Below are 41,864 nucleotides of genomic sequence, written 5' to 3'. Positions count from 1 at the left end.
CGTGAATATAAGAAAATTCACAGCCATTAGCTAAAAGCTATCTGGAAAAACATAAAAGATCGAGAAATCCGACTTTGCATGAATTCAAAGTCGGATTTCTCACGAATTGAAGCTAGTTATGTCCCAGCCTCGTTTTTCAATGATAAGAAGCGACAAAATCACGTGGTAAATTATTAAAATCCTGCATTCATTCCAGCAATACGTCCAGTAACAAGTGCAGATGTAATATTATAGCCTCCTGTATAGCCATGAATATCGAGGATTTCACCACAGAAGAATAAACCATTCTTTTTCTTAGAGGCCATTGTCTTTGGCTCTATTTCCTTAACAGAAATACCCCCGCCAGTGACAAATGCCTTTTCAAGAGATTGTGTACCACTTACAGTCATCGTAAAATGGACAAGCAAACGTGCTAATTGGCGGATTTTTTCCTGTGCTATTTCAGTGCCTGTCATTTGTACATCAATACCAGCACGTTCACATAAAAACAGTAGCCATCGTTCAGGGGCTATCCCTTTCCACACGTTTTTAACTGCCCTTTTTGGATCCTCTTTCCATAGCTTATTTAAGTATTGCAGACATGTTTCTTCATTATATTGCACAAGCGTTTGAATACGGATTGTCACTGGTTCATAGCCAGTTTTCATTAATTCTTTTACGATAAATTGGCTACAGCGTAAAATAGCAGGACCACTTAATCCGAAATGAGTAAAGAGCATGTCCATTTGATGGGTTACGAGCACTTTACCTTTTTTATTTAAAACAGAAACAGCAACCTCTCGTAAAGCCAACCCCTGAAGCTCACGATTTTGTATAAAGTCCTCTTTTGAGAGCACAGGAACCTCGGTAGGGAATAACGTTGTAATTGTATGACCTGCTCGCTCTGCCCATGGATAACCATCACCAGTGGAGCCTGTCTGTGGAACAGCTTTCCCACCTACCGCGACAATTACAGCCTCGCTACGGACTTCTAATCCGTCTGCAAGGCGAACACCAAGGATTTTTTCATCATCCATCAATAGCTTACTGACAGGGGTATTTAACCGAACTTCTACATGCAAACGCTGTAATTGACGGATTAATGCGTCAACAACATCTTGCGCACGGTTAGACACGGGAAACATACGTCCATGATCCTCTTCTTTTAGGGCAACACCGAGCCCTTCAAAAAAAGCAATAATATCCTCATTATTATAAACTGTGAATGGGCTATATAAAAACCGCCCATTACCTGGTATATGTTTAACAATTTCTTCTATAGGTAAACGATTTGTCACATTACAGCGACCCCCACCAGAAATAGCAAGCTTTTTCCCAAGCTTATTCCCTTTTTCTACTAGTAATACTTTCTTTTTTCGTTCTCCAGCAGCGATTGCAGCCATTAAGCCTGAGGGGCCTCCACCAATCACAATTACATCATACATATATAGAAACTCACTTTCTGTTCAAATTAGGAATCCTTCCTATTATACATGAAGTCTATATATAGGGGCTTCTTTCGCATTGAAAATAATACGAAAGTGTTTTATAATTCCTTATCTCATCTAAACAGATGAAAAGTTGTTTATGTAATACAGGCTACCCGATGAAAGTTTTTCTTTATCTGTATTGTCAGCATGAAATGAACGTCTATTCGTGCTATTATGGTAAAGGTTATGCACTAAATTATGAGGTGAAAAATAGAATGTGCGGATTTATAGGCTATATTAATGGAACAAATGTAATCGATCATCATCAAACGATTGAAAATATGATGAATACAATTATTCACCGTGGACCAGATAGCGGTGGTATTCACAGTGACGATAAAGTAACTTTAGGTTTCCGACGATTAAGTATTATCGACTTGTCAGATGTGGCAAATCAACCATTGTACAGTGCAGATGGCAACATTGTTCTTGTATTTAATGGTGAAATCTTCAACTTCCAAGGGCTGCGTGAAGATTTAATTGCTAAGGGACATACATTTAAAACACAATCTGATAGTGAAGTTATAATTTATGGTTATGTGGAATATGGTGTAGAGTTTGTTAAACAATTACGAGGTATGTTTGCATTTTGCATTTGGGATAAAAAGAATGATTTACAATTCATTGCCCGTGATGGCTTTGGTATTAAGCCGCTGTATTACTCAGAGAATACAACAGACGGTACATTTATTTTCGGTTCAGAAATTAAATCCTTCTTACCCCACCCATCCTTTATTAAAGAATTAAACAAAAATGCTCTTCGTCCGTATTTAACTTTCCAATATTCATCAATGGACGAAACTTTCTTTAAAGGTGTGTTTAAACTACCGCCAGCTCATTATATGTTAATTCAAAATGGGAAAAAGAAAATCGTGCAGTATTGGGATAAAAAATTCCATGCGAAAGAGGCACCAATTGAAAAATATGTAGAGGACATTCGTTCGACAGTAAAGGAATCGGTAGAGGCACATCAAATCAGTGATGTAAAGGTTGGTTCATTCCTATCAGGGGGAATTGATTCAAGTTATATTACGGCATTACTCCGTCCCGATAAATCCTTCTCTGTTGGTTTTTCTGATTATGAAGATATGTTTAACGAAACAAACCTAGCAAAAGATTTATCAGATACATTAAACATTCAAAATGAGCGTAAATATATAACAGCTGATGAATGCTTTGAGGCATTGCCAAAAATTCAATGGCATATGGACGAGCCACAATCTAATCCATCTTCTGTACCGCTATACTTCCTTTCGGAGCTGGCTTCGAAGGACGTAACAGTTGTCCTTTCAGGTGAAGGAGCGGATGAAATTTTTGGCGGCTACTCATGGTATCAAAACTCAGGTAAAATGCAACAATACGAAAAAATTCCTTTTGGTATTCGTAAGGCATTACGAGGTTTTGCAGAAGCATTACCTAAAAATCAGTACACTAGCTTCCTTGTAAAAGGTGGTCAAACGGTGGAAGAACGTTTTATAGGTGAAGCGGTTGTCTGGGATGAAGAAGATGCATTAAATGTATTAAAGCCAGACTATAAAAATGGTCCATCTGTTAAGTCTATTACAAAACGCATTTATGATGAAGTGCCTGGCGATGATGATGTGACAAAGATGCAATACTTAGATCTAAATCTATGGATGCCAGGCGATATTTTATTGAAAGCAGATAAAATGAGTATGGCACATTCAATAGAATTACGCGTACCATTTTTAGATAAAGAAGTAATGGAATTAGCAAAAAACATTCCATCACGATATCGAGTCAACGACATTGATACGAAATATGTGCTTCGTCAAGCTGCTCATCAGGAATTACCAGAGGAATGGGCAAAACGTCCAAAGCTAGGCTTCCCAGTGCCGATTCGTCATTGGCTCCGTGAAGAGAAATACTACAACATGGTAAAAGAAATGTTTACAACTGATTTTGCCAATAAATTCTTTGATACAAAGCAATTAGTAGGCTATCTCGATGAGCATTATGAGGGTAAGGCAAATCGAGGACGTTATATTTGGACTGCATATGTATTCTTAGTATGGTATAAACAATTTTTTGTGGACATGTAATAAAGCTTTTGAGTCGGTGGAGGTTTTTAATCTCCACCGATTATTTTGAGCCAGTAGGAACAAATTTACTGTCTATTTGATGAAATTGTCTATAACTAGAACTTTTTGATGGAATAATGCGTCTGTTTACCTATAAATATGTTAAGATTACTATTGGTTTACTTATTTGATGTGTTTATAAACTATGTTTGACAGCGTTTGCATGTACTAATGCAGTTGAAATCACTTGAGACAAGTAATCCTGCTCCAGAACTACTAGGTATTGTATAAAATCGCTCCGTTGACTGTTAGACTGCTCGGGTATCGTGTAAATCCGCTCAGTTGTCAGTTAAAACTGCAAGGGTACAGTGTAAAATCGCTCCTTGTCAGTCAAAACTGCTCGGGTATCGTGTAAACCCGCTCCGTTGTCAATCAAAACTGCTCGGGTACCGAATTAACTTGCTCAGTTGTCAGTCAAAACTGCTCGGGTACCAAGTAAAACTGCTCCATTGTCAGTTAGAACTGCTCAGGTAACGAGTAAAACCGTAGTTATCAGTTAATAAACTCGCTAAGATACCGAAAAATCTGATTATAGTGAATATTTTCCAATACTTATTCTATGTGTTACGATGAAATTATTGATTTTACGATGAATGGATGGGTACAATGTCCAATTTAATGAAAGGTACTGCGATATTAACAATGGGGATGTTTTTATCGAAGGTACTCGGATTAATTTATATTTTTCCGTTTTATGCAATTGTGGGTGAGGAAAATATTGCTCTCTATCAATATGCATACATTCCCTATTCGATAATGCTGGCAGTAGCCATCTCGGGAGCGCCAATTGCTGTATCTAAGTTTGTTTCTAAATATAATGCAATTGGTGATTATCAATCAGGCCGCAAGCTTATGAAGTCGGGCATACTGATTATGATGATAACAGGTCTAGCCGCATTTATTGCCCTTTTTATATTAGCGACTCCAATAGCGGGTCTTGTCATTAAAAGTGATGAGCAGGTATTTACAGTTGAGCAAATTGCTTCCGTTATTCGTTGGGTTAGCTTTGCTTTAATTGTTGTACCATTTATGAGTCTTTGGCGTGGATTTTTCCAGGGTTATGACAAAATGGAGCCTACAGCAGTTTCACAATTAGTTGAACAAATTGTTCGTATTGTTGTGTTATTAGGTGGTTCGTTCCTAGTAGTAGTTGTCTTTAATGGCAAACCACAAACAGCCGTTTCCTTTGCCGTATTTGCTGCCTTTATCGGGGCAATTGGCGGGTTGATGGTGCTCTATTATTATTGGAAAAAATATCAGCCTGAATTTAACTTATTGCGCAGTCAGAGTGTTACATCTACTCAGCTGCCAATGTCCAATATTTATAAAGAAGTTATTACGTATTCCATTCCAATGGTATTCGTAGGTATTGCCAATCCATTATTCCAACTAGTGGATATGTTAACGTTTAACGGCGCAATGACATCCATAGGCTTAGCGGAAGTAACCGATAAATACTTATCAATGATTAACTTCACTACACATAAAGTTGTGATTATTCCGGTTATGTTAGCTACAGGTTTTTCGATGGCGCTAGTACCAACTATTACTAAGTATTTTACACAGGGTGAATATTTATCACTGCGACATGCAATGGATAAGACCTATCAAATATTAATTTTTATTACATTACCTGCTGTAGTGGGTATTTCATTGTTAGCGAATGAAATATACTTTATGCTCTATTCTGAAAGTGAAATGGGGGCTACCATTTTAGCTCACTATGCACCTGTTGCTATTTTATTTGCATTGTTTCAAGTAACAGCAGCTTTATTACAGGGGATTGACTTCCAAAAATGGATTGTCTTCAGCTTATTATCTGGTATTTTGGTCAAGCTAGCGATTAACATTCCTCTAATTCGTTGGATTGAGGCCGATGGAGCCATTCTTGCCACAGCAATTGGCTATGGTGTTTCAATTATTATTAATATGTTAGTGCTTAGAACAGCATTAAATTACAAATCAGAGATGGTTCTTCGCCGTGTCATGCTCATCTCTATTTTGACTCTAGCAATGGTAATAAGTGTATTGATTGTTCATAAGCTGTTAGGCTTTGTGATGGGACCAGTAGATGGAAAATTCTCTGCATTTGTTTACTCAGTTATCTGTGCTGGCGTAGGTGTTGGGGTATACGGTTATTTATCTTTACGTTTAGGCTTAGCTCAAAAACTACTCGGTGAACGACTAACAAAAATTACGAACAAACTTGGAATTAAATAGGAGGATTTATGCGTTTAGATAAATTACTAGCAAATATGGGGTATGGGTCACGCAAGGAAGTGAAGCAGCTTCTTAAGCAAAAGGCAGTAACTGTGGATGGTGCATATGTAAAGGATGCAGCATTGCATGTAGACCCTGAAAAACAAGATGTTTCCGTTTTTGGTGAACGTGTTGTTTACACAGAATTTGTATACTTTATGATGAATAAACCTCCTGGCGTTATTTCTGCAACAGAGGATGTACGAGATGAGACGGTCATTGATTTGTTAGAGCCTTTACATCAGCATTTTCAGCCTTTTCCAGTTGGGCGCTTAGATAAAGATACAGAAGGATTACTGCTGTTAACGAATGACGGTCAGCTAGCGCATAATTTATTATCACCTAAAAAACATGTGCCTAAAGTTTACTATGCGCAAATAGAAGGACTCGTGACAGAGGAAGATGGCAAAAAATTTGCACAGGGTGTAGAGTTGGATGACGGTTATGTGACAAAACCAGGAGAGCTAAATATCTTAAAATCTGACCTACAATCGGAAATCGAGCTAACCATTCAAGAAGGTAAGTTTCATCAGGTGAAGCGTATGTTTGAGTCAGTTGGTAAACGTGTTACCTATTTAAAACGTTTATCAATGGGAAGTCTAAAGCTTGATGACAATTTAGCTTTAGGGGAATATAGAGAATTAACTACAAAAGAACTAGCTGACTTACAAAATAGAGATTAATAAATACCTTGATGCTAACACAAATTAGTATCGAGGTATTTTTATATACATTCATAAACCAATCACTGTATAATATAATGTAACTATTAATAAATTATTATTTAGTCTTTAGTACTAATTTCAAAAAACTTCAGAAAAATGATTGTGGGAAAATAATAGAGGATAAGTGCATGAAAAACCTTAGAATTAAATTATTAATATCTTTAATTGCCTTTGCCCTAATATTGGTTGCAGTGATTTCTTATGTAAACAGACAAATACTAATGGCAGATATTGAACAACAAGAAGCCATGAATAGGGCGTTAATTGAAAATCATATTTTGACTGATATGCAAACTGTAGATAATGCGCATTTTTATTTTGATCAAAATCTCTCAGATAAGATGGAGCAGGTACTCCGAAAGCTAGTTACCTATTATGAAGAAAATCCAAAAGTGGCAACATGGGATTTACAAAAAATAAAAAACGAGAATGGTATGGATGTATACATAATTGATCAATCCAATACGGTTATTTATACAACTTTTGTAAAAGATAAGGGATTAAATTTTTCCTTATGCTGTAAGCGTTTTTCTACTCTACTAGATGAACGTAGAACGAGTGGAGAATACTATAATGATGGTATAGATATCTCGACGACTACTGGAGGATATCGGAAGTTTGGTTATTTAGCGACACCTGATAAAAAATATTTATTAGAACTAGGCATTGATTTATTAAATGATCCTGTCTTTCAAACCTTTAATTTTGGAAAGACTTCGAACTATTTAGTTGATAAATATACGGATTTAATAGAAGTGCAAACAATAAATGCGGGTGGAGTTTTCTTTGATGATACAAAATCCGCTAAAATTACAGTGAAGGATCAAACAGCTATATTTCAAGAGCGTTTTGAGCTAGCTAAAAAATCGATGAAGCCAACGGAATATCAAAAGAAATATTCAAATGGTTATATTGAAAAATACCGTTTTTTACCATACGAAGCCGAAACAATTCGCGGTGAATCTACGAAAAGGATTATATATGTAAAGTATGGAAATTATACAGAATTAGAGGCACTATCTAAAAATACGAAGCAGTTTTGGCTATTGCTTTGTATTGCGTTAGGAACTTCTTTTATTATGCTTATAGTCATTAACAAAATTCTTTCTAAAACTATTCATCTTGCAACATATGATCCACTGACAAATGTCTTTAATCGAGCTACTTATATAAGAAAAATGGACAATCTATTAAGAAAGCGGAAGACGAATCAACCAGGCTTATTGTTGATAGATTTGGATAATTTCAAGCTAGTGAACGATCAGTTTGGACATGGCGCTGGCGATAAAATCCTGATAGATACTGCGAGAATTTTAAAACAAGAGGTTGGAAATAATGGCATTGTTGTGAGGTTTGGCGGGGATGAATTTGCAATTGTTTTGTATGACACAAAATCAGAAAATATGCGGCAGTTAGCCAATTCGTTATTAGACAAGTTTCGTCACTATAAGAATGTAGACAACGCCAATATTGCTCAATGGTCTGTACTATCAGTCAGTATGGGGGGAGCCATTTGTCATCATCCAGATGAGTCAGAACGAAGCTTGTTTGAGCGTGCGGACAAGGCGTTATATCAATCAAAAAATGCTGGCAAAGATCAATACACGAGCTTTGAAGAAGTTGAAGAGAGTTACGCTAAAGTTTGATAGTCTAAAATGTGCTCCATAGCTTTTGGGTTTACTTCAAGCTATAGAGCGTTTTTTTGCATTACTTACTGTTGTGGCCTCTCCTTAGATTTATAGAAGAAGCAACTACATAATACAAGTGCAGCAATTACTACAAACAAGGCGTCAATATAATGCGTTAACAGCCATCCGCCGATAATTGGTCCGAGAAAGCCTCCTAAATTTTTGAATTGAGAAGCTCCTAAATAGGTTGCTTTTTGAGTATCAGGTGCAATCTCATCAATCATGACATTCATCGTTGGGAAGGCAAAAATTTCACCAATCGTAAAGATAATCATCGCGATAATATAAAGCTGATAGTTATTGGAGAAGCCGAACAATAACAGTCCGAATGCAAAGAACAAAACACCCACTAAAAGAGTAGAGGTGGATGAAAAACGTTCTGATACAATACTAATTGGTAATTGTAGTAATAAAACAACCGCTGCATTTAGCGAGATAAGTAGCGAATAGAGTTTGGCACCGTCTTCAATTTTAAGCTCAATAACTTGTGGCAATGTTGAATCGAATTGAGAATAGCCAATATTGATTAAAATAGCACCAAAAATAAAGCTTAGTAAAACACGATTTGTTAATAATAATGAAAAGGTTTGTAGTATTTTTGTTTGTGTTGTAGCTATTGGCTGTTGCATTTCGTAACGATTCAGCACGAAAAATAAAAATATAGCATAAACAATATACATAATTCCTGTTAGCATAAATGGAATACTTGGGCTAGACAATTGAGCAATATAAACACCAATGATGGGACCAATCACCGCTGCTATGTTAATCGCTGTATAGCGAAGCGAAAATAATCTTTTTCGTTTGTCAGCAGGTGTAAAATCAATCATTAATGCTTGTGTTGAAGGTTCAAAGAAAGAACGACATAGTCCATTTAAAGCATTGAATAATACAAAATACCAAACTGCATGAGCCGTTGCAAAGCCAAAGAACACAAGACTCCAAATGATAATCGTCAACAGAATGACACTTTTTCTACCGAAACGATCTGTTAGGTAACCACCAAAAAATCCTCCGACAGTAGAGATGAGTGGAGCAATACCAATTGTCAATCCGATTTGTAAAGGGGAGGCTTCAATTTCATTATGTAAATAGATAGCTAAAAAGGGCATTGCCATAAAGCTTGCAATACGTGTGAAAATCGTTCCGCCAAGAATAATCCAAACTAATGGATGAAACATCTTAGACAATTTCATATTAAATCCTCCTCTCAACATGTAGAATGTTTCGAGTTTAACGGATTGTTAAGCAACTGTAAATAGTCAAAATAATGCAGGGGAGGATTGATGGTAAGGAACGTAAGTGAAATCGGAATGCTTTCGTTTTCAGAAAGTTGAGTGAATGAGGCTTTAATTAATCATTCCTTTCTAACTAATTGAGCAAAAAGAGGAGTATTCAATTGTCTAAAAAATGATGAACAAAAAAGAATGACCCCGACGAAAGGCCATTCTTTTTCCATACTCAATGCTTTACGTACTCAACGTAAAACTAAGACGTCATTTTTACTTTTTTCTTCGTCGTTGTCCATTTGCCTCGACTTGGGCTCATTACCAAATCGTTAAAGGCTAACACGTTCAAATCTCTTTGAACGGTGCGAGGAGTGATACTAAACTCTTCGACTAAATCCTGTGTAGACACGGTTCCTTTGTCTAAAATAAACATGTACACATCTTTAATACGATTAAGCATTCGATCAGTAGTTGGTTTCATTAAATGAACCACTCCTTCATCTTAATTCTCTTGGCAAAGACTAGCGGACGACAATATGTGCGGAGTGCACTTAGGCTGATAAGTAGCTGCCTTAGACATCCCCTTTTCTATTTTTATATTCAGAACAATTATTCTGATAACTTTATTATATAGAAAAACTAGTTGATTTTCTAGTGAATGCAAGAGAAATTTACAATAAAAACAAAAAATTTATACTGTATTTTGTGGGAATACGTGAAAAACATGCTATATGTGGTAGTCTTAGTAGTTGATACTGAAAATAGTTGTCAGAAAGATGATTGTTCTATATGTTGTAAAGTGTAGAATAATGATTACCTTGATTCAGCAAATCTTTACTGCGCGAAAGCGAAGCGACAGCAGCAAATCTTTACTGCGCGAAAGCGTAGCGTCAGGTACAGAATATTCTCACCTCTATAGGAGGCGAGATAAATGTAATTTTCGCTGGGGCGTATTAGATAATTTTGAGGAGGTATATTATATGGATTGGTTACAAGCTGCAAAAGAAAGGCAAGATGAATTAATACAAGAGCTACAGGAGCTTGTGCAAATTAATAGTGTTCTGGATGAGGATACGATTACTTCTGAAGTACCTTTTGGTGATGGTCCACTTAAAGCACTTGAATGGTTGTTAGCTAAAGGTCAGGCTGAAGGGCTATTAACAAAAAATGTTGATAATTACGCTGGACATATTGAAATGGGTACTGGTGAAGATGTATTAGGCGTTTTATGTCATGTTGATGTTGTACCTATTGGAGATGAAGCTGATTGGACATACCCGCCATTTAGCGGCACCATTGCAGATGGAAAATTATATGCTCGTGGTGCGATTGATGATAAAGGCCCAACAGTAGCTGCATGGATGGCTATGAAACTTGTTAAAGATGCAGGTATTCAGCTTAACAAAAGAGTGCGTATGATTATTGGTACGGATGAAGAAACAGGCTTCCGCTGTGTCGACCACTACTTTAAACAAGAGGAAATGCCATCAATAGGTTTTGCACCTGATGCGGATTTCCCGCTCATTAATGCTGAAAAGGGCATTGCAGAGCTTGTGTTCTCTCAAAATAAAATAGGTGATGCAACGAAAGAACAGCTACTACTATTTAATGCTGGAAAGCGCCCGAATATGGTACCTGATTTTGCAGAAGCAAAGGTTCAGTTTGTTTCTCAACAGTTCGAACTGAATTTTCAAACATTTTTAAGAAAAAATCAGCTAGAAGGCACTTTATTAATGGAGGGTTCTCGCTATATAATAACTATCAAAGGTAAAGCAGCCCATGCAATGGAGCCAGAAAAAGGTGTCAATGCAGCTGTTTATCTTGCAGCATTTTTACAACAAGAATTGACGACAGAGGCAAGTAAGCAATTTGTCGACTTTATCGCAGATGTATTTTATCAAGACCATTATGGTCATCAATTAAATTTACAATTTGAGGATGAAATGTCTGGGAAGACGACATTAAATCCAGGCATTGTAAGCTATGATGTGGCTAAAGGTGGTAGTTTAGTGATTAGTATGCGTTATGCTGTCACATATCCATTTGATAAAAAAATTACTGCTGCACAACGCTTCACTGTGACGAAAGGTTTTTCATTGGATATTCAGGATGACTCAAAACCACATTACGTAAGTGAAAATGATCCATTCATTCAAACATTAACGAAAATCTATAGACGTCAGACAGGTGATTACGAAACACCACTCCTTTCTACAGGTGGTGGTACGTATGCACGTGTGATGAAGAAGGGTGTAGCATTTGGTATGTTATTCCCAGGTGAACCTGATGTAGCGCATCGTGCGGATGAGTTTATTGTCGTTGAAAACTTAGTCAGAGCAGCAGCTATTTATGCTGAAGCAATTGTTGAACTTGCAGGAAAAAAATAACTCAAATATGAAAAGGATGAGCGAAACATGGCATATTCATTATGGAATGATCAAATCGTTGAAGAAGGATCTATTACAGTATCACCAGAAGATAGAGGTTACCAATTTGGTGACGGAATTTATGAAGTAATCAAAGTTTATAACGGAAACATGTTCACAGCACAAGAACATATTGATCGTTTCTACGCGAGTGCCGAAAAAATTCGTCTAGTCATTCCTTATACAAAAGATGTATTACACAAATTATTACATGAACTTATTGAAAAAAATAATTTAGATACAGGTCATGTATACTTCCAAATCACACGTGGAGCAATTTCTCGTAATCATATCTTCCCAGATGCAAGTGTTCCAGCAGTATTAACAGGTAATGTGAAAGCCGGCGAGCGTGCATATGAAAACTTTGAAAAAGGCGTAAAAGCCACTTTTGTAGAGGATATTCGTTGGTTACGCTGCGATATCAAATCTTTAAACTTACTTGGTGCAGTATTAGCAAAACAAGAAGCATCTGAAAAAGGCTGCTATGAAGCTATTTTACATCGTGGAGATATTGTTACAGAATGTTCCTCTGCAAATGTATACGGTATTAAAGATGGTAAGCTTTACACACACCCAGCAAATAACTTTATTTTAAACGGTATTACACGCCAAGTGATTTTAAAATGTGCTGAGGAAATTAATCTAACAGTCATTAAAGAGCCAATGACGAAGGCAGATTTATTAACAATGGATGAAATCATTGTATCATCAGTATCTTCTGAAGTTACGCCTGTTATTGACGTGGATGGCAAGCAAATTGGTGCTGGAATTCCAGGTGAATGGACTCGTAAATTACAGCAAGTGTTTGAGGCTAAATTACCACTTTCAATGAATGCAAAGTAAATATCTCGAAAGAACTACCCTAATTTTGGTTCACTCCAAGCCATTAGGGTAGTTTTTTTATCTTGTTTTTGCCCCCTGGTGGATGTCACGGATTTTGAATGAATTTTTTTGAGTGCGCTCAAAAAAATCTGAACGCGATTAAGCTGGGGCGTAATTGATTTCTCGTAAAAGGTATAAGTATGGAAAAAGTGAGGATTTGCTGATTGAAGTTTTACATTATAGAGCAAATTATGGATGTTTTCTCCTGTATCGTCATGTAAAATAAATAAGATAGATTAATCTAAAGAGATTTATATTTGGAAAGCAAATGTCGATGTAATAAAAGCGTAGCGATTAATTTCCTTCATTCAAAAAGGAATAATTACATAGAGGGCAAGTAAGAATGGAGTGACCGTAAAATGGCACAATTGGTGAAATTACAAGATTATATTTCACGTTATCAAATTGATTTAGCAAGATATCCCACACAATTTGTACGTTTAAAGAAAAATCAGTGGGAGCGTGTCAAAAGACAGTGGGAGCTTGGAGAAGATATTACTGAATGGCAGCATGATTCTGTTGTCGAACAAGAACCCTTTGAGGAAAAAGAACGCTTTTCTTTATTAAAAAAATTATTTGCTGGTCGTCACAAGGAAGAAAAAGAAGATATTGAACAACTCGAAATCTCAAATGAATTAGTCAGTGATGAGGACAGTATTCCAGAAGAGGAAACAACATTAACATTTGAACCGAAAATTGTCTATGCACCACAGTCTATCCATGAATTAAAACGAATGTTTATCGATCAATTTTTCCATTTTCAGATGAAATGGGCGAGTTCAACTTTACGTGAAAAATCATATGTCGATCCTCGTTTTATGCGTGATTCTTTGCTGCGTAATTTATTACAGCAATTACCTGATAATTATTTACTTTTTTATTATCCGATTTTACAAATTAGAAAAGCACCGATAGAACTTGATGTTGTACTGATGTCACCAACAGAATGTATTTGTATTACTGTATTAGAAGCGGAGAATCAGGCAGTTTATGTGGGAGGCAGTGATCGATTCTGGATTAAAAAGGTGGGGACAAAGGATTCTAAGGTCCTGAATCCAACAATTAATTTAGGTCGCATGGAATCTGTATTAACGCAATTATTTAAGCAGGACAATATTGACATGCCAATTCGTAAGGTTGTTTTAACACGTAATGGCTATTTTGATTATCCGGGATCACCATATGGTATACAGTTTTTTGATTATCGAAATTATGGTGGATGGATGGAGTATTTAAAAAAAGTGTCCTCTCCGATGAAGCATATGCAAATTCGTGCTGCCCAAACGATTTTAAATAATGTACAAACGACATCCTTTAATCGGGATATTTGGCAGCAATCTTCTCAACAAGCTGAGGACTAATGCATGCAGGTATTATTTATTGTGAATGAGGCAGCTGGTAATGGAAAGGGTAAGAAGGTTTGGCGTAAGCTTCAACGCCATTTAACAATCGACTATCAAGCTGTCTTCACAGAATATGAAGGACATGGACAAAAAATTGCAAATCAATGGGCACAAAATGCGCAAACAAAAAAACTAGTTGTTATTGTTGGCGGTGACGGCACAATACATGAGGTTGTAAGTGGCGTTGTACATAATGAATATATAGTTATTGGTGTGGTGCGTGCAGGCTCTGGGAACGACTTTGCGCGATACTTCACAACATTTCAAAATGCTCAACAAATTGAAACTTATCTACAGACAAATATGTCTAGTCTTTCGATGGATGCTGGTACCATTCAGCTTGGAGCACTTCAGGACAGGATATTTGTTAATAATGCGGGCGTTGGCTTTGATGCTTTTGTTACGAAGTACATTAATAAATCTCGTTTGAAGTTTTATCTCAATAAAATCGGGCTTGGTAAGTTATCCTATGCTGTAGCTGTAGTTAGAGGGTTATTTAGCTTTCAGCGCTTTGATGTAACCATTCGTACAAACAATCAACAATGGCAGTTCCAGAAGACATGGTTTGTTGCTATGAGTAATCATCCTTATTTCGGAGGAGGAATGAAAATCTCTCCTTGCTCCAAACCTAATGATGGAAAAATAGAACTAACAATCGTTCATGGTATTTCACGTCTTAAGTTATTGCTTGTGTTTATTACTGTATTTTTTGGCAAGCATACTAAATTTAAAGAAATCACATTTTTACAAGGCAATGCATTTGAAATATTGCTGCAATCACAGCAAATTGATTGTCATACAGATGGTAACTATATTGGGGAAATTGGTCATGGAACAAACATCTATTGTGCAGTTCAACGTGAAGCTTGGCATGTAGTAGCAGAAGAAGCTAAAAATATCATTTCGCAATAATTTCATGCGAATTTTATGGTAATAAGTTATACTATAAAAAATCAATAATTTTACATGAAAGAAATGAGGAAAAAAATTGAGATTAAGAAATAAGCCTTGGGCGGAGGAAATGATTACAAGTCATCCAGAGGTGATTATTCCAAATCCAGAGGACTTTAAAGGGAATTGGCAGGCAGTTTTTGGCAACGACAACCCGCTGCATATTGAGGTAGGTACTGGAAAAGGGCAATTTGTTACTGGTATGGCCTTACAAAATCCTGATATTAATTACATTGGCATTGAACTTTATGATAGTGTCATTGTATGTGCGTTGGAAAAAATAGTAGAGGCTAAATCTCCAGCGAATTTACGATTATTAAAAGTAAATGGCGCAGATTTATATAAATATTTCGCAAAAAATGATGTAGATCGTGTGTATCTGAATTTCTCAGATCCTTGGCCAAAAACGCGTCATGCGAAACGACGTTTAACGCACGGGGATTTTTTGAAATTATATGAGTCGATTTTAGTGGATAATGGGGAAATCCATTTTAAAACGGATAACCGTGGTTTGTTTGAGTATTCATTAACTAGTATTTCTGAATATGGTATGTTACTAAAGTATGTATCACTCGACCTACATGCGAATATGCCTGAGGATAATGTTATGACTGAGTATGAGCAGAAATTTTCTGCTAAAGGACAGCCAATCTATCGTCTAGAATCGCAATTCATTACTAAATAGGGGGAGTATGGATGGATCAGTTACAGTTTCACAATATGTCATTATCATGGCTAAATGGGGGTGTCACTTGCCTTGATGGCGGTGCTATGTTTGGAGTCGTGCCAAAACCACTTTGGTCACGCAAATATCCAGTAAACGAAAAAAATCAAATCGAGTTACCGACTGAGCCAATTTTAATTCAATTTGAAGGTAAAAATTATCTCGTTGATACAGGTGTTGGCTTTAACAAGTTAAATGAAAAGCAGCTTCGAAATTTTGGTGTTACTGAAGAATCAACATTATTGGATAGCTTACAGGAGCTAGGATTAACAACGGCAGATATTGATGCAATATTAATGACTCATTTGCATTTCGATCATGCTGGCGGTTTAACGCAATGGGAAGATGATATACTTGTTCCAACTTTCCCGAATGCCAGAATTTTCGTGACGAAAATTGAATGGGATGAGATGCGTGAGCCAAATATTCGCTCAAAAAATACGTATTGGAAAGAGAACTGGGAGCCTGTTCAGCATTTAGTTGAAACGTATGAAGGTACGCTTGAGGTAGTTCCTGGTATAGAAATGATTCATACTGGTGGTCATAGTGATGGACATGCCATCATTAAATTAACTCAAAATGGTGAAGTGCTGTTGCATATGGCAGATATTATGCCAACACATGCTCATCAAAATCCATTATGGGTTTTAGCATATGATGATTATCCGATGGCAAGTGTCTTTGCGAAAGAACGTATTATGAAAGAAGCACTAGCAAATGGCTATGGTTTTATCTTCTATCATGATGCATATTATCGCATGATTAAATGGGACGAAACAGGCAAGGAAATAGTTGATAAGCTTGAGCGTAGCAGACAAGCTGTCATTACATTCTAATGAGTAAAGAGCGTGTAAACTTAAACTGTTTGCACGTTTTTTAGTTTATCTTGATTTAACAGAATACTTCCATCTATAGTATTGGTGATTAATTGTCTATACCTTGCTTTTTTTGACCTTTTTCCGTGAACATTTTAGAAAATATGATACACTTAAAAACGATACTAAAACATAAAAGAGAGTTGAAATTACATGGCAACTGAGCAACCATTTTTACCAATACTATTAGGATCAGATATGAATGCATACGGTATGGCACGTGCGTTCTATGAGGCATATGGCATAAAGCCACTTGTATTAGGACGTTCACATTTAACAGCTACACAAGACAGCCATATTTTAGATTTCCAGGAGATAGATCGCTTAAATGAACAGGATGTATTTGCGCCCGCCCTTGCACAGGTAGCAAAAAAATATGCTAATAAAAAACTACTGCTATTAGCCTGTGGTGATGATTACGCAAAGCTTATTATCAAAAATAAGCCAGCATTACAGGAGCATTTTACAGTACCTTATATTGATGAATCGCTGATGGATGAAATTTTGTTAAAAGAAAATTTCTATAAAATGTGTGATAAGTACAATTTCAAGTACCCAGGTACAACGACAGTTACAGCTGATAATTACGAAAATTTTACACCACCATTCGATTACCCGATTATTCTAAAGGCTTCGAATTCGGTTGAATACTGGGCATGTAAGTTCCCTGGTAAGAAAAAAGTTTTTGTTGCACATGATGAAGCTGAAAAAACAGCCATTTTAAAAGCAATCTATAGCTCAAGCTATCAGGATACAATGATCATTCAGGAATTTATTCCTGGTGACGATTCATATATGCGTGTATTAAATGCGTATGTTGGCAAAGACGGCAAAGTTAAGCTGATGTGTTTAGGTAATCCAATTTTAGAAGAGCATTCACCAGAAGGTATTGGTAGTTACGCAGCCATCGTTACTACATACGATAAAGAACTACTGGATCAAGTACGCAACTTCTTAGAGGATATCGGTTATACAGGCTTTGCAAACTTCGATATGAAATACGATATTCGTGACAAACAGTATAAGCTTTTTGAAATTAACTTACGTAATGGACGCTCAAGTTATTATGTAACAGCGAGTGGCCATAATTTAATGAAGTATGTAGCTGACGACCATATGTTAAATATTGAGCAGGAATTAACATATGTACAGGATAAGCATTTATGGATGATTATTCCTAAAGGGGTATTATTCAAGTATGCATCCAATGAAAAGCTTAAACTAGAAGCGAAAAAATTAATTCGTGAAGGGAAATATACAAATTCTCTTTATTTTAATGAGGATATGAATGCCAAGCGTTGGGTCAAGCTAACGTTAAATAATTTAAATTATTATCGAAAATATAAAAAGTACTTTAATAATAAAGGGCTATCCGAGTAAAACAAAGAAGCCATCTCAGCTGAGATGGCTTCTTTGTTTATGGGATAATAACTATACTTCTACTAGCTCTACCACTACACCAGAACGGGCATCCGCGGCAAATTCAAATGTTTGCATTTCTCCTGCTTGCATACGAGAGATACCTCCACGATATACTGGGATTGTCATAATGCCATTTGTGAAATCATCTGTTTTCATATAAATCCAAGACCCATCGATGGGTGAATCTTTTTTAAATTCCTTTTTTATGTTTTCGAGTACTTGTCCTGCAGGTACATATGGAGAAACTTTTTCACTTGCTTCTTTAATAATGACTGCGGCAGCTAGACCAGTTGCGACACCAATTAAAAAATCACGTAATTTCATGCTTCTTTCCTCCTTTTTCTATATCTTCATTTTAGCATAGGACAGGGAGTGAATGCACGTTCACACTTTAGCAGTTTTAGGAAATGTATCAATATTTCGAAATCGGAAATAAATATGATACAATAGGCAAGGAAGAATATTCTACTTCGTGGGGAGAGAGTCATCATGAATGAGGAAACAAAAAATTTATTTAAAACATTAACAGAATTACCAGGCGCTCCAGGGAACGAGCATGCTATTCGTTCGTTTATGCGTACTGAGCTAGAAAAATACTCGGATGAAATCGTTCAGGACAATTTAGGGGGTATATTTGGTGTAAAGCATAGCGAAATTGCTGACGCACCAAAAGTATTGGTTGCTGGTCACATGGATGAAGTAGCATTTATGGTTACATCGATTACAGATAATGGAATGATTCGCTTTCAAACATTAGGTGGATGGTGGAATCAGGTAATGCTAGCACAACGTGTTGAAGTGTTTACGAAAAATGGAGCTATACCTGGTGTAATTTCATCGATCCCGCCACATCTATTAACAGATGCTGAGCGTTCAAAGCCAATGGAAATTAAAAACATGTTGATAGATGTAGGTGCAGATAATAAGGAAGATGCGATTGCTATAGGTGTTCGACCAGGACAATCTATTATTCCTATTTGTCCATTTACACCAATGGCTAATCCGAAAAAAATTATGGCAAAGGCATGGGATAATCGCTATGGATGCGGATTGGCAATCGAGTTAATGAAGGAAGTACAACATGAAAAACTTGGTGTTCATTTATATTCTGGGGCAAACGTGATGGAAGAGGTTGGTTTACGAGGTGCTCAAGTATCAGCAAACATGATTAAACCTGATCTGTTCTTTGCTTTAGATGCTTCGCCTGCGAATGATATGTCAGGAGAAAAAAATCAATTTGGTCAATTGGGTAAAGGGACTTTATTACGTATTCTTGACCGTACAATGGTTACACATCGAGGGATGCGTGAATTCATCTTAGATACAGCTGAATCTAATCATATACCTTATCAGTATTTTGTATCACAAGGAGGCACAGATGCAGGTCGTGTGCACACAGCAAATGACGGAGTGCCAAGCGCAGTTATTGGTATTTGCTCACGTTATATTCACACTTCTGCTTCTATTATTCATATTGATGACTATGCTGCTGCAAAGGCTTTAATTGTAGAATTAGTGAAAAAAGCAGATCGTTCGACATTAGAGACGATACACGCTAATGTATAAAATAGGATGAAAAGGTGCCTTAAAGGGCATCTTTTTCTATGTAAGAAAAGAGGTAGTTGGACATGAATATCGCTATTGGGACAACAAATAAAGCAAAGATAGAGGCCGTTGAAATAATTGTTAGAAAATATTTAGAGAATCCTGCATTTACTTATATTAAGGCTGCATCACAAGTGTCTAATCAACCTATGACTCATGAAGAAACAAGATTAGGTGCTATTAATCGTGCTAAAAATGCAATGATTGAAACTAGTGCACAATTATCATTTGGCTTAGAGGGTGGCATAACAGAAATTGATGGTTTAATGTATGTTTGCAATTGGGGTGCTCTCGCTGTAGCAAATGGCACTACCTATACGGCTGCAGGTGCACAAATACTATTACCAGAATCGATTGCCCAGGAAATAAGAGCTGGTTGGGAACTAGGACCTGTGATGGAGCAATACACTCAACAAAAAGATATTCGTCAGGGTGCAGGCGCAGTGGGTATTTTTACGCAAGGTATAGTAAGCCGTCAGGTAATGTTTGAGCATATTGTCTCTCTTTTGGTTGGTCAATATTTGTTCGCATTAGCACATGAATAGTATGATAGAATTAGTGATAATGGGATAGTGAAGTTGCAACTTTACAAGAATTTTTTTAAAATAGAGAAAAAGTTAGCAATGAAAGGAAGAGAGACATGTCTCATACATGGCTACGTGCAGCAGGGTTAATGGTTGTGCTATTGGGACTTTCTGGCTGCAATCAGTCTGTTGATGATCAAATTAGCAATGGGCTTCAAATAACAGAAACAGTTTTTGCAGAGGAGCCTGCAGACCATACAGATAAGATTGGGGATGTAGAATTATACTTACCCTCTCACTTTAAAGTTGAAGATAGCTCGGATGCATATAATATATTAATAGCAAAGGGAAAAGAAAGTTTTATTCTTTTTATTAATGATCGTGAAGATGCGAATAGTAAACTTTATTATAATCTATTAAAAGAGGATAGCTCGAAAGAAATTATTAAGGAAAATACCTATGAAAAGAATGGCATTTTCGGTTTCTCGGCTGTTTCCAAAACAGACAATGAGAATGAATTTGAGCTAATTGTAAGCAGTGGTGGTATTAAAATGACGACCATCTCTCAGGCAAAACGTATAGAAGAAAATTTATCAGAGATGACGAAAATTGTACATTCAGTTAAGATTAAATAATTGGATAGTTTTGAACAGTACGGTTCACAAACAGGTGAACCGTTTTCTCTTCATTTCAATTCCTAACTGCTTCATAAGGTTCAAATTCTTTTATTTGTCGAATTTAGCAATTACACCAAATGAATTGTAGAGAAAGGATGTGAGCAAGGTGAAACAGATTAAATCAGAGCAACTTGTCTCTCTATTGAAACAACGATTAAATGAAGAAAAATTTAATTTTGAATTTGATAAGAAGCATGATAAATTGCGCTTGAACCATAAAAAAATTGGTAAAGGGATGGAGCTATCTCTTCCAGGTATTTTAGCAAAGTATAATGAAAAGCAGGAAGCTGCAGTTGATGAAGTTGTTTATACAATTGAGCAAACCTTTCAGGCGATGGAGCAAGAAAAGGAACAAGGATTCCAAGCAACTACTCAAATTTATCCTGTCATTCGCTCCACATCCTACCCAAAAGCTTCAAAAGAAGGACATGCATTCATTACTACAGAGCATACAGCTGAGACACGTATTTTTTATGCGCTTGATTTAGGAAAAACCTATCGTTTTCTAGATATATCTATGTTAGAGGTATTACAATTAACTGAGGAACAGATACGTGAAATGGCACGTTTTTCTGTGAAGACACTACCGACTGTTTATAAGAAGGATGAAGTGGCAGGAAATATTTTTTATTTTGTCAATGCCAATGACGGGTATGATGCAAGCCGCATTTTAAATGAAAGCTTTTTAAAGGAAATGAGTACTCAAATTGAGGGGGATATGACATTATCTGTGCCGCATCAAGATGTCCTAATCATAGGTGATATTCGCAATGAAACAGGGTATGATGTATTAGCGCAGATGACAATGCATTTCTTTACTGTCGGAACTGTCCCTATTACGTCATTATCTTTTATCTATGAAGATGGGGAACTAGAACCAATTTTTATATTAGCAAAAAACAGAGTGAAAAAGGAGCAAGAAAAACAATGAACGTATTTTACAACAAAGAGCATGTTGGCGATGTATTGCTAGTCCAGTTAGCAACGGAGTCAATTGTAAAAACAGAGGTAGAGCGTGCTGGTGATATTGCCATTTTAAAGGAAGCACAAACAGGAGAAATAAAAGCATTTAACTTATTTAATGCAAGTAGCTATGTACAAACAGATGCAAAGGGACTTGTTGAAGTAACACCTGAATTAGTAGCACAGTTAGAAATGGCTATTACTAAAAATGGAGCTGCTATTAGCTTAGATGTAGATTTTACGCCAAAATTTGTAGTGGGTCTTGTAGAAACAAAGGACAAACATCCCAATGCTGACAAATTAAGCGTTTGTACTGTAAATGTAGGTGAGGAGACATTACAAATTGTCTGTGGAGCACCGAACGTAGAAGCAGGTCAAAAGGTTGTCGTGGCGAAAATTGGCGCAGTGATGCCTTCCGGGATGCTTATTAAAGAAGGCAATTTACGTGGTGTTGATTCACATGGAATGCTGTGCTCAGCGCGCGAACTTGCTATACCAAATGCCCCTTCAGAAAAAGGGATTTTAGTGTTACCAGAAGATGCAACAATTGGTAGTGCATTTGAAGCACCAACACGTTAAAATAAAAGATATATTCGTAAAATCGTTATGCTACTAAAAATGCTGGTAGCATAACGATTTTTTTGTATGGAGAGCCTCTAAATACAAGTTTCTATACCACTTTTATGGTATGCTTTTTGATATAGACATTGTGTTAGTTTATCTTTATTCAGCAGAATACTCCCACCTCTATATGTGGCGAGATGAGTGCGGTTTTTTTCCTATTCAGTGGGCGTACAAACGCCCCGCTGAAATAGAGGGACTCAGGCTAAGAACTTCACATCCTGTGAAAACGCCTAAGTGACCAACATCACGTTGGCCTACGAGCTCGAAAAAAAACAAGACGCAATTACGCTGGGCGTAATTGTTATAGACAATGCTATAAATGAAGTGTATGAGAAATGAGTGAAATAGAGTGAATTGGTTTAAAAAACAAATTAATAAATTTATAAATAAAGATGACAGTGAATACGAATATGAGTATGAAGAAATGTATGAAAACTATGATGAACAGACTGAGCAGCATGTGAAAGAAGCACCTGCATCAAAGCAAAAAACTTTTCGATTCCCATTGATTGAGGATATGGAAATCTCACCTTCACCAACGTCTACATCGCAACCAAAAGAATCATTTAATCAAATGGAAGATGATTATTATGGACAAATCGAAGACTTATCATTGCCAAAGCATTTAAATAATCATATTGTTGATTCAAGTGTTTATGATGTTGAGGTTTCTGGTATTCGGGATTTATTAGCTAATCGTTCAAAGCGAACGGGCAGAACAACCATGACAAAAAGTCAGTCTGAACAGGGGTTCCGTTCAAAAGCAAGTCTTGTTTTTCGAGATGCACAAAATGAACAGCCAATACCTAAACCAAAAGAGAATAATAGTTCACCGGAAAGAATGGTAGAAAGTAGTATGCCTGCTAATCGAAAACGTTTTGTACCGAGTGATGTACCTTCTCCGGTTTATGGTTTTGCAAAGCCTAGTCCTATCGAACAATTATTGGATAAACGCAAGGAAGAACTCGATAAAAAGGAGTTTTCAATTCCTGCAGAGCCTAAGGTTTTAAAAGAAACGACAACAAATCAGGCTTTCGAAAATATACTAATAGAAAAAGAGCCAATTCGCCCAGTTCAGCAAGATGTGCCTGAACGATTTGAAATGCCAGAAACCTTTGAAGCATCAACGAAGCAACCGATTACGTTTGATGAAGATTTTTCACAAGAAATAAGTGATTCAAACGAAGAGCTGAAAGCAGAACTGCCCCTTCCTCCAACAACCTCTTTTGCTGTTGCATTTGAGGATCAAGTAAAAGAGGCCGTTCAGCATGAATTGGATGTTGAGCAACTTACTGCGGACCAATCAGAAATTCATGTGAAAGAAGTCATTGTGGAGCAGGTTCAAATTGAAAATTCTACAATTCATATAGGTGAAGTAACAGTAGTTCAACCGCCAGTAAATGAAGTTATTGAGCAGGAAATGTTAGAAGGTCAATCATTTGACGCTATTCCTAAGCAAGATAAAAGTCGTATTCCTTTTAATGTATTAATGTTAAAAACGGATAAAGAAAAATGGCGAATTCAACAACAATCCAAAAATATAAAGCCATCTACTGTAGTTGAAAAAAAACAAGATGAACAAAAGGAATCTTTTGAAACGATAAGTATAGATGACGAACATCTATTGATACCATCCATACAAGAAGAAATAAAACATGCAGTTTCTACTCAAATTATTGGATTAGAGCTAGAGGAAGAAGAAGTAACATCTCAGCAGGTGGAGAAAAAAGAGTCATCTATTCAAAGTTCTCCAATCAATGATTTGTCAGATAGTGTATCTGTCATTACAATGTCACCAGTAGCAACAATGTCTAGCGTATCGACCTTAGAAAAGACAGCTATAGAAATAGATAGCCGTCAAGAAATTTCCGCAACTACTGATATGGAGATACCATCCATCACTGAACATGAATATCTCAGTGAAAATGTCGAGTTGCTACTAAAGGAAGAGCCTATTGAAGCGGAAGATCAAGAGCAGCCTTCAAACGAAACTCTCGAAGGAATTGAAGAGAAGGAAAATCCTCCAAAGCTTGTTCATGTGTATCAAAAGCCAACGGATGAATATTTAGAGCCACCTGAGGAAAAAACACAGGATACGGAGTGGATGGAGCAGCAGGGAGATACTTTAGTTGAAGCACTATCTTATTTCCAAGTGTCCGCTCAAATCGAGTCTATCATGCAAGGACCTGCCGTCACACAATTTGAAATAACAGTGAGTCATGGCACAAAGGTTAGTAAAATCCGTAATTTGGCAGACGATTTAAAGCTCGCATTAGCGGCGAAAGATATCCGTATTCAAGCGCCTATTCCTGGAAAGAGTTCAATTGGGATTGAGATTCCGAACCGTGTATCTCGTGCTGTTCGTTTATCAGAAGTAACAAATAGTGCCTCTTTCCTTGAATCAGAATCACCATTAGAAGCTGCTTTGGGTCTGGATTTAACTGGGAAACCTGTAACTATTGATTTACGTAAAATGCCTCATGGTTTAATTGCAGGGGCAACAGGTTCAGGTAAGTCAGTTTGTATAAATTCAATTTTGGTTAGTTTGTTATATAAAGCTGCCCCTCATGAATTAAAGCTTATGCTTATTGATCCTAAAATGGTCGAGCTGGCACCGTTTAATCATATTCCTCATCTAGTTAGCCCTGTTATTACAGATGTTAAGGCGGCTACAGCTGCATTAAAATGGGCAGTGGAGGAAATGGAGCGGCGTTATCAGCTATTTGCTCATGCAGGTGCACGTGATATTACTCGTTACAATGCATTAGCAGATAAAAATAATGAACATAGCCTTAAATTACCTTACATGCTTATTGTCATTGATGAGCTGGCTGATTTAATGATGATGTCTCCAGCGGATGTAGAGGAAGCGATTTGTCGTATTGCACAAAAGGCACGTGCATGTGGTATCCATTTAATTGTTGCGACACAAAGACCGTCCGTTGACGTGATTACAGGGCTCATTAAATCAAATATTCCTACACGTATTGCCTTTGCAGTATCTTCACAAATAGATTCTCGTACGATTTTAGATGGGCAAGGAGCGGAAAGATTACTTGGACGAGGCGATATGTTATATTTAGGGAATGGTATGTCTTCCCCAGTACGATTACAGGGAACATTTGTGACTGATGATGAAATCGAGTCCATTATAGAGCATGTCCGTGAGCAAGGTGAACCTGATTATATTTTTGATCAGGAGGAGCTATTGAAAAAAACGGAGATTTCTGCAGAGCAAGATGATTTATTTGAGGAAGTTTGCCGATTTGTGTTTGAACAGGGAGGAGCTTCTACGTCTCTTATTCAGCGTAAATACCACATTGGCTATAATCGTGCTGCCCGTTTAATTGATATGTTAGAATCTCATGGCTTTGTATCAGAGGCTAGAGGCAGCAAACCACGAGAAAGTTATATTACAGAAGAAGATTTAATTACTATGTTTGAATAAGAATTGCATGGATTTCGTATAGATTATCTGATTTACGTCGAAATTAGTATTTTTAGAAAAGTTACACATTTATCCTTATGCATAAATAGTGCTATAATAGACAAGATGTGATGACAAGTACGTATTTTTTAGCTTGTTTAAAGGTATTAATACCTAATAATTGGTGAAATAATACGGTACACCTAATAGATGATAGATGGGATATTGATATTCCCGGGGGGTTTAATTAATGACAGTTTTTCATTTCACAGGCATTAAAGGTTCTGGCATGAGTTCACTTGCACAAATCTTATTTGATGCTGGTGAACAAGTACAGGGCTCAGATGTTGATAAATATTTTTTCACAGAACAGCCGTTACGTGAACGGAATATTCCAATTTTTACATTTAATCCAGATAATATTAAAGAAGGTATGACAATTATTGCAGGAAATGCTTTTCCTGATGACCATCCGGAGTTAGTGCGTGCACGAGAAATTGGTGTAGAGATTATTCGCTATCATAAGTTCTTAGGGGAATACATCGGAAATTACACATCAATTGCCATTACAGGTGCACATGGAAAAACTTCCACAACCGGCTTAATGTCACATGTTGTCGGAGGATATAAACCAACTTCCTATTTAATCGGTGATGGAACAGGAGCCGGACATGAAAATGCAGATTTCTTTGTGATGGAAGCATGTGAATACCGCCGTCACTTCTTAGCATATAATCCTGATTATGCTGTGATGACTAATATCGATTTTGACCATCCAGATTATTTCGCTAATATTGAGGATGTTTACTCTGCCTTTCAATCATTAGCTTTACAGGTAAAAAAAGCAATTATTGCTTGTGGTGATGATGAACATTTACAACGCATTCAAGCAAAGGTTCCAGTTGTTTATTATGGCTTTGGAGCAGAAAATGATTTTGAGGCACGTAATGTTGATAAAACAACAGAAGGAACTAAATTTGATGTTTTTGTGCGCAATGAATTTTACAGTACATTCTTTATCCCATTGTTTGGGGATCATGCAGTTTTAAATACATTAGCTGTTATTACACTTTGTCAGTATGAAGGTATCTCACCAGATATTATCCAGGAACGTTTAAATAGTTATAAAGGTGTAAAAAGACGTTTTACTGAAACGGATATTGGCAATAATGTATTAATAGATGACTATGCCCACCATCCAACTGAAATCCGTGCAACGATTCAATCTGCACGTCAAAAATTCCCGGAGCGTGAGCTAGTAGCTGTTTTCCAACCACATACTTTTACACGTACACAAGCTTTTTTACAGGATTTTGCGGATAGTCTAAGTCTTGCAGATACAGCATATTTATGTGATATATTTGGTTCTGCAAGGGAAACACAAGGCGCGTTATCAATCCATGATTTGGCGTCGTTAATTGAAGGCAGTGCAGTGATTACCACTGAAGGAATTGAAGTTTTAACAAAACATGAGGGCGCAGTATTTTTATTTATGGGCGCAGGCGATGTTCACAAATTCCAAGATGCTTTTGAAAACGTGTTAAAAAACAACGAAACAGCTTAGTCCGTAAGGAATAAGCTGTTTTTTCTCAAAAATTGAGAAGGAATTCAGTTTTTTTTGTCGAAGATAGGGAAAGTAATAGTAAAGAGAATTTTACTAGCAGGAGGTCTTTTTATGGAAGTAATTTTGTATATTGCAGCGATTATAGCAGCAATCGGTTTTTTAATTTTATGTGTGAGTGTCGGAATGACATTATTCTCGCTAAAATCCATTTTAAACAGCTTAGCAGGAACTTTATCAGGTATTGAAGGACAAATGGAAGGAATTACACGTGAAACGACTTCCTTATTAACCAAAACAAATAGTTTGGCAGAGGACATTCAGCAAAAATCAGAACAGTTAAATTCTGTTGTTCATGCAGTCAAAGGAATTGGTGACTCTGTGAACGGTTTAAATACGTCTGTACAGCATATTACTTCCTCTATTTCAAAAAGTGTAGAGCAAAATGAGGAAAAAATCGCACAGGTTGTTCAATGGAGTAATGTTGCAATGGGTATTGCTGATAAATGGAAGAAGCGAAAAGTAATTGAGCAGGCTCAAGAGTTGGTTTCAGAAGACAGTTATGTTTTTGAAGCCGAACAATCAGAGAAGCCAAAAAGAAAATGGGGTCGTAAAAAGTGATTATTATTCAGTAGACATTTCGTGTCATCTGAATAAAAATAAAGCCTTAGACATAAGTTGAAGATGCATCAACAAAAAAGTAGATGGACAACCAGTCTAGGCACATGAATATAAGATGGGGAGGAATTGTTGCATGACAACTCAAAAGCCAAATTTTAATGAAGTGAAGGAACAACAGCTTGAAAGTTCATTACCGCAGCTTTATCATCCGCAAGAGTCTATTTATGAAGAGGAGCGTGTGAACATGAAAGATTTTGTTATTGGCGCATTAGTAGGGGGTATAGTCGGTGCAGCTGCTGGCTTATTACTAGCTCCAAAATCAGGAAAAGATTTACGGAGCGATGTAGCTGTACAAGCAGTAAACCTAAAAGATAAAAGTGCAGATTTTTCAACGACAGCAAAAGATAAAACAGTTCAATTATCTAAACAAATTCAAGAGCAATCTACACAATTAGTAGAGAAAGTAAAAACGTTAAAAACTGCAAAAGCACCAACTGTTTTTGACGATGGCACAGTTTCTTTCGAAGGTGAAGAACCGTTAGAGGATTATGTTCCTAATGAAGAGCCTAAAGCAGAAGAGACAGCTGAAACAAAGGAACAAGCCGAAGAAAAAAATGAAGAAGTCCGCGCTTAATAGTTTAGAAAATAGGGTACGATACGTCCTTTAAAGGACATATCGTACCCTTTTTGATTTCTTAGTAAATAGCTGCTTCCTCTAACGAGATTTCTAATTTATCCCCACCGAAAATTTCCATATCAAAGCTGGCAGGTTGTCCATTTCGTAATATTGTAAAGTTGCCCTTAAATGTCGTAGGTAGCTGCCAGTTAGAGAAACGGAAGACATCCTGGTAAATCCAACGACTTCGATCCTTCTCCATAAATGAAACTGTCGCTCCATTTGGAACCGTTGACAGAGGTGATACCACGCTATTGTTGACGAGCACTTCATTTGCCATTTTTTTCAGCTCTAGGATCTCGTTCTGAAAATGAATAATGATTTTATCCTCTAGTAAGATATTCATTTGGTCAGCTATTCGTTGAACGGTTGGTAATGTTTGCTGCTGAAAGGTAATCACGTCTTCATCCTGCACTGCATATGTCAGTTTAGCTGGCTTATCATTAATCATTAACTGTGCGGAAAACTCAGGTAGGTAAAGTGGTTTGCCATCTACTTGAATATAAAAGGATTCAAATTGCTTTAATAAAGCCCAGTTATTTGTAAGCTTAAATATTTCTTCAACTGTATCTGCGATTTCAAAAGCAACAACATCTCGATCATTTAAAGCACTATCGAGAGAGGCAGGAGAACCATTAACCGTAATTTTAGGTTCAATTACATATTTAGTATGTTGAATGTGTATTGTTTTGATAGCTGCATTGTCAACAATATCTCTTACAGTTGCTACTGCAGGCTGCCCGTCTTGACCTTCAATTAGTTGGATGGCGTCACCTGTTTTAATCATTGTTTTAGTAGCTGCTTGTTGTCCATTTACTAAAATTTCCGCAGGCTGTCCGTGACCCCCTGGGATGAAAATATCTTGTCCATTCACGCTAACTGACAATCCAAGCCCTGGTTTTCCATATAATTGTTTTGCACGAATATTTGCTGCTAAAAAAGCATCCGCAACAGTCATTTCTTTTAATTCAAAAAGACGAACCACTTGATCATTAACAGTAAGGCTCATATATTGAATCGGCATTTTTTTTGCCGCAATGGCAATGCCGATTGGCGTTACCAATTCGGGTGATGCTTTAATATGATCTTCCTTCGTCAGATTTTGTATGGCATCTATTCCTCGAACGGCAATACGATTTGCTGGTAAGTCTAATACTGCTCCAAGTTCAGTTGTGAGGTTTGGTGTTAAGCTTCCACCGCCAACAAGCATGACTGCCTTAGGAGCAGTCCGGTTATTAAGACGTAATATTTCTTCTCCGATGGCTTTAGCAAGTAGTTTGACAGCAGATTCAATTGCTTTAAGTACTTCTTCTTTTGAGAAATATTGATCAAAACCTAATATATCCTGAATTAAAATTTCTTCTTCTGTTTGCAGTTGCCTTTTTGCTTTTTCAGCCACTGGGAAGTCAAGTAAATAATGATCGCTCAATGCCTCAGTAATTTCATCTCCAGCTGTAGGCACCATCCCATAGGCAACGACTGTGCTTTTATCGGTGATGGCAATATCAGATGTCCCTGCGCCGATATCAACAAGTGCCACATTTAAACGACGCATTGTCGGAGGAATAAGCACATTAATGGCAGCAATTGGCTCCAAAGTGAGTGCGTCCATTTCTAAATCAGCTCGTTTCAATGCAGCAATAAGTGATTCTACGACCACTCGTGGTAAAAACGTGGCAATCACTTCAATTTGCGCCTCATCTCCTTGCTGATCAAGCAAGCTACCAATTTCTTCACCATCTAATCGATAATATAAAACAGAATAGCCTACACAATAGTAGTGGCTTATTTTTGCATCCTCTTTCTGTTGTAAAAGTTGCTGCTGTGCTTGTTGTACAGCTTGTAATTCTAATCGGCTTATATCCTCTTCTGTAAAAATTGGACGATTTCGTATATTGATGGTCACGCTCGCCTGTTCTGTTTTCAATGAGCGGCCAGCTGCAGCTACACTTACCTTTGTTAAGCTACCATGCTTTTCTTCAAGCTCATGTTTTATTTCATTGATTAAATCTGCCACATACATGACATTATGTATTTGACCATCGACCATAGCCCGTTCTTTATGTTCTTTCACTAAAATATCTTCGACGTGAAAATGGTCATTATTTTCAGTTAAGATTATGCCGACAACAGAACGTGTTCCAATATCAAGTGCAAATAGTTTTGAACTCAATGTAATCGCTTCCTTTCTTGTAATATTGTAAAATAATTTAGTGAGTTGAAGCGCTAAATTAAAAATGCGTGACATTCTGAACAACATTGATTATAATATTGCTAATATCTAAAAATGTAACATACATTTCAGAGTTCTGAAAGTGTCTGTCATGAGGAGAGGAGCAAGAAAGCATGAGCCAAAAAGATTTAGAAAGCTTACGTAGTCAAATAGACGGCTTAAACTTAGAAATTCTTCGTCTAATTAACGAACGTGCAGCTGTAGTTAATGAAATCGGTAAAATTAAAGAAAAGCAAGGTGTGAATCGCTATGATCCACTACGTGAAAGACACATGCTTGATCTTATTAAGGAAAACAATCAGGGTCCATTAAACCAAATGACGGTTGATTATATATTTAAGCAAATCTTTAAAACTGCTTTAAAACAACTTGAAGCGGATAAGAAGAAGGAGTTGCTTGTATCTCGTAAGAAGAAATCAGAAGATACAGTGATCAATATCAATGGTGAGTTAATTGGACAAGGAAAGCCATCTTTCGTATTTGGTCCTTGTGCAGTTGAATCATACGAGCAAGTTGCAGCGGTAGCAGCATCTATTAAAGCAAAAGGTGAAAAATTAATTCGTGGTGGTGCATACAAGCCGCGTACTTCTCCATATGACTTCCAAGGTCTTGGATTAGAAGGTCTTAAAATATTAAAACGTGTGTCAGAGGAATACGGTTTAGGTGTTATTACGGAAATTGTAACACCTGGTCATTTAGAGGAAGCATTGGATTATATCGATGTTATCCAAATTGGTGCACGTAATATGCAAAACTTCGAGTTATTAAAAGCAGCAGGTGCAACAAACAAACCTGTACTATTAAAACGAGGCTTAGCAGCAACAATCGATGAGTTCATTCACGCAGCAGAATACATTATGTCTAAAGGAAATGAAAACATTATCCTTTGTGAGCGTGGTATCCGTACTTACGAAAAAGCAACACGTAATACATTAGATATTTCAGCTGTACCAGTTTTAAAACAGGAAACACATTTGCCTGTATTCGTAGATGTAACACATTCAACAGGGCGTCGTGATTTATTATTACCATGTGCGAAAGCAGCTATTGCAATCGGTGCTGATGGCGTAATGGCTGAAGTGCATCCTGATCCATCTGTAGCACTTTCCGATTCACAACAGCAAATGGACATCCCTACATTTGACGCATTCTATGAAACGCTGCAAAAATTCATGAAAAATTATGAAATTCATGCTTAATTCGTTTTAAAATATACCGCTTGCTAAATCAGCAGGCGGTTTTTACTATATCGTGACAAAATAATGTCTAGAATAGTACTATTTGAACTTGGTTTTCTTATCGTATACGTACTTCTTCTTGAAAAGAATATGAAAATTATCGTATGATAAGGCTATAAAAGGAAAAAGGGAGGCACGTACGATGACTGTTACAATTTATGATGTTGCAAGAGAAGCAAATGTTTCGATGGCAACGGTCTCTCGTGTAGTCAATGGCAATCAAAACGTAAAACCGGCAACACGAAAAAAAGTATTAGAAGTAATTGAACGATTAGAATATCGTCCAAACGCAGTAGCGCGAGGATTAGCAAGTAAGAAAACAACAACAGTTGGCGTGATTATCCCAGATATTGCAAACAATGTTTATGCGGAGCTGGCACGTGGTGTAGAGGATATTGCAACCATGTACCGTTACAATATTATTTTAGCTAACTCAGATCAACATGAAGATAAAGAGCTACAGTTACTGGATACAATGTTGGGCAAACAGGTTGATGGAATTGTTATGATGAGTGATGAAGTAACTGAAAAAATGCAGCAAACAATGGACCATTCACCAGTACCAATTGTGCTTGCAGGTTCAGTAGATGAATCACAAACCATTGCAACAGTTAATATTGACTATTACCAAGCGGCTTATGAGGCCATTACATTACTTATTCAAAATGGACATAAGCGTATTGCTTTTGTAACAGGTCCACTTACTTATACGATTAACGGAAAATTTAAGCTTGAGGCTTATAAAAAGGCTTTGCAAGATGCAGGCTTACCTATAGATGATTCACTAATTGCTGCAGAGGAATCCAGCTATGATATGGGGCTAGAAGCCTGGGAAACTTTATCCTCATTGGAAAATCCCCCAACTGCATATTTCGCTGGCAGTGATGAATTAGCAATTGGACTGATTCATGGTGCACAGGACGCAGGAAAAGATGTACCTGAGGATATCGAAGTAATTAGTTTTGAAAACTCAAAATTAGCACGAATGGTTCGCCCGCAGTTAACTAGTGTAGCGCTGCCACTTTATGATATTGGAGCCGTTGCTATGCGCTTGCTAACAAAACTAATGAGTAAAGAGCTGGTAGAAGATGAAGCGGTTATCTTACCGCATCGTATCGAACATCGTCAATCTGTCAAAAGTAAATAATGTTAGAAACACGTAAATCTTATTGAGGATTTGCGTGTTTTTTGTTGAAGTTACGGATAAAACATCCAATGTGACGGATAGCAACCTTAAAACGGTGGATAGAACTGCGGTATTTGAGGATAGCAACCTCAAAGTGATGGATAGAGTGCAACTTCATCAAATCAATAAAAAAGCCCCACGAGAAGTCGTGAGGCACATAAAAAGTTAAACACGTTTTTCATTACGAATAATGTGCAGCGCTTTCGCTAACATTTGCGCATTTTTTTCTTCAATCTCTGCCTTTCGCGGAATTGGCTCATATAAGGGATTCGGATCCTCCCAAGTCGGAATAAATGGTACAGGCGCTTCAGGCTGCCAGCGATCTAACCAAGCTTGTGGAAGAGGCCCTGTTGGCAATTGCTGATCTGTCATTTCTAGCCATAGCATAGACCACGCGCGCGGTACAACACGCCAAATATCGTAGCCGCCACCACCAACGGCAATCCATTTCCCATCACAATATTCATGTGCCAATTGATGAGCAAGTTTTGGGATTTCTCTGTAGAGATTCATAGTACCATATAAATGTGTTAATGGATCAAAATAGTGTGCATCGGCACCATTTTGCGTCAGTACAACATCTGGCTTGAAAAATTCAAAAATTTCCCTCATGGATTTTTCATAGATTTCTAGAAAACTCTCATCCTCAGTAAAAGCATCAATTGGAAAATTAAAAGAAGTGCCATAGCCCTGTCCATTTCCTCGTTCTGTAATATTACCAGTTCCAGGGAAAAGATAACGTCCTGTTTCATGAATCGATAATGTGCAAACATCTGGATCTTCATAAAAGCTCCATTGTACACCATCCCCATGATGCGCATCGGTATCTACATACAGCACACGAGCATTATATTTTTCCTGTAGATAGCGGATGGCCACTGTACTATCGTTATAAATACAAAAGCCTGATGCTCGACCACGGAAGCCATGATGTAGCCCTCCACCTAGATTGAGGGCATGCTTAGCTTTTCCTTCCATAACATAATCGACAGCTGTTAGCGTTCCTCCTACAAGCTGTGCACTTGCTTCATGCATATTCTCGAAAATGGGTGTATCCTCAGTGCCAATGCCATAGCTTTCTCCTTGTGAATCGGAAAGTTCCCCATGGCCTGCCTTTTTGACAATATCAACATATTTAGGATCATGTGCTAGTAATAATTCTTCATCTGTTGCTACACGAGCTGGAACAACATCGACATCGTCTAGGGCGTCAATCTTTTTTAGCAAATCCATTGTAAGCGTCAAGCGTTTATGATTAAAAGGGTGGGTATCTGAAAATTTATATCCGAGTTGCTCCGGTGAGTAAATAAATACTGCCTTTTTCATTGTAACGAAACACCCGGTAAATTAGGCCATAGTACATCGAAGCCCTCTTTACGAAGATCTTCTATCATCGCTAATGGATTCAGTGTTTTCACTCGGACACTTAAAATTTTATTTTGTGTATTTTCAGAGTCAGGATAAACTAAGACGCTTTGGACATTTGCATGATGTTCGTGGAATATTTTTGTGATTTCAAATAAAATCCCTGGTGTGTCAGTTACACGAATTTCAATTTTTGAGCCAGGCTCAGTAGCACCAGTTAATTCAATATAAGTATAGAGCAAATCGGTAGTTGTGACGATGCCAACAAGTTTGCCGCCAGAGACAATTGGCAAGCAGCCTACTTTAGATTCGTAGAATGTAAGGGCTACCTCTTCTACAAAATCAAGCGGATGACCAACTAATGGATTTTTAATCATTACTTCTTCCACTTTTGCATTAAATACAGGAGAATTGGGCTCATCCTGCAATGAAGAAGGAAGTGCTTCTTTAATGTCTCGTTCTGTGATGACACCAAGAACATGCCGTTCTTCATCTACAACTGGCAAATGTCGTACTTTTTTCTCACGCATTAACTTTAGCGCTTCAAGCACTGTATTGGTTGGAGCCAGCGTGTAAGGCTCATCATTCATGATTTCTTCTACGATCATATACGCATCCCCTTTGTGTTGGTTTTAATACATGAAGCGATTTCTAAAACGAAGCTTATCAAATCTTTCCATTGTTTCAGGGGGCACACGTTTTCCCTCGCGTGCCATCAGGCAGTTAGCTGGGTGTGAAGTAATCTCTGGGTCATCTGTTGCAAAATATTCGAAGCCAGCGGAGCTCATCATTTTTTCCATCATCTTGCGATAATCCCAAACATTTAAACCAGTTCCTTTAAGGTCCCAATGCCAATAATATTCAGTAGTGAGTACAAGATAGTCTTCCATTTCATCTCCCATAAAAGAAACAGCCAGCAATGCTTTACCAGCACCTGTACCACGATAGTCAGGTATAACTTCAATTGCGCCTAGCTCAATCATGTTATCAATACGATCCTCGGCCCAGCGTTCAAGTGGGTCTGGATAGAGATAGGTGACATAGCCTACGATAATGTCTTCTTGGCGAATAATAATAATTCGCCCTTCAGGAAGTCCTGCAATTTCAATAATCGCTTGCTGCTGCTGTTTAGGAGGTCTAAAGGCAACCAAGCCTTCATGGAAAGAATATGTAGCTAATTTTTCTGGAGGAACAGGTCCTTCCACATACACAGTACCATGCTTTGTTTCCTTTGTGACAGAAAAAAAAGTTTTTTTATGTTCCATAATTACACCACCTGAGTTTAATAATTCCATTATAGCTGATTTCTTGCGGAAAAACGCTTATTTTTGCAAAATATACCTATATTTTTGGAAAAATAAAAATATTAGGACATTCTTAGTGAATTCGTGTAAAATAGATTTATATTGCATCTGTTATTTAACAGATAAATGTAGTGTGAATAAGAATTCATTTACTTTCTACTGCTAAAACTGTTGTATAACAATTGCTACATAACGTAATTGTCTTTGGAGAAGGTGGCAAATTTTAAAGGGGGAAAATTATAAATAGGATAATTTAAAGTTTGCTTACTAATGTACTAAAGCGATAGCAAAGAAAGGGGTAGTTTCATGGGGATGAAAATGATGGAGAAGTTAAAAGCTATACCAGGGCAACACAATTTACCTAATTATGAGGTAGCGGCAGCAACACATGATTGGGCAGAGACAGAAAAAGGATTCAGTTGGTACGAAACAGGTCGTGTGAATATGGCGTATGAGGCGATTGATCGACATACGGAAACACATCGTAAGAATAAGGTTGCACTTTATTTCAATGATGGAAAGCGAAAAGAGGCTTATTCTTTTAATGAAATGAAAAAGCAAACTAATAAGGCTGCGAATGTCTTAAAATCAGCGACAAATTTAGAAAAAGGGGATCGTTTATTTATTTTCATGCCACGTTCTCCTGAGCTTTATTTCTCATTATTAGGTGCATTGAAAATGGGCGTTATTGTGGGACCGTTATTTGAAGCATTTATGGAGGGAGCGGTTTATGATCGACTAGCAGATAGTGAAGCGAAAGCATTAGTGACGACACCAGAGTTACTTGAACGAGTACCTTTAGAAAAGCTCCCAAATTTACAGCACGTCTTTTTAGTAGGCTCTGATATAGAGGAAACTTCACAAATTTTAGATTTTAATAAACGTCTGAAAGAAGCTTCATCTCAATTTGATATTGAATGGGTAGACAGAGAAGATGGCATGATTCTGCATTATACTTCTGGATCAACTGGTGCACCAAAGGGCGTATTACATGTCCATAACGCAATGCTTCAACAATATCAATCAACACAATGGGTACTAGATTTACGTGAGGATGACATTTATTGGTGTACAGCTGATCCAGGATGGGTAACGGGAACTGCATACGGTATTTTTGGTCCATGGTTAAATGGTGTGACAATGCTTATTGTTGGTGGAAGATTTTCACCACAAGCCTGGTATCAAGCGATTGAGGATTATAGTGTAACAGTTTGGTATAGTGCGCCAACAGCTTTCAGAATGTTGATGGGTGCAGGTAGTGGTATGCTTGAGAATTATGATTTGTCTTCTTTACGCCATGTTTTATCCGTAGGTGAGCCATTAAATCCAGAGGTAATTCGTTGGGGTAGTGAAGAGCTAGGTCATCGTATACATGATACATGGTGGATGACGGAAACTGGTGCGCATATGATTTGTAACTATCCTTCCATGGATATTAAGCCAGGTTCTATGGGGAAACCATTGCCAGGTATTCATGCAACGATAGTGGATGATGCTGGGAATGAAGTGCCGCCGTTTACAATGGGGAATCTAGCAGTTCGTCGAGGCTGGCCAGCAATGATGCGTCAAATTTGGGGCAATCCAGAGCGCTATGAATCGTATTTCTTAAAAGGTGAATGGTATGTGTCTGGGGATTCTGCTTATATGGATGATGAAGGTTACTTCTGGTTCCAGGGGCGTGTAGATGATGTGATTATGACAGCTGGTGAACGTGTTGGTCCTTTCGAAGTGGAAAGCAAACTACTTGAGCATCCAGATGTAATTGAAGCAGGTGTTATTGGTAAGCCAGACCCTGTACGAGGTGAAATAATTAAAGCCTTTGTATCATTACGTGAAGGTGTTGAGCCATCGGATGCTTTGATTGAGGATATCCGTAATTTTGTCAAAAAGGGCTTATCAGCTCACGCAGCTCCTCGTGAAATCGAATTTAAGGATAAGCTGCCAAAAACACGTAGTGGTAAGATTATGCGTCGTGTGTTAAAGGCATGGGAGTTAAATCTGCCAACTGGGGATTTATCGACGATGGAAGACTAATAGTATCGTTATTAAACAGGAATTTTTTCAGTCAACGAAAAATTCCTGTTTTTTTACATGAATTTACCCTTCTATAAGTACCTTATATATTCTTTGTTCATCATCTAATTCTACAATTATGCTGTAGGTGTTATGCTCGTTTGTTGCAAAGATTTCAGTTCCTATGGGTAATTTCGTTGCATAAAAATCTTTAAAAAATAAAGAGGAGGACGTCATCTTTTTGATTTCTCCTAATTTACCACTTTTTATAAAATTTCCTTTTCTAATTCTGGTTTAGTAATATTGATATAAATGAGTTGATTAAATTGAAAAATATCTGCTTTAGGTTTTTCTTTCAAAATAGATTTTGCTGTTGGATTGTCTGGTATAGCAGATGTGCACCCTGTCAGTACTAATAAAAACATTAAGTTACATATTATTAGCTTCAAAATGAAACGTCCTCCATATGTATTCATTATTAATGAACTGATTTTTAGAAAAATTCTAATTATTTATACTGTATTAATTAGTAGGTCATACATTTAAATATATTAAAAACCAAATCCATATTGTTAGCAAAATATGCGCTTAATATGGGTTATTACTGCAAGATTAGAAGAAACTCGTTTATATTGTTAGTCAAAATCATGTATTCATTGAAATTATTAATCTAAAAATAAATAAAAATTCAATTGACTTAATAATTATGCAGTCGTATACTAATTTTAACTTATTTCAGAGGTGAGCGTATTGAAAGTAGGAATTGTTGGTGCAACTGGTTATGGTGGACTGGAGCTTATTCGATTTTTACATAATCATAAAGCGGTAGAGCAAATTGAGTTATTTACATCTTCTGAGGAGGGTGTAATTTTTTCTTCTAAGTTTGGACATCTCATTCAAATTGCTGATACACCGTTACAAAAAATTGATTATGAAGCTTTAGAGAAATATGATGTAGTTTTTGCAAGCACACCTTCTGGGGTGACTAGTGAGCTTTTGCCCCCATTAGTAGGGAAAGGTCCTAAATTAATAGACTTATCTGGTGATTTTCGATTAAAAGATCCTGCAAGCTATGAAACATGGTATGGCAAAAAAGCAGCACCGCTGGATATTCTTCAGCAAAGTGTTTATGGCTTAACTGAATGGAATGCCGAAAATGTTCAATATGCATCCCTTATTGCCAATCCTGGATGCTACCCTACTGCGGTGCTATTATCCCTATTACCACTGATAAAGGAGCGATTAATCGATCCTAGCTTTTTAATAATAGATGCCAAAAGTGGAATCTCAGGAGCTGGAAATAAACCGTCTCAGACAACACATTTTAGTGAGGCAAATGAGAATTTCTCAATCTATAAAACAAATTCACATCAGCATATACCAGAAATCGAACAGGCGATTTCGATATTTGCAGGAGTTCAGACAGCAATAACCTTCAATACGCATTTAGTACCAATGACACGAGGAATTTTATCGTCCTCTTATGCACCAATTATGCCTGGTGTCACAGAGGAACAACTGATATCTTGTTTAAAAAATACCTATGACAAACATCCATTTGTTCGAATTGTTACGGATGTTAACGGACTAGGGACAAATCGTGTAAAAGGTTCAAACTATTGTGATATTTTTGTGAAAGTAGACAGCCGAACAAATCGTGCCACGATTGTTGGGGTTATCGATAATTTAGTCAAAGGGGCGGCAGGGCAAGCCATTCAAAACATGAACGTTCAATTTGATTTACCGCAAACAACAGGGTTGGATGTTGTGCCGTTCTTTATTTAATCCAAAAAAGCAGGCAGTAAGATTACCAGCCTTAACATGTAAAAGCGCAATTGACGAATAATCGTGGGAGTTGAAGAAAACCTTCACTGTATAGCATGCAGGAAACTGTATGCTTCTCTTATTTTTAATTTAAGGAGGAATTAGTATATGACACTAATAGCGTCAACGAATATTATGAAAAAATTATCAAGTAAAAATATTGTCTCACCAAAAGGTTTTAAAGCAGCTGGTTTACATTGTGGCTTAAAACATAAGAAAAAGGATTTGGCGATATTAGTAAGTGAAGTGCCAGCAAGTGTTGCGGGTGTATTTACAACTAACGCTGTGCAAGCAGCACCATTAAAGGTAACAAAGCAAGTTGTTTATACAACTAAGAAAATGCAAGCGATGATTGTGAATTCTGGAAATGCGAATGCATGTACAGGAAAGCAGGGTGTGAAGGATGCACAAACAATGCAATTCCTTGCTGCAGAAAAGCTTGGTATTGAAGCAAATCTAGTAGGGGTTTGTTCAACAGGTGTTATCGGTGAAATTATGAAAATGGAGCCAGTTACAAAAGGGATTACCCAATTAGAGCCGATGGATGATTTAGAAAGTGCTATTGATTTTGCACAGGCAATTATGACAACTGATACGGTTATGAAAAACACAAGCTATAGTACAACAGTCGATGGTAAGGAGGTTATTATCGCTGGAGTGGCAAAAGGTTCAGGTATGATTGAACCGAATATGGCAACGATGCTTGGTTTTATTACAACGGATGCGAATATCGAATCGGAAGTATTGCAGAGTGCATTATCCGATATAACAAATTTGACGTTTAATGCCATTACAGTGGATGGAGATACATCAACAAATGACACAGTTGTGATTATGGCAAATGGTTTAGCAGGAAATGAATCTTTAACGCCTGCACATCCAGATTGGCAAAACTTTTATTATACATTGACAACAGTTGCTCAAGATCTTGCAAAGATGATTGCGAAAGATGGTGAAGGAGCAACGAAGTTAATTGAGGTTGAAGTAGAAGGGGCCATCTCACATGAAGAAGCACGTAAAATTGCTAAAACGGTAGTTGGTTCACCTCTTGTAAAAACAGCGGTATTTGGCTGTGATGCCAACTGGGGACGTATTATTGCGGCAGTAGGTTATAGTGGGGCCATTGTTGATCCAGATAAAATTACGATTCAAATTGGTGGTGCAACGATGGTTGAAAACGGTGAGCCAATACCATTCTCAGAAGATGAGTTAATTCAAATTTTAAAAATGCATGAAGTAAAAATTTATGTGTCACTTGGTTTAGGTGAGGGTAAGGGGCATGCGTGGGGATGTGATTTAACTTATGACTACGTTCAAATCAACGCATCATACCGCTCGTAAACGTATGGTCATCAAGCTTGGTGGCAGTACGCTTGAAGGCTTAAATGAGTCGTTTTTTGATAATTTTAAGAAGCTTCAAGAAAGCGGTATAGAGCTTATCATCACACATGGTGGTGGCCCAGCCATTAATCGTGAACTTGCTGCTCAAGGAATAGAATCCCATGCCTTAAATGGAATTCGTGTCACAAGTGAAGCTGCAATTGACATTGTGCAGACAACACTGATTGGGAAAGTTAATCCGGCTCTTGTTCATGAATTAACATCAGCAGGTATTGCTGCGATAGGGTTAAATGGCTTTGATGGACAATTAATGGTAGCCGATTATCTTGACAAAGATGTATATGGATTTGTAGGTGAAGTTAATACAATTAATACATCCTTACTAGAAGCATTAATAAGTGCAAATATTGTGCCAGTTATTGCTTGTATAGGAGCAGATGAATCAGGTCAGGCACTGAATATTAACGGAGATACAGTTGCTAGTGAAATTGCATTAGCTATCAAAGCAGACAGCCTATTACTAGTCA

At 37.2% G+C, this 41,864-nt stretch carries 35 protein-coding genes (1 of these 35 cut by a window edge); 26 read left to right on the top strand and 9 right to left on the bottom strand.

What is annotated here, in order from left to right; genetic code table 11:
- Positions 1-173: 173 nt before the first annotated feature.
- A complete protein-coding gene (locus tag AC1RNS_RS11105; RefSeq protein WP_492992613.1) occupies positions 174-1,424 on the bottom strand; it encodes a BaiN/RdsA family NAD(P)/FAD-dependent oxidoreductase in 1,251 nt (416 codons plus the stop codon).
- A gap of 260 nt (positions 1,425-1,684) precedes the next feature.
- On the opposite strand from AC1RNS_RS11105, the gene asnB reads away from it, so the two are divergent.
- From asnB to AC1RNS_RS11085, 4 genes are all read left to right on the top strand, one after another.
- Positions 1,685-3,532, top strand: coding sequence for an asparagine synthase (glutamine-hydrolyzing) (asnB, locus tag AC1RNS_RS11100; RefSeq protein ID WP_492992612.1), 1,848 nt, complete (start codon positions 1,685-1,687; stop codon positions 3,530-3,532).
- A 645-nt stretch (positions 3,533-4,177) separates the two neighbouring features.
- Positions 4,178-5,791 carry a putative polysaccharide biosynthesis protein gene (locus AC1RNS_RS11095; RefSeq protein ID WP_492992610.1) on the top strand — a complete coding sequence of 538 codons (1,614 nt, stop codon included), beginning with the start codon at positions 4,178-4,180 and terminating at the stop codon, positions 5,789-5,791.
- A gap of 8 nt (positions 5,792-5,799) precedes the next feature.
- Positions 5,800-6,513: a pseudouridine synthase gene (locus AC1RNS_RS11090; protein ID WP_492992609.1), complete on the top strand. Its 714-nt coding sequence runs from the start codon at positions 5,800-5,802 to the stop codon at positions 6,511-6,513.
- Positions 6,514-6,683: 170 nt separating this feature from the next.
- Complete coding sequence (locus AC1RNS_RS11085; protein ID WP_492992608.1) at positions 6,684-8,201, top strand: GGDEF domain-containing protein; 1,518 nt, start codon at positions 6,684-6,686, stop codon at positions 8,199-8,201.
- 65 nt (positions 8,202-8,266) lie between these two features.
- On the opposite strand, the gene AC1RNS_RS11080 is transcribed toward AC1RNS_RS11085, so the two are convergent.
- On the bottom strand, positions 8,267-9,439 hold the full coding sequence (locus tag AC1RNS_RS11080) for an MDR family MFS transporter (protein ID WP_492992607.1): 1,173 nt from the start codon (positions 9,437-9,439) through the stop codon (positions 8,267-8,269).
- A gap of 292 nt (positions 9,440-9,731) precedes the next feature.
- Complete coding sequence (locus AC1RNS_RS11075; RefSeq protein ID WP_036118795.1) at positions 9,732-9,953, bottom strand: DeoR family transcriptional regulator; 222 nt, start codon at positions 9,951-9,953, stop codon at positions 9,732-9,734.
- Between the two features lie 499 nt (positions 9,954-10,452).
- On the opposite strand from AC1RNS_RS11075, the gene pepV reads away from it, so the two are divergent.
- The 7 genes from pepV (at position 10,453) to AC1RNS_RS11040 (ending at position 18,113) form a co-directional block, all read left to right on the top strand.
- Positions 10,453-11,859: a dipeptidase PepV gene (pepV, locus tag AC1RNS_RS11070; RefSeq protein WP_492992604.1), complete on the top strand. Its 1,407-nt coding sequence runs from the start codon at positions 10,453-10,455 to the stop codon at positions 11,857-11,859.
- A 27-nt stretch (positions 11,860-11,886) separates the two neighbouring features.
- The gene (dat, locus tag AC1RNS_RS11065) at positions 11,887-12,741 is read left to right on the top strand and encodes a D-amino-acid transaminase (RefSeq protein ID WP_492992603.1); all 855 of its coding nucleotides are present in this window, start codon (positions 11,887-11,889) and stop codon (positions 12,739-12,741) included.
- 398 nt (positions 12,742-13,139) lie between these two features.
- On the top strand, positions 13,140-14,141 hold the full coding sequence (locus AC1RNS_RS11060; protein ID WP_492992601.1) for a nuclease-related domain-containing protein: 1,002 nt from the start codon (positions 13,140-13,142) through the stop codon (positions 14,139-14,141).
- A 3-nt stretch (positions 14,142-14,144) separates the two neighbouring features.
- Positions 14,145-15,095, top strand: a complete 951-nt coding sequence (locus AC1RNS_RS11055) for a diacylglycerol/lipid kinase family protein (protein WP_492992599.1) — start codon at positions 14,145-14,147, stop codon at positions 15,093-15,095.
- Between the two features lie 76 nt (positions 15,096-15,171).
- Positions 15,172-15,819, top strand: coding sequence for a tRNA (guanosine(46)-N7)-methyltransferase TrmB (gene trmB, locus AC1RNS_RS11050; RefSeq protein ID WP_492992597.1), 648 nt, complete (start codon positions 15,172-15,174; stop codon positions 15,817-15,819).
- Between the two features lie 11 nt (positions 15,820-15,830).
- A complete protein-coding gene (locus tag AC1RNS_RS11045) occupies positions 15,831-16,694 on the top strand; it encodes a YtnP family quorum-quenching lactonase (RefSeq protein WP_492992596.1) in 864 nt (287 codons plus the stop codon).
- 192 nt (positions 16,695-16,886) lie between these two features.
- Positions 16,887-18,113 carry a carboxylate--amine ligase gene (locus tag AC1RNS_RS11040; protein WP_492992594.1) on the top strand — a complete coding sequence of 409 codons (1,227 nt, stop codon included), beginning with the start codon at positions 16,887-16,889 and terminating at the stop codon, positions 18,111-18,113.
- A gap of 51 nt (positions 18,114-18,164) precedes the next feature.
- Here AC1RNS_RS11040 and AC1RNS_RS11035 read toward each other — a convergent pair whose 3' ends face one another.
- On the bottom strand, positions 18,165-18,479 hold the full coding sequence (locus AC1RNS_RS11035) for a hypothetical protein (RefSeq protein WP_492992592.1): 315 nt from the start codon (positions 18,477-18,479) through the stop codon (positions 18,165-18,167).
- 165 nt (positions 18,480-18,644) lie between these two features.
- On the opposite strand from AC1RNS_RS11035, the gene AC1RNS_RS11030 reads away from it, so the two are divergent.
- The 9 genes from AC1RNS_RS11030 to AC1RNS_RS10990 all read left to right on the top strand — a co-directional run bounded on the left by AC1RNS_RS11030 (position 18,645) and on the right by AC1RNS_RS10990 (position 28,791).
- Complete coding sequence (locus AC1RNS_RS11030) at positions 18,645-19,721, top strand: M42 family metallopeptidase (RefSeq protein ID WP_492992590.1); 1,077 nt, start codon at positions 18,645-18,647, stop codon at positions 19,719-19,721.
- Between the two features lie 62 nt (positions 19,722-19,783).
- Positions 19,784-20,305 (top strand): DUF84 family protein, encoded by a 522-nt coding sequence (locus tag AC1RNS_RS11025; RefSeq protein ID WP_492992588.1) that lies wholly within the window; start codon positions 19,784-19,786, stop codon positions 20,303-20,305.
- Between the two features lie 95 nt (positions 20,306-20,400).
- Positions 20,401-20,919 (top strand): hypothetical protein, encoded by a 519-nt coding sequence (locus AC1RNS_RS11020; RefSeq protein WP_492992586.1) that lies wholly within the window; start codon positions 20,401-20,403, stop codon positions 20,917-20,919.
- Between the two features lie 148 nt (positions 20,920-21,067).
- Positions 21,068-21,892 (top strand): DUF1444 domain-containing protein, encoded by an 825-nt coding sequence (locus AC1RNS_RS11015; protein ID WP_492992584.1) that lies wholly within the window; start codon positions 21,068-21,070, stop codon positions 21,890-21,892.
- Positions 21,889-22,503, top strand: a complete 615-nt coding sequence (ytpR, locus tag AC1RNS_RS11010; RefSeq protein WP_492992582.1) for a YtpR family tRNA-binding protein — start codon at positions 21,889-21,891, stop codon at positions 22,501-22,503. Before AC1RNS_RS11015 ends, ytpR begins: the two co-directional genes overlap by 4 nt.
- A gap of 394 nt (positions 22,504-22,897) precedes the next feature.
- Positions 22,898-25,996, top strand: a complete 3,099-nt coding sequence (locus tag AC1RNS_RS11005; RefSeq protein WP_492992580.1) for a DNA translocase FtsK — start codon at positions 22,898-22,900, stop codon at positions 25,994-25,996.
- 229 nt (positions 25,997-26,225) lie between these two features.
- The gene (gene murC / locus AC1RNS_RS11000) at positions 26,226-27,539 is read left to right on the top strand and encodes a UDP-N-acetylmuramate--L-alanine ligase (RefSeq protein ID WP_492992579.1); all 1,314 of its coding nucleotides are present in this window, start codon (positions 26,226-26,228) and stop codon (positions 27,537-27,539) included.
- A 111-nt stretch (positions 27,540-27,650) separates the two neighbouring features.
- The gene (locus tag AC1RNS_RS10995; protein WP_492992577.1) at positions 27,651-28,157 is read left to right on the top strand and encodes a DUF948 domain-containing protein; all 507 of its coding nucleotides are present in this window, start codon (positions 27,651-27,653) and stop codon (positions 28,155-28,157) included.
- A 133-nt stretch (positions 28,158-28,290) separates the two neighbouring features.
- Positions 28,291-28,791: a YtxH domain-containing protein gene (locus AC1RNS_RS10990; protein WP_492992575.1), complete on the top strand. Its 501-nt coding sequence runs from the start codon at positions 28,291-28,293 to the stop codon at positions 28,789-28,791.
- A 61-nt stretch (positions 28,792-28,852) separates the two neighbouring features.
- On the opposite strand, the gene pilM is transcribed toward AC1RNS_RS10990, so the two are convergent.
- Positions 28,853-31,006 (bottom strand): pilus assembly protein PilM, encoded by a 2,154-nt coding sequence (pilM, locus tag AC1RNS_RS10985; RefSeq protein WP_492992573.1) that lies wholly within the window; start codon positions 31,004-31,006, stop codon positions 28,853-28,855.
- Between the two features lie 173 nt (positions 31,007-31,179).
- Between pilM and AC1RNS_RS10980 the strand changes: the two genes are divergently transcribed.
- Both AC1RNS_RS10980 and ccpA read left to right on the top strand, forming a co-directional pair.
- Positions 31,180-32,265 (top strand): bifunctional 3-deoxy-7-phosphoheptulonate synthase/chorismate mutase, encoded by a 1,086-nt coding sequence (locus AC1RNS_RS10980; RefSeq protein ID WP_492992571.1) that lies wholly within the window; start codon positions 31,180-31,182, stop codon positions 32,263-32,265.
- 181 nt (positions 32,266-32,446) lie between these two features.
- Complete coding sequence (gene ccpA / locus AC1RNS_RS10975) at positions 32,447-33,451, top strand: catabolite control protein A (RefSeq protein WP_492992570.1); 1,005 nt, start codon at positions 32,447-32,449, stop codon at positions 33,449-33,451.
- A 204-nt stretch (positions 33,452-33,655) separates the two neighbouring features.
- On the opposite strand, the gene AC1RNS_RS10970 is transcribed toward ccpA, so the two are convergent.
- The 3 genes from AC1RNS_RS10970 to AC1RNS_RS10960 are packed head-to-tail and all read right to left on the bottom strand — an operon-like array spanning position 33,656 to position 36,120.
- Positions 33,656-34,816, bottom strand: a complete 1,161-nt coding sequence (locus tag AC1RNS_RS10970; protein WP_492992569.1) for an acetoin utilization protein AcuC — start codon at positions 34,814-34,816, stop codon at positions 33,656-33,658.
- Positions 34,813-35,463, bottom strand: a complete 651-nt coding sequence (locus AC1RNS_RS10965) for an acetoin utilization AcuB family protein (RefSeq protein WP_427543043.1) — start codon at positions 35,461-35,463, stop codon at positions 34,813-34,815. Before AC1RNS_RS10965 ends, AC1RNS_RS10970 begins: the two co-directional genes overlap by 4 nt.
- Positions 35,464-35,487: 24 nt before the next feature.
- Positions 35,488-36,120, bottom strand: coding sequence for a GNAT family N-acetyltransferase (locus AC1RNS_RS10960; RefSeq protein WP_427543046.1), 633 nt, complete (start codon positions 36,118-36,120; stop codon positions 35,488-35,490).
- 345 nt (positions 36,121-36,465) lie between these two features.
- Here AC1RNS_RS10960 and acsA point away from each other — a divergent pair, with 345 nt between their 5' ends.
- Positions 36,466-38,193: an acetate--CoA ligase gene (gene acsA, locus AC1RNS_RS10955; RefSeq protein ID WP_492992567.1), complete on the top strand. Its 1,728-nt coding sequence runs from the start codon at positions 36,466-36,468 to the stop codon at positions 38,191-38,193.
- Between the two features lie 245 nt (positions 38,194-38,438).
- Here acsA and AC1RNS_RS10950 read toward each other — a convergent pair whose 3' ends face one another.
- Positions 38,439-38,621: a hypothetical protein gene (locus AC1RNS_RS10950; RefSeq protein WP_492992566.1), complete on the bottom strand. Its 183-nt coding sequence runs from the start codon at positions 38,619-38,621 to the stop codon at positions 38,439-38,441.
- Between the two features lie 301 nt (positions 38,622-38,922).
- Here AC1RNS_RS10950 and argC point away from each other — a divergent pair, with 301 nt between their 5' ends.
- From argC to argB, 3 genes are all read left to right on the top strand, one after another.
- Entirely contained in the window at positions 38,923-39,957 is a 1,035-nt protein-coding gene (argC, locus tag AC1RNS_RS10945) for an N-acetyl-gamma-glutamyl-phosphate reductase (protein ID WP_492992564.1), read from the top strand.
- 147 nt (positions 39,958-40,104) lie between these two features.
- Positions 40,105-41,337 (top strand): bifunctional glutamate N-acetyltransferase/amino-acid acetyltransferase ArgJ, encoded by a 1,233-nt coding sequence (argJ, locus tag AC1RNS_RS10940; RefSeq protein WP_492992563.1) that lies wholly within the window; start codon positions 40,105-40,107, stop codon positions 41,335-41,337.
- Positions 41,300-41,864, top strand: partial view of an acetylglutamate kinase gene (gene argB, locus AC1RNS_RS10935; protein WP_492992562.1) — the 5' portion only. The gene runs 224 nt beyond the window's last position; only the first 565 of its 789 coding nucleotides appear in the window; its start codon is at positions 41,300-41,302; the stop codon falls past the right edge of the window. Before argJ ends, argB begins: the two co-directional genes overlap by 38 nt.

This window comes from Lysinibacillus sp. GW821-FHT14F06, from assembly GCF_058803665.1.
Note: the sequence above shows the minus strand (reverse complement) of the source record. Positions and strands in the feature narration are given on the sequence as shown.

Excerpts from the sequence above, each read along its gene's own strand:
- AC1RNS_RS11060 (WP_492992601.1), top strand. The coding sequence starts at position 13,140 with ATGGCACAATTGGTGAAATTACAAGATTATATTTCACGTTATCAAATT.
- ccpA (WP_492992570.1), top strand. The coding sequence starts at position 32,447 with ATGACTGTTACAATTTATGATGTTGCAAGAGAAGCAAATGTTTCGATG.
- ytpR (WP_492992582.1), top strand. The coding sequence starts at position 21,889 with ATGAACGTATTTTACAACAAAGAGCATGTTGGCGATGTATTGCTAGTC.
- AC1RNS_RS11105 (WP_492992613.1), bottom strand. The coding sequence starts at position 1,424 with ATGTATGATGTAATTGTGATTGGTGGAGGCCCCTCAGGCTTAATGGCT.
- AC1RNS_RS11085 (WP_492992608.1), top strand. The coding sequence starts at position 6,684 with ATGAAAAACCTTAGAATTAAATTATTAATATCTTTAATTGCCTTTGCC.
- murC (WP_492992579.1), top strand. The coding sequence starts at position 26,226 with ATGACAGTTTTTCATTTCACAGGCATTAAAGGTTCTGGCATGAGTTCA.
- AC1RNS_RS11030 (WP_492992590.1), top strand. The coding sequence starts at position 18,645 with ATGAATGAGGAAACAAAAAATTTATTTAAAACATTAACAGAATTACCA.
- AC1RNS_RS10995 (WP_492992577.1), top strand. The coding sequence starts at position 27,651 with ATGGAAGTAATTTTGTATATTGCAGCGATTATAGCAGCAATCGGTTTT.
- AC1RNS_RS11035 (WP_492992592.1), bottom strand. The coding sequence starts at position 18,479 with ATGAAATTACGTGATTTTTTAATTGGTGTCGCAACTGGTCTAGCTGCC.
- AC1RNS_RS11055 (WP_492992599.1), top strand. The coding sequence starts at position 14,145 with ATGCAGGTATTATTTATTGTGAATGAGGCAGCTGGTAATGGAAAGGGT.
- dat (WP_492992603.1), top strand. The coding sequence starts at position 11,887 with ATGGCATATTCATTATGGAATGATCAAATCGTTGAAGAAGGATCTATT.
- AC1RNS_RS11045 (WP_492992596.1), top strand. The coding sequence starts at position 15,831 with ATGGATCAGTTACAGTTTCACAATATGTCATTATCATGGCTAAATGGG.
- AC1RNS_RS10980 (WP_492992571.1), top strand. The coding sequence starts at position 31,180 with ATGAGCCAAAAAGATTTAGAAAGCTTACGTAGTCAAATAGACGGCTTA.
- AC1RNS_RS11020 (WP_492992586.1), top strand. The coding sequence starts at position 20,401 with ATGTCTCATACATGGCTACGTGCAGCAGGGTTAATGGTTGTGCTATTG.
- AC1RNS_RS10965 (WP_427543043.1), bottom strand. The coding sequence starts at position 35,463 with ATGATCGTAGAAGAAATCATGAATGATGAGCCTTACACGCTGGCTCCA.
- AC1RNS_RS11040 (WP_492992594.1), top strand. The coding sequence starts at position 16,887 with ATGGCAACTGAGCAACCATTTTTACCAATACTATTAGGATCAGATATG.
- AC1RNS_RS10970 (WP_492992569.1), bottom strand. The coding sequence starts at position 34,816 with ATGAAAAAGGCAGTATTTATTTACTCACCGGAGCAACTCGGATATAAA.
- asnB (WP_492992612.1), top strand. The coding sequence starts at position 1,685 with ATGTGCGGATTTATAGGCTATATTAATGGAACAAATGTAATCGATCAT.
- AC1RNS_RS11090 (WP_492992609.1), top strand. The coding sequence starts at position 5,800 with ATGCGTTTAGATAAATTACTAGCAAATATGGGGTATGGGTCACGCAAG.
- argJ (WP_492992563.1), top strand. The coding sequence starts at position 40,105 with ATGACACTAATAGCGTCAACGAATATTATGAAAAAATTATCAAGTAAA.
- acsA (WP_492992567.1), top strand. The coding sequence starts at position 36,466 with ATGGGGATGAAAATGATGGAGAAGTTAAAAGCTATACCAGGGCAACAC.
- pepV (WP_492992604.1), top strand. The coding sequence starts at position 10,453 with ATGGATTGGTTACAAGCTGCAAAAGAAAGGCAAGATGAATTAATACAA.
- AC1RNS_RS10960 (WP_427543046.1), bottom strand. The coding sequence starts at position 36,120 with ATGGAACATAAAAAAACTTTTTTTTCTGTCACAAAGGAAACAAAGCAT.
- AC1RNS_RS11095 (WP_492992610.1), top strand. The coding sequence starts at position 4,178 with ATGTCCAATTTAATGAAAGGTACTGCGATATTAACAATGGGGATGTTT.
- AC1RNS_RS10990 (WP_492992575.1), top strand. The coding sequence starts at position 28,291 with ATGACAACTCAAAAGCCAAATTTTAATGAAGTGAAGGAACAACAGCTT.
- AC1RNS_RS11080 (WP_492992607.1), bottom strand. The coding sequence starts at position 9,439 with ATGAAATTGTCTAAGATGTTTCATCCATTAGTTTGGATTATTCTTGGC.
- AC1RNS_RS11075 (WP_036118795.1), bottom strand. The coding sequence starts at position 9,953 with ATGAAACCAACTACTGATCGAATGCTTAATCGTATTAAAGATGTGTAC.
- AC1RNS_RS11025 (WP_492992588.1), top strand. The coding sequence starts at position 19,784 with ATGAATATCGCTATTGGGACAACAAATAAAGCAAAGATAGAGGCCGTT.